This window comes from Mesonia sp. HuA40, from assembly GCF_008017835.1.
In the GTDB taxonomy this organism is placed as follows: domain Bacteria; phylum Bacteroidota; class Bacteroidia; order Flavobacteriales; family Flavobacteriaceae; genus Mesonia.
In genome coordinates, this window is record NZ_VRLT01000005.1 from 1 (window position 1) to 57,671 (window position 57,671).

47 protein-coding genes and 5 tRNA genes (1 of these 52 running past the window's edge) are annotated in these 57,671 nt (G+C 35.8%); 11 read left to right on the forward strand and 41 right to left on the reverse strand.

From position 1 onward, the window contains the following. The first annotated feature begins 939 nt into the window (after positions 1-939). Positions 940-4,230: a SusC/RagA family TonB-linked outer membrane protein gene (locus FT993_RS00165; protein ID WP_147860524.1), complete on the forward strand. Its 3,291-nt coding sequence runs from the start codon at positions 940-942 to the stop codon at positions 4,228-4,230. A 9-nt stretch (positions 4,231-4,239) separates the two neighbouring features. Then, positions 4,240-5,661 (forward strand): SusD/RagB family nutrient-binding outer membrane lipoprotein, encoded by a 1,422-nt coding sequence (locus tag FT993_RS00170; protein WP_147860525.1) that lies wholly within the window; start codon positions 4,240-4,242, stop codon positions 5,659-5,661. 119 nt (positions 5,662-5,780) lie between these two features. Here FT993_RS00170 and FT993_RS00175 read toward each other — a convergent pair whose 3' ends face one another. Further along, positions 5,781-6,452, reverse strand: coding sequence for a DUF4294 domain-containing protein (locus tag FT993_RS00175; RefSeq protein WP_255504369.1), 672 nt, complete (start codon positions 6,450-6,452; stop codon positions 5,781-5,783). 104 nt (positions 6,453-6,556) lie between these two features. On the opposite strand from FT993_RS00175, the gene FT993_RS00180 reads away from it, so the two are divergent. Then, positions 6,557-7,645, forward strand: a complete 1,089-nt coding sequence (locus FT993_RS00180; protein ID WP_147860527.1) for a M42 family metallopeptidase — start codon at positions 6,557-6,559, stop codon at positions 7,643-7,645. Between the two features lie 134 nt (positions 7,646-7,779). Then, on the forward strand, positions 7,780-8,871 hold the full coding sequence (locus tag FT993_RS00185) for a DNA topoisomerase IB (protein WP_147860528.1): 1,092 nt from the start codon (positions 7,780-7,782) through the stop codon (positions 8,869-8,871). 57 nt (positions 8,872-8,928) lie between these two features. On the opposite strand, the gene FT993_RS00190 is transcribed toward FT993_RS00185, so the two are convergent. Next, positions 8,929-9,888 carry a phosphoribosylaminoimidazolesuccinocarboxamide synthase gene (locus tag FT993_RS00190; protein ID WP_147860529.1) on the reverse strand — a complete coding sequence of 320 codons (960 nt, stop codon included), beginning with the start codon at positions 9,886-9,888 and terminating at the stop codon, positions 8,929-8,931. Positions 9,889-9,891: 3 nt separating this feature from the next. Next, complete coding sequence (locus FT993_RS00195) at positions 9,892-10,845, reverse strand: PhoH family protein (protein ID WP_147860530.1); 954 nt, start codon at positions 10,843-10,845, stop codon at positions 9,892-9,894. Positions 10,846-10,938: 93 nt separating this feature from the next. Here FT993_RS00195 and FT993_RS00200 point away from each other — a divergent pair, with 93 nt between their 5' ends. Genes FT993_RS00200 through gldG form a run of 4 tightly spaced genes read left to right on the forward strand, consistent with a single transcriptional unit; the run spans position 10,939 to position 14,468 of the window. After that, positions 10,939-11,769, forward strand: a complete 831-nt coding sequence (locus tag FT993_RS00200; RefSeq protein WP_147860531.1) for an S-adenosyl-l-methionine hydroxide adenosyltransferase family protein — start codon at positions 10,939-10,941, stop codon at positions 11,767-11,769. Continuing rightward, on the forward strand, positions 11,769-12,065 hold the full coding sequence (locus FT993_RS00205) for a putative quinol monooxygenase (protein WP_147860532.1): 297 nt from the start codon (positions 11,769-11,771) through the stop codon (positions 12,063-12,065). The genes FT993_RS00200 and FT993_RS00205 overlap by 1 nt, the downstream gene beginning before the upstream one ends. Beyond that, a complete protein-coding gene (gene gldF / locus FT993_RS00210; protein WP_147860533.1) occupies positions 12,065-12,796 on the forward strand; it encodes a gliding motility-associated ABC transporter permease subunit GldF in 732 nt (243 codons plus the stop codon). Before FT993_RS00205 ends, gldF begins: the two co-directional genes overlap by 1 nt. A gap of 1 nt (position 12,797) precedes the next feature. Beyond that, a complete protein-coding gene (gldG, locus tag FT993_RS00215; RefSeq protein WP_147860534.1) occupies positions 12,798-14,468 on the forward strand; it encodes a gliding motility-associated ABC transporter substrate-binding protein GldG in 1,671 nt (556 codons plus the stop codon). Positions 14,469-14,473: 5 nt separating this feature from the next. On the opposite strand, the gene FT993_RS00220 is transcribed toward gldG, so the two are convergent. The 7 genes from FT993_RS00220 to FT993_RS00250 all read right to left on the reverse strand — a co-directional run bounded on the left by FT993_RS00220 (position 14,474) and on the right by FT993_RS00250 (position 23,910). Further along, entirely contained in the window at positions 14,474-14,740 is a 267-nt protein-coding gene (locus FT993_RS00220) for a hypothetical protein (RefSeq protein ID WP_147860535.1), read from the reverse strand. Between the two features lie 66 nt (positions 14,741-14,806). Further along, positions 14,807-15,793 (reverse strand): type I phosphomannose isomerase catalytic subunit, encoded by a 987-nt coding sequence (locus FT993_RS00225; protein WP_147860536.1) that lies wholly within the window; start codon positions 15,791-15,793, stop codon positions 14,807-14,809. After that, on the reverse strand, positions 15,774-16,187 hold the full coding sequence (locus tag FT993_RS00230) for a 6-carboxytetrahydropterin synthase (protein WP_147860537.1): 414 nt from the start codon (positions 16,185-16,187) through the stop codon (positions 15,774-15,776). The genes FT993_RS00225 and FT993_RS00230 overlap by 20 nt, the downstream gene beginning before the upstream one ends. Position 16,188: 1 nt before the next feature. Next, positions 16,189-16,704: an isopentenyl-diphosphate Delta-isomerase gene (idi, locus tag FT993_RS00235; RefSeq protein WP_147860538.1), complete on the reverse strand. Its 516-nt coding sequence runs from the start codon at positions 16,702-16,704 to the stop codon at positions 16,189-16,191. A 62-nt stretch (positions 16,705-16,766) separates the two neighbouring features. Further along, on the reverse strand, positions 16,767-19,088 hold the full coding sequence (locus FT993_RS00240) for an OmpA family protein (protein WP_147860539.1): 2,322 nt from the start codon (positions 19,086-19,088) through the stop codon (positions 16,767-16,769). Between the two features lie 10 nt (positions 19,089-19,098). Then, a complete protein-coding gene (locus FT993_RS00245) occupies positions 19,099-20,028 on the reverse strand; it encodes a type IX secretion system membrane protein PorP/SprF (protein WP_147860540.1) in 930 nt (309 codons plus the stop codon). 9 nt (positions 20,029-20,037) lie between these two features. Beyond that, positions 20,038-23,910 carry an SdrD B-like domain-containing protein gene (locus FT993_RS00250; protein WP_147860541.1) on the reverse strand — a complete coding sequence of 1,291 codons (3,873 nt, stop codon included), beginning with the start codon at positions 23,908-23,910 and terminating at the stop codon, positions 20,038-20,040. A gap of 205 nt (positions 23,911-24,115) precedes the next feature. On the opposite strand from FT993_RS00250, the gene FT993_RS00255 reads away from it, so the two are divergent. Beyond that, positions 24,116-25,702: a peptide chain release factor 3 gene (locus tag FT993_RS00255; RefSeq protein WP_147860542.1), complete on the forward strand. Its 1,587-nt coding sequence runs from the start codon at positions 24,116-24,118 to the stop codon at positions 25,700-25,702. A gap of 73 nt (positions 25,703-25,775) precedes the next feature. Here the strand turns inward: FT993_RS00255 and FT993_RS00260 are convergent, their stop codons facing one another. The 27 genes from FT993_RS00260 to FT993_RS00390 form a co-directional block, all read right to left on the reverse strand. After that, positions 25,776-26,465, reverse strand: coding sequence for a T9SS type A sorting domain-containing protein (locus FT993_RS00260; protein WP_147860543.1), 690 nt, complete (start codon positions 26,463-26,465; stop codon positions 25,776-25,778). 4 nt (positions 26,466-26,469) lie between these two features. Then, on the reverse strand, positions 26,470-27,174 hold the full coding sequence (locus FT993_RS00265; RefSeq protein WP_147860544.1) for a T9SS type A sorting domain-containing protein: 705 nt from the start codon (positions 27,172-27,174) through the stop codon (positions 26,470-26,472). 4 nt (positions 27,175-27,178) lie between these two features. After that, positions 27,179-27,883, reverse strand: coding sequence for a T9SS type A sorting domain-containing protein (locus FT993_RS00270; protein ID WP_147860545.1), 705 nt, complete (start codon positions 27,881-27,883; stop codon positions 27,179-27,181). 4 nt (positions 27,884-27,887) lie between these two features. Further along, on the reverse strand, positions 27,888-28,505 hold the full coding sequence (locus FT993_RS00275) for a T9SS type A sorting domain-containing protein (RefSeq protein ID WP_147860546.1): 618 nt from the start codon (positions 28,503-28,505) through the stop codon (positions 27,888-27,890). A gap of 91 nt (positions 28,506-28,596) precedes the next feature. Next, on the reverse strand, positions 28,597-28,965 hold the full coding sequence (locus FT993_RS00280; protein ID WP_147860547.1) for a hypothetical protein: 369 nt from the start codon (positions 28,963-28,965) through the stop codon (positions 28,597-28,599). A gap of 204 nt (positions 28,966-29,169) precedes the next feature. Next, positions 29,170-29,484 carry a DUF3467 domain-containing protein gene (locus FT993_RS00285; protein ID WP_147860548.1) on the reverse strand — a complete coding sequence of 105 codons (315 nt, stop codon included), beginning with the start codon at positions 29,482-29,484 and terminating at the stop codon, positions 29,170-29,172. 13 nt (positions 29,485-29,497) lie between these two features. Then, positions 29,498-33,799 carry a DNA-directed RNA polymerase subunit beta' gene (gene rpoC / locus FT993_RS00290; RefSeq protein ID WP_147860549.1) on the reverse strand — a complete coding sequence of 1,434 codons (4,302 nt, stop codon included), beginning with the start codon at positions 33,797-33,799 and terminating at the stop codon, positions 29,498-29,500. Positions 33,800-33,854: 55 nt separating this feature from the next. Further along, on the reverse strand, positions 33,855-37,667 hold the full coding sequence (gene rpoB / locus FT993_RS00295) for a DNA-directed RNA polymerase subunit beta (protein ID WP_147860550.1): 3,813 nt from the start codon (positions 37,665-37,667) through the stop codon (positions 33,855-33,857). A 172-nt stretch (positions 37,668-37,839) separates the two neighbouring features. Beyond that, on the reverse strand, positions 37,840-38,214 hold the full coding sequence (gene rplL / locus FT993_RS00300) for a 50S ribosomal protein L7/L12 (RefSeq protein ID WP_147860551.1): 375 nt from the start codon (positions 38,212-38,214) through the stop codon (positions 37,840-37,842). Positions 38,215-38,275: 61 nt separating this feature from the next. Then, positions 38,276-38,797: a 50S ribosomal protein L10 gene (rplJ, locus tag FT993_RS00305; protein ID WP_147860552.1), complete on the reverse strand. Its 522-nt coding sequence runs from the start codon at positions 38,795-38,797 to the stop codon at positions 38,276-38,278. A gap of 10 nt (positions 38,798-38,807) precedes the next feature. Then, the gene (gene rplA / locus FT993_RS00310; RefSeq protein ID WP_147860553.1) at positions 38,808-39,506 is read right to left on the reverse strand and encodes a 50S ribosomal protein L1; all 699 of its coding nucleotides are present in this window, start codon (positions 39,504-39,506) and stop codon (positions 38,808-38,810) included. 18 nt (positions 39,507-39,524) lie between these two features. Continuing rightward, positions 39,525-39,962: a 50S ribosomal protein L11 gene (rplK, locus tag FT993_RS00315; protein WP_147860554.1), complete on the reverse strand. Its 438-nt coding sequence runs from the start codon at positions 39,960-39,962 to the stop codon at positions 39,525-39,527. 69 nt (positions 39,963-40,031) lie between these two features. Next, complete coding sequence (gene nusG, locus FT993_RS00320; protein WP_147860555.1) at positions 40,032-40,583, reverse strand: transcription termination/antitermination protein NusG; 552 nt, start codon at positions 40,581-40,583, stop codon at positions 40,032-40,034. A 14-nt stretch (positions 40,584-40,597) separates the two neighbouring features. Continuing rightward, positions 40,598-40,795, reverse strand: coding sequence for a preprotein translocase subunit SecE (gene secE, locus FT993_RS00325; protein WP_147860556.1), 198 nt, complete (start codon positions 40,793-40,795; stop codon positions 40,598-40,600). A gap of 138 nt (positions 40,796-40,933) precedes the next feature. Beyond that, positions 40,934-41,006 (reverse strand) — tRNA-Trp (locus FT993_RS00330). 51 nt (positions 41,007-41,057) lie between these two features. Then, on the reverse strand, positions 41,058-42,245 hold the full coding sequence (gene tuf, locus FT993_RS00335; RefSeq protein ID WP_147860557.1) for an elongation factor Tu: 1,188 nt from the start codon (positions 42,243-42,245) through the stop codon (positions 41,058-41,060). A gap of 108 nt (positions 42,246-42,353) precedes the next feature. Next, a tRNA-Thr gene (locus tag FT993_RS00340) sits at positions 42,354-42,425 on the reverse strand. Between the two features lie 69 nt (positions 42,426-42,494). Continuing rightward, positions 42,495-42,567, reverse strand: a tRNA-Gly gene (locus FT993_RS00345). A 24-nt stretch (positions 42,568-42,591) separates the two neighbouring features. Then, positions 42,592-42,674 (reverse strand) — tRNA-Tyr (locus FT993_RS00350). Between the two features lie 37 nt (positions 42,675-42,711). Then, positions 42,712-42,785, reverse strand: a tRNA-Thr gene (locus FT993_RS00355). Between the two features lie 128 nt (positions 42,786-42,913). After that, the gene (locus tag FT993_RS00360) at positions 42,914-43,807 is read right to left on the reverse strand and encodes a tyrosine-type recombinase/integrase (RefSeq protein WP_147860558.1); all 894 of its coding nucleotides are present in this window, start codon (positions 43,805-43,807) and stop codon (positions 42,914-42,916) included. Between the two features lie 89 nt (positions 43,808-43,896). Then, positions 43,897-45,054: an acyl-CoA dehydrogenase family protein gene (locus FT993_RS00365; protein ID WP_147860559.1), complete on the reverse strand. Its 1,158-nt coding sequence runs from the start codon at positions 45,052-45,054 to the stop codon at positions 43,897-43,899. 42 nt (positions 45,055-45,096) lie between these two features. Then, complete coding sequence (locus FT993_RS00370; protein ID WP_147860560.1) at positions 45,097-45,966, reverse strand: helix-hairpin-helix domain-containing protein; 870 nt, start codon at positions 45,964-45,966, stop codon at positions 45,097-45,099. A gap of 11 nt (positions 45,967-45,977) precedes the next feature. Further along, a complete protein-coding gene (locus FT993_RS00375) occupies positions 45,978-48,071 on the reverse strand; it encodes an amino acid carrier protein (protein ID WP_147860561.1) in 2,094 nt (697 codons plus the stop codon). 94 nt (positions 48,072-48,165) lie between these two features. Continuing rightward, positions 48,166-49,197, reverse strand: a complete 1,032-nt coding sequence (locus tag FT993_RS00380) for a TrkA family potassium uptake protein (RefSeq protein ID WP_147860562.1) — start codon at positions 49,195-49,197, stop codon at positions 48,166-48,168. A gap of 3 nt (positions 49,198-49,200) precedes the next feature. Further along, positions 49,201-49,431, reverse strand: a complete 231-nt coding sequence (locus FT993_RS00385; protein ID WP_147860563.1) for a PspC domain-containing protein — start codon at positions 49,429-49,431, stop codon at positions 49,201-49,203. A 4-nt stretch (positions 49,432-49,435) separates the two neighbouring features. Continuing rightward, complete coding sequence (locus FT993_RS00390) at positions 49,436-50,707, reverse strand: DUF2851 family protein (protein ID WP_147860564.1); 1,272 nt, start codon at positions 50,705-50,707, stop codon at positions 49,436-49,438. 264 nt (positions 50,708-50,971) lie between these two features. Here FT993_RS00390 and FT993_RS00395 point away from each other — a divergent pair, with 264 nt between their 5' ends. Beyond that, positions 50,972-51,385: a hypothetical protein gene (locus FT993_RS00395; protein ID WP_147860565.1), complete on the forward strand. Its 414-nt coding sequence runs from the start codon at positions 50,972-50,974 to the stop codon at positions 51,383-51,385. A gap of 11 nt (positions 51,386-51,396) precedes the next feature. Here the strand turns inward: FT993_RS00395 and FT993_RS00400 are convergent, their stop codons facing one another. The 3 genes from FT993_RS00400 to FT993_RS00410 form a co-directional block, all read right to left on the reverse strand. Further along, positions 51,397-53,493 carry an alanine/glycine:cation symporter family protein gene (locus FT993_RS00400; protein WP_147860566.1) on the reverse strand — a complete coding sequence of 699 codons (2,097 nt, stop codon included), beginning with the start codon at positions 53,491-53,493 and terminating at the stop codon, positions 51,397-51,399. A gap of 65 nt (positions 53,494-53,558) precedes the next feature. Next, complete coding sequence (locus FT993_RS00405; RefSeq protein ID WP_147860567.1) at positions 53,559-54,539, reverse strand: PLP-dependent cysteine synthase family protein; 981 nt, start codon at positions 54,537-54,539, stop codon at positions 53,559-53,561. Positions 54,540-54,678: 139 nt separating this feature from the next. Continuing rightward, positions 54,679-55,920 carry an FtsX-like permease family protein gene (locus FT993_RS00410; protein ID WP_147860568.1) on the reverse strand — a complete coding sequence of 414 codons (1,242 nt, stop codon included), beginning with the start codon at positions 55,918-55,920 and terminating at the stop codon, positions 54,679-54,681. Positions 55,921-55,929: 9 nt separating this feature from the next. Between FT993_RS00410 and FT993_RS00415 the strand changes: the two genes are divergently transcribed. After that, positions 55,930-57,156, forward strand: coding sequence for an exo-beta-N-acetylmuramidase NamZ domain-containing protein (locus FT993_RS00415; protein ID WP_147860569.1), 1,227 nt, complete (start codon positions 55,930-55,932; stop codon positions 57,154-57,156). A gap of 163 nt (positions 57,157-57,319) precedes the next feature. On the opposite strand, the gene FT993_RS00420 is transcribed toward FT993_RS00415, so the two are convergent. Beyond that, positions 57,320-57,671 carry the 3' portion of a YkgJ family cysteine cluster protein gene (locus tag FT993_RS00420; protein ID WP_147860570.1) on the reverse strand. It continues 143 nt past the right edge of the window, so only the last 352 of its 495 coding nucleotides appear in the window; the start codon falls outside the window, past its right edge — the gene reads right to left on this strand; its stop codon occupies positions 57,320-57,322.

A 57,671-nucleotide genomic window follows, 5' to 3' on the forward strand; every position in this document is an offset into this window, starting at 1 on the left:
ATTTTTCTCAATACCTAGCTAACTAAGTATCTCGACTCAAAACTATTCTATTTAGCCTTTGTTTTAATTTCGCATTTTTTACTCGTTTCCAAGTAAAAATATACACTGTCAATTCAATAAATCAATGAACTTTTTACTCCGCCTCAGCTTTAATAAAAACCTCAACTTCGTTTGTTAGATGTAAAGGAATCGAACCTTTATTTATTTACCAATCATCTTGTTTTTAAGATCATTTAACACTTGTTGTGTTAGCGGCTGCAAAGATAGAAACTTTTTTGTTTCTGCCAAAATAAATTTAAAGTTTTTTTAAAAATTTATTTTTGCTAACCGCTTAGCTTATTTAAGAAGGCAAAGATAAAAAGTCTTTCTTTATCTCACAACCCCTAAACTAAACTATTTCGCTTTTTAATGAACTTACAAAGACTTGCGTCGTTTGCGGGTGCAAATGTAGAACCTTTATTCTATTGCGCAAACTTTTTATAGGCTTTTTTTTATTTTATTTTTTAATGAAATACTAATGGCTTGCTAACAAGTGGTTTAACCACCCAAAGTTTTTTGAAAATTTTATCCAGGCTTACTAAAATGGAAGTTTACTTAATTATACTCGGATTCTATAGGCTTATTCTTATAGCAAAAATTCAAGTTTAAATAATACCCCCCCTTCCTCCTATTTAAGCTGACTCAATTATTAATAGGTAACGAGAATAATTCAGCGAAAGCGATGGGGAAAGAATTGGTCTTTTAAAAAGATACATTTACAACCCTAATACATTTTAAAAGACAGTTTTGACTTCTTCTTACAAAATTAAACGACACGTTAATGAATTAAATCTATTTTTAACATAATTAACATTTAATCTGTTAAAAAAAGAAGTTTTAACATTTTGTTCTATCAATTTTTGTACATTAGAATTGGCTAATTCAAATAAAACAAGAAATATGAAAACTAAAATGAAAGTGATTTCATCACTTCTGTTTTTTTTCATGAGTACATTAATTATGGCTCAAGAAAAAACAGTTACTGGAACGGTAACCGATGAAACAGGTATGCCTCTACCTGGTGTAAACGTATTAATTGAAGGCACTACACAAGGAACACAGACTGATTTCGATGGAAATTATAGTATTAGTGCTTCTTCAGAATCAACCTTAGTATTTAGCTATGTGGGAATGGTGACCACTAAAGAAATGGTAGGGAACAAATCTACTATAGATGTAATTTTGAAAGCTGACGCTTCAGAGTTAGATGAAGTAGTAGTGACCGCTTTAGGTATTGAGCGTGAAAAGAAATCATTAGGTTATGCTACCCAAGAAGTTAGTGGTAACGAGGTTTCTGATGTACCCCAATCAAACTTTGTGAACTCGCTTCAAGGTAAAGTTGCCGGTTTACAAGTCAATCCTTCAGGTACTATGGGGGGATCGTCTAATACTGTTATTCGAGGAAATGCTTCTTTAACAGGAAATAATCAAGCCCTATACGTAATCGATGGTATCATTATAGATAATAGTAATAATAATACTACCGATCAGCAAGGAGGTCGAGGAGGATACGACTACGGTAATGCTGCAACAGATATTAACCCCGAGGATATTGCCTCTATTAACGTTCTAAAAGGAGCTGCAGCAACTGCGCTTTACGGATCAAGAGCCGCCAATGGTGCTATTATTATTGAAACTAAGAAGGGACAAAAGCGTAAAGGTATAGGGGTAAGTGTTTCATCAACGGTAATGGTTTCTGAAGTAAATGATGAGACTTTACCGGAGTATCAAAATGAGTATGGTGCTGGTTACGGTCCCTATTATTCTGATAGGATCGGGACCGATGTAAACGGCGATGCTATTTACTGGGAAGACCAGCCCGGTTCTCAACCTTGGGATCCTTATTTTACCAACGTAGATTCAAATGGTAATGGTGTTTATAACACTTTGTACACGCCGTTTACTGAAGATGCCTCGTATGGAGCAGCATTTAATCCTAATATAATGGTAAATCAATGGAACTCTATCTATCCGTCTTTACCTACTTTTGGGCAAGCAACACCATGGTTGCCAGGTAAAAATGACCCAAATTCAATTTGGGAAACGGGAATGACTACCATCAATTCTTTTGCATTAGATGGCGGAAGCGACACAGGAACGTTTCGCTTAAGCGTTACTAACTTTGATCAAGAGGGTGTTTTACCAAATAGTAAAATAAAAAGGAATACAATTAAGTTTAGCGGCCAGCAGGATCTTACTGAAAAATTTAAGGCAGGTGCTACCTTTAATTATGTAAAAACAGATGGTAAAGGAAGATATGGTACGGGTTATGATGCTGAAAACCCGATGCAGCAGTTTAGGCAATGGTGGCAGACAAACGTTGACTTAAAAGAACAAAAAGAAGCTTATTTATTAACGCGTCAAAATATTACTTGGAATCCAAGAAGTAGAACTGATTTAAGACCTATTTATTCGGACAACCCATACTGGACCCGTTATGAAAATTACCAAACCGATAATCGTCACAGATACTTTGGTAATTTCAATTTAAACTATGAGCTTAATGATGTTTTTAGTGTATTAGGAAGATTTACTTTTGACACCTACAATGAAATCCGTGAAGAACGAAGAAATGTAGGAAGTTCTGGAGTATCTGGTTACTCTAAATATTTAAATTCACAATCTGAATACAATTATGACATCATACTATCTTTTAATAAAGATTTAAGCGATGATTTAAATCTAGAGGGTATTGCAGGTTGGAATTTAAGACGTCAAGATTGGAATAGTATTTCGCAATCTACCAATGGCGGTCTTCGCGTTCCTGGTTTATATAGTTTAAGTAATACGGTATCTAACTTATTAGCACCAACCGAATACGAAGCCACAAAAATGGTAGATGGATTATATGCTCGTGCAAGTTTAGGGTATTTAAATACTTATTTTATTGAAGGTACACTTAGAAGGGATCGTTCTTCTTCGCTTCCGGCTGATAATAATTCTTATTACTATCCTTCTATCTCAACCAGCATTTTACTTTCAAATATAATTGAAGAAGATTGGTTGTCTTTTGCCAAATTTAGAGCAAACTATGCAGAGGTTTCTAATGATACCGATCCGCAGAGAATAATCCAGACTTTAGCTTTGCTTGATCCGTTTGGGGGAGCCGCTGTAGCTAGTAATGTTAACCTACTGCGTAATCCTGATTTGAAACCAGAACGATTAAAGGCTTATGAGTTTGGTCTAGAAGCTAATTTCCTCAAAAACCGACTTGGATTTGATGTAACATATTATAACAATACTACTGAAGATCTAATTACCCCTGTTTCGATTTCAAATGCGACTGGTTTCTCTGAAACGATTAGAAATGCAGGTTCTTTAGAAAATAAAGGGTTTGAAGTGCAAATGCGTCTTAACCCAATAAAAATGGAAGATTTCAGTTGGAATATGACAGTAAATTGGGCGCGTAACAGAAGTGAAGTGATATCTTTAGAGGAAGGATTGGATAATTTACCTTTGGCAAGTTTACAAGGAGGAATAACAATAGATGCCAGCCCAGGGCAGCCATACGGAGCCATACGAGGTACCGATTATGTTTACAATGAAAATGGCCAGCGTGTTGTAGGTTCTAACGGGTATTATTTAACTACCGATAGCAACAACAATATCATTGGTAATATTCAACCAGATTGGACTGGTGGTATTCAAAACACTTTTAAATACAAGAACTTAAGTTTAGGGTTTTTAATTGATATACAAAAAGGTGGTGATATCTTCTCTCTTGATACTTGGTACGGTTATGCTACAGGTTTGTATAAAAACACAACTGGCTTAAATGACCTTGGAAATCCGTTAAGAGATCCAGTAACCAATGATGCAGATAGCGGTGGTTTAATTCTACCTGGAGTAACCGAAGATGGTCAACCCAACACCACCCGCGCTAGTTTTAACACGTATGCAAATCCATACGGATATGCTCGTGCGGCTAATAAAGATCACGTTTACGATGCTTCTTTTGTTAAACTACGTGAAGTAAACTTAACATATAGATTTAATGACAATCTCTTAGAAAAAACATTTATTAATACCGCTTCAATTTCTTTGATAGGTAGAAATTTATGGATAATCGATAAGAATATACCGTTTTCTGATCCAGAAGCTGGGTTAAGCTCAGGAAATGTACAAGGTTACCAATCTGGTGCTTATCCTGCCGTACGTGAGTTTGGTGCAAGTCTTAAATTAACCTTTTAAATTATGACAATGAAAAAATATATCATACCCCTATTCTCACTATTGCTGTTAATTACTGCATGTAGTGATGATAAATACGAGCGATTGAATGAAGATCCTAAAAATCCGGAAAGCGTTCCGGCAGGATTTCTATTTAGCAATGCAACAAAAAGTTTGTCTGATCAAAATGCAAACTTAAATGTAAATACTAATATATTCAGGTTCATAAGTCAGTACCTAACCGCTACGACTTATTTAGATGAACCGAATTATGAATTGAGAGAAAGAAATATACCTCAAAACCATTGGTCCGTTTTATATAGAAATGTATTACGTGATCTAAAAGATGCGAAAGAAATCGTGCTTGAGAACGAAGACTTATTAACGCAAGAAGAAGTTGATGCACGAGCTGCACAAATTACCGTTATTGAAGTGTATACCTGGCAGTTTCTGGTTGATACCTTTGGCGATATCCCCTATACCGAGGCATTAGCTAAAGACAATTATCTGCCAAAATACGATGATGCGGCTGAAATTTATGAAGACTTAATAATGCAGTTAATTGCCATAAATAGTGATTTTGCAGGCCAAGGATTCTCAAGCCAAGATTTAATTTATGGTGGAGATATGGCTAAATGGCAAAAGTTTAGCAACTCCCTCTTATTACGATTGGGAGCCCGATTAATTAATGTTAACGCTACTTTAGCTAATGATGCTATACAAGCAGCAACCACTAATGGAGTAATGACATCTAACGATGACAATGCTTTGTTTTATTATTTAGATTCACCACCAAACACCAACCCAATTTGGGAAGATGTGATACAAAGCGGTCGTAATGATTATGTGGCCGCCAATACGATAGTTGACTATATGAATACTTTAAATGATCCGCGCCGAATGGCTTATTTTGACGACAACCTTAGCGGATATATTGGCGGAATATACGGTGCAGAAAGTCCATACGGCTCGCATACTCATCTCAGTGATAAAATGACGGATCCATCTCACCCAGGCATTCTAATGGACTATGCCGAAGTAGAATTCCTTTTGGCTCAAGCTGCCGCTGAAGGTGTAGGTGGAGTAAGTAATGCCGCTTCGCATTATGAAAACGGAATTACGGCTAGCATAACTTACTGGACAGGAGATTCATCTTTAGCAACCACCTATCTGGCCCAGCCAGGCATAAGCTATAATGCCGCCAATTGGAAAGAGTTGGTAGGTAAACAATTCTGGATTGCAATGTTTGATAACCCAATGCAAGGTTGGTATGTTTGGAGAAAATTAAACAATCCAGCCTTAAACACAGCAGCTCAATCGGGTAACCCAGTACCTTTACGATATACTTATCCTATCAATGAGCAGAACTTAAACGCTGCCAATTATGAAGCTGGTTCTGCAGCTATTGGAGGTGATGACCAACAAACACCCTTATTTTGGGATGAAGATTAATTTGATAACAATAGCCGGTCCGTTCCACTAGACTATATATTGTTAGGAAACCCGAGCGAATGCTCGGGTTTTTTAATTTTTATAAACTATTATTCCTAATTAGATTGATCTTTATTCAATTAGAAATTCTTTTTGATGTTCAATACATTAATTTCTAAAGCAGCCGGTTGTTTCTTTAGAATACCCCTTTGGAAAGAACGTTGTAAAATATGCTCGATATAATAATCCTCTTTTACCTTAGAAGGGTCATACTCCTCCTTTAGTGAAATATTAAACATGCTAGCGGTAGTATTGTACCAAAAGGCACGCCAACCACTTTTTAGATTTTTTACAATGTCAAAGGTAGTTTTACCTGTTTGCCTATACATTAATTTAACTAAGATCTGTCCTTCAGTTTTAGTAAGATTTTTAAGTTCTTGAGTAAACTCCTCTTCGATATACCGTTGAATTATTTTAGTGTAACGCCGTTTATCTGCCTTTCGTTCAAGATTTTCGAGCCGTTTATTTAATGTCTGTAAACGTTCGGCAGCTAGTGTAGCATAAGGCCATACCTTTCTAGTTTTTCGTTTTAAAATTAAATATTCCCTGCGCTCTAATCTACTCTTGAATTTCATTGGGCTAAGCAACACAACCTCATCTAATTCAACAGGATCCACTATCGTACTATCATTTTCTACCAAATATTTTAATTTAACTCCATTATTCTCATTCGAGGGTTGTGTGTTTACCTTCTGAGAAAAACCTAGAACAGGAATGATAAAAGAGAATGTAAAAATTAAAAACTTGTGCACGATTTTTATTTTAAAATTATCGAAAACCGTACCAAAAGTAAGGTACAAATCGCCAAATGAAAAATTTATTGTGTACATTCGTGAATCAAAAAAAATAAATTTCTATGCTTGAAGATTCACTATTAAACAAGTCATCATTAAATTTTCTTGAAAGCTATTTAAATAATGCTGCTCCCACAGGATATGAATGGGAGGGTCAAAAGCTTTGGATGAACTACCTAAAACCTTACGTGGATAGTTTCATCACAGATACTTACGGAACTGCAGTAGGAGTTATAAACCCAGATGCACCTTTTAAAGTTGTTATCGAAGGACATGCTGATGAAATTTCTTGGTATGTAAATTATATAAACGAAGACGGACTGATTCACGTAATTAGAAATGGAGGAAGTGACCACATGATTGCTGCATCTAAACGAGTTAATATTCATACTAAAAATGGAATCGTTAAAGGCGTATTTGGCTGGCCAGCCATTCACACAAGAGATAAAAGCAATGAAGAACACCCTAAATTAGAAAACATTACCATTGATGTAGGTTGCACAACCAAAGAAGAAGTAGAAAAACTTGGTGTGCATGTAGGTTGCGTTATCACCTATCCTGATGAATTTTTTATCTTAAACGAAAATAAATTTGTGTGTCGTGCACTAGATAATAGGATGGGCGGTTTTATGATTGCTGAAGTAGCAAGGCTTTTAAAAGAAAACAAAGTTGAGTTACCATTTGGTCTTTATATAACCAATTCTGTACAAGAAGAGATTGGTTTGAGAGGTGCTGAAATGATTACCCAGCGAATAAAACCAAATGTCGCGATTGTTACAGATGTTACCCACGACACCACAACCCCAATGATTGACAAAAAGAAAGAGGGCGAAACAAAAATAGGCGATGGCCCAGTAATAAGTTATGCTCCCGCTGTTCAAAATAAACTAAGAGAAATGATTATTGACACTGCAACAGAGAAAAACATTCCTTTTCAACGTGCGGCAGTTAGCAGAGCTACTGGTACCGATACGGATGCCTTTGCTTATAGTAATGGCGGTGTGGCTTCTGCTTTGATTTCTTTACCCCTTCGCTATATGCATACCACTGTTGAAATGGTTCACAGGGATGATGTAGAAAACGTGATCAAACTGATTTACGAAAGTTTATTAAAAATTAAAAACGGAGAAACTTTTAACTACTTTGATTAAATCTTTATAGTTATCGTTTTAAAACAAGGGCCTTTGAATTTTCAACAGCCCTTGTTTTTTTTTAAATAAAAATTCACTATTTATTAAGTAGCTCCTTAGATTATCTTTTTTAAATTTAGAAAAGAAAAGTTAGAATGCAGCTAGATATAAATCGCCTACAGCAATTGGATAGTTCTCCAAAAGAATTCGCCGCCTTAGCTAATTTAATTTATATAAAGGATAAAGAACTAACCATTGAAAGGCATAAGCATGGTAGAGGGTTTTATTACACAGATAACCAAAAAAGAAAAATAAAAGCTAGAAAGCAAATTGAACGCTTTAAAAAGCTACGTATTCCGCCTGGTTGGCAAGAGGTTAAAATATCGCCTTTAGAAAACGGTCATTTACAAGCCGTAGGAAGAGATACTAAACAAAGAAAAGTGTATAAGTATCATCCTATATGGTCTAAATTTAAAAATCAGACCAAATTTTTTAAAATGCTTGCTTTCGGCAAAAAACTACCTATCATACGTAAGCGTTTAGAAAAAGATTTGAGTAGGCCAGGGATGCCAAAAGAAAAGGTATTAGCCATTGTCATTAAGCTGCTAGAAGAAACCCATATACGGGTGGGGAACCAATATTACGCCAAAAAAAATAAAACTTACGGTTTATCTACTTTGCGCAGTAAACATATTTCTAGAAAGGAGGATGAAATGTCTATCGATTTCATCGGGAAAAAGGGGAAAAAACATCATATAGTTGTAGATGACCCCGAACTTATGCGATTGATTAATAAATGTGAAGAAATACCCGGTTGGGAGTTGTTTAGCTATTACGATAAAAATGGTGACAAAGAAACCATTGATAGCGGTTTGATTAATAATTACATACAATCTAGTTGCGGAGAATTTTACTCGGCAAAAGACTTTAGGACGTGGGGAGCTAGTTGTATTTTTTATGAATATTTAGTAGACCTCCCTAAAACCGAGGATCAAAAAGTAATTGAAAAGAATATTCTTAAGGCATACGATGAAACCGCAAAGAATTTGGGGAACACAAGAGAAGTTTGTAAAAAGTACTACGTACACCCAATACTACCTCAACAATATAGAAAGGGCGCTTTAAATGAAATTGATAACGTTTCAGAAAATAAATACTTATCACCTACAGAGTGTCAAATTTTAAAATTAGTTGAGAGCTATGAGTTAAATATTCCTAAAAAAGAAAGTTCGTGCGCAAAAAATTAAATGCCTATTAAAAAACCATCTCAAATAAGAGATGGTTTTTTAATTATATTTAGGGTTTTAATTTTTTTTACTACTCAAATATTGTAAAATATTTTTTTCAATTCTTTGTGTTAAATTTTCAACAGGCTCTTTCCTAAATTTTTCGCCAGTAATTTTTTCATATAGCTCTATATAGCGTGTTGAGACAAGTTCACAAAATGAATCACTCATTTCGGGTAAATTTTGACCTGGCTTACCTTGAAAATTGTTTTCAATTAACCATTCTCGAACAAACTCCTTAGATAATTGTTTTTGTTTTTGATTGTTCTTTTGCCTCTCCTCATAACCGTCAGCGTAAAAGTAGCGTGAAGAATCGGGTGTATGTATTTCATCGATTAATACAATTTCTCCCGATTTTGTTTTTCCGAATTCATATTTAGTATCTACTAAAATCAATCCGCGTGAAGCGGCAATCTCAGACCCTCGTTGAAAAAGCGCATAAGTATATTTTTCTAATTGTAAATAATCTTCTTCGCTTACTATACCCTTTTGAATGATATTTTCTCGCGAGATATCTACGTCATGATCCCCTTGCTCTGCTTTGGTGGCTGGCGTGATTATGGGTTCAGGTAATTTGTCATTCTCTCTTAGCCCCTCTGGAAGAGCAACACCACATAAAATTCTATTTCCTGCCTTGTACTCTCTAGCGGCGTGGCCGGCCAAATAGCCACGAATAACCATTTCTACCTTAAAAGGCTCACAACTTTTCCCTATAGCTACGTTAGGATCTGGCGTTGCTTTTAGCCAATTGGGTACAATATCTGCAGTGTCTTGCATCATTTTTGTTGCAATCTGGTTTAGTATTTGACCTTTATAAGGAATGCCTTTAGGTAATATGACATCAAAAGCACTCAACCTATCGGTTGCAATCATGACTAATAAATCATTTTCTAAAAAATATACCTCGCGTACTTTCCCTTTATAATGGTTTTTTTGACCAGGGAATTTGAACTGAGTTTGAATTAAGGTATTTGTCATTTTTTATTCTGGAGTTTCTATTTTTTTATAGGCTGCGATTACTTCTTTTACCAATTTATGTCTTATTACATCTTTATCGTCAAGAAATACCATACCAATTCCTTTAATATCTTTAAGTACCAAAAGGGCTTCTTTTAAGCCAGAGGTAACGCGCGGCGGAAGATCTATTTGACCTGGATCGCCTGTAATCATGAATTTAGCGTTTTTGCCCATTCGTGTTAAAAACATCTTCATTTGGGCGTGGGTTGTGTTTTGTGCTTCATCAAGAATTACAAAAGCATCGTCAAGAGTTCTACCACGCATAAACGCCATGGGGGCTATTTGGATAGTTCCTTTCTCAATAAAAGATTCAAGCTTTTCATGCGGAATCATATCGCGTAAGCCATCATAAAGTGGCTGCATATAAGGATCTAATTTCTCTTTCAAATCACCTGGCAAGAATCCTAAATTTTCTCCCGCTTCAACTGCGGGTCGGGTTAAAATTATTCTTTTAACTTGTCTTTCTTTTAGTGCTTTTACAGCTAGTGCAACGCCGGTGTATGTTTTACCTGTACCGGCAGGACCAACTGCGAATACCAGATCATTCTTTTGGCAGAGCTCAACCAGTTTACGCTGGTTTGCCGTTTGGGCCTTAATTAACCTGCCCCCTACGCCGTGAACTAAAATATCTGAACTGGAAAGACTTGTCTCGTAATCTTCTTTTTTATCACTTGTGAGAATACGCTCAATCCCGTTTTCATCAAGTTTATTATACTTAGCAAAATGCTCTAACAGCATATGAAGACGCTTATCAAATTCTATTAATCGTTCTTCATCTCCAAATGCTTTAATTTTATTTCCTCGAGCAACAATTTTAAGTTTCGGAAAATAGCGTTTTAACAATTGTATGTTACTATTTTGAGACCCGAAAAATTCTTTTGGGCTTATCTCTTGTAATTCTATTTCAACTTCGTTCAAATGGGCGTGTATTTATTGGTCTTTTATAATTAAATTCGCATCACAAATTTAAGCAAAAACTAAATAAAGTTTAGCATTTAAAGATTAACTTTTATGCCCATTATTACGCTTACGACAGACTTTGGAATTAAAGACCCCTCTATTGGGGCTATAAAGGGTTCTATTTTTAGTGAGCTTGGTGATGTTAATATTGTTGATATAAGCCATGAGGTATCTCCTTTTCATACTTTAGAGGCGGCTTATATTATCAAAAATGCTTATCACACTTTTCCAAAAGGCAGCATTCATATTATTGGGGTAGATTCAGAAATCACACCAGAAAACAAACATTTAGCCATTGCTTTAGATGATCATTATTTTATTTGTGCAGACAATGGTATCCTTTCGTTAATCGCATCAGAAATTAATCCACAAAAAATTGTAGAAATCAATATCCACGATGCAGTCGAAACCACTTTTCCGGTTTTAGATATATTTGTAAAAGTAGCTTCTCATATTGCACGAGGTGGTACGCTAGAGGTTATTGGAAAACAGATTACAGCAATTAAACAACTAAAAGCGATAAAGCCTCAAATAAATGATGCTCAAAATCAAATACAAGGTCACGTTATATATATAGACAACTATGGCAATGTGGTAACCAATGTAACGCGTAACACCATTCAGCAAATAGGAAAAGGGCGTGATTTTGTAATAAGTGCGCGAACCACACGTTTTACAAAAATATACGATACATATAGCCACGCTATAAATTTTAATGAGACTAAAGAAATTCGAGAAGAAGAAGGTAAAAAAATGGCTATTTTTAATACGGCCAATTTTTTAGAAATTGCAATTTACAAAAGTAACCCAAATACAGTAGGTAGTGCCTCGACTCTACTAGGGCTAAAATTATTAGATACCATAACTATAAATTTTGATTAATGATTGTAAGAATAGTTAAATTGTCATTTAAACCAGAAGCCATACAGGGCTTTCTATCTCTTTTTGAAGATTATAAAATGAAAATTAGAGGATTTGAAGGTTGCCAATTCTTAGAGCTTTATCAAGACAAAAAACAAGACAACATTTTTTTCACCTATAGCTATTGGGATGATCAAGAGGCTTTAGACCGCTATCGCCATTCAGAAATATTTAAATTAATTTGGCCAGCAACTAAAGCAGGTTTCAATGCCAAACCAGAGGCTTGGTCACTAAATAAACTTTATACTTTAGATTAATGAGAGCTATTTACTTAAAAGAACTGCAATCTTTTTTTGCTAACCTCACTGGCTATTTGGTGATTGGTCTATTTTTAACACTAAACGGTTTATTTTTGTGGGTCTTTAACACAGGATACAATATACTTGATTTCGGTTTTGCCAACCTCACTCCGTTTTTTACTATTGCTCCTTGGATTTTTATATTTCTAATTCCTGCGGTAAGTATGCGTAGCTTTTCTGAAGAAAAAAAGCAGGGTACACTAGAGCTATTACTAACTAAGCCAATTTCTCACAATCAATTAGTATGGGGTAAATATTTAGGCGTTTTAACCATAAGTTTAATGGCTATTTTACCTACCACGCTTTACGTATTTAGCATTTATCAATTAGGTAAAACACCAGGAAATGCTGATTTTGGTGCACTTTTCACTAGTTATATTGGTTTAATTTTATTGAGTGCCACCTATGCTGCCATAAGTTTATTCTGCTCAAGTATTTCAAAAAATCAAATTATCGCATTTATGGCTTCTGTACTGTTGTTATTTATTTTCTTTTTTGGCCTAGATAATTTAGAAAGCATTAATCTCCTAGGAAACCAACAGTATGACTTTTCTTATCTTGGCATTAATTATCACTATAAAAGTATAAGTCGTGGCGTAATAGACACTCGCGATCTAATTTATTTTTTTAGTATTATAGCTTTATTTATTTTTTTAACCAAAAATCAAATCCGTAAAGAAATTGCTTAGTATGCTTAAACAACTAAAACCATTGCTCCTCTTTATATTGGGTATTGTTTTAATCAACATTTTGGGAAACTTTTTCTTTTACCGATTTGATTTCACCTTTACACAGCAGTACACCTTATCAAACAACACCAAAAACATAATTGCTGATGTTACAGAACCTGTTGCTATAAGCGTATTTTTGAAAGGAGATTTTCCTGGTGAATTTAAAAGGCTTCAATTGGAAACCCAGTATTTGCTAGAAGAGTTTGCCGCCTTGAATAAAAATGTCAAATTTCAATTTATCAATCCCCTTAATCAAGAGGAAGATGCTCAACAAGTAGCTCAGAGATTTTACCAATCAGGAATGACGCCAGAATCGCTCAATATAAGAGAAAATGGCAAGTTAACAGAGCGGCTTATGTTTCCTTGGGCTGTTGCCGAATTAAATGGCAAACAAGTAAAAATTCCGCTTTTAAAAAAGAATATTACTAGCAACAATGAAGAGATAGTAAACCTTTCTATTGCAAATCTTGAATATAATTTTACCAGTGCGCTAAACCAGTTGATATACGAAAAGACCAAAAAAATTGCGGTAATGCGCGGAAATGGAGAATTGGCAGATCCTTATATAGCCGATTTTGTAAATTCGCTAAAAGAGTTTTACTATATAGCTCCTTTTACTTTAGATTCTACTGCCTTAAATCCTGTTAAGACATTAAAACAACTTGAAGGGTTTGACTTGGTAATTGAAGCTAAACCTAGTATGGCTTTCACAGAAAAAGAAAAATTTGTTTTAGACCAGTACCTAATGCAAGGCGGTAAAATGCTTTGGCTGACAGAAGGCGTTATAATAGAAAAGGATAGTTTATTTAGCAATCAAGAAAACACTGCTCTTGCGATGCCAAAAAACTTGAATTTACAAGATTATTTTTTTAGCTACGGTATACGAATTAATCCAAGCTTGGTACAAGACCTTGTATCGGCACCATTGATTTTGGCGCAGGGTGAAGGCAACAACACTCAGTTTAAACCAATACCTTGGTATTATTCGCCCTTAGCAATAAGCACAAATAACCATCCTATAATCAAAAATATTGAGGCGGTAAAACTCGAGTTTTCTAGCCCCATAGACACACTTGAAAGAAAGGGATTAAAAAAAACCATTTTATTACACAGCTCACCGAAAACTAAATTAGAACAAGTACCAAGTTTACTTAATTTACAGGAACTCATAAGTCAAACTGAAGTTAAAGGTTTCAATCAAGGCACCAAGAATATAGGTGTTTTAATAGAAGGAAAATTTAAATCGGTTTATGACAAAAGAATTAAACCGGTAGATTATAAAGACTATAGAGAAAGAAGTGATTCAACTCAAATGGTGGTTATAGCCGATGGGGATATTGTTAAAAATGAATTTGGTAAAAATGGCCCTATTGAATTGGGTTTTGACCGATTTACAGGAACCACTTATGGAAACAAGTCGCTTTTGATAAATGCGGTAAACTATATGTTAGATGACAAAGGTCTTTTGGCACTTCGTAGTAAAGATGTAAAATTGGCTTTCTTAAATACAGAAAAAGTTGCACAAGAACGTTTAACTTGGCAACTTTTAAATTTAGGCTTACCGCTACTAATATTAATAATAGCTGCAGCTCTTTACTATAATCTTAGAAAGAGAAAGTATGCTCGCTAAAATATTTACAAAGCGTTGATTCTTGAAATTAAGCCGTGTGCTTTAGTTTCAATTTCTTTGCTAACTTCTTTAAGGTGTTTACCCTTATGCTCTACATCTCTTTGGTTAATTTTTGTGATCATAGCATTGAAATCGCTAACGGCATCTGCAATAATAGCATCTGTTTCTTTTGCGTCTTCCTCTGGATGAGCTATTTGATATATGATAGCGGTTTCAATAATATCACTCATCACATAATTTAAATCTTTCTTCAAGTTTCTTTTACTTGCCATAGCATTATAAATTTAAATGTCAAAATTAGACTATTTAAACGTGTAAAAAAAGAATTCTAGTTAATTTTAAATACTTACGTGAAGAACAGTGGCTTGTTTGGTAGAAATGGAAACTTCTTTCTTTAATTGATATGGAACAAGGACGCTCTGCCCAGCCTGAACCCTTAGCGTATTTTGTTTATTTTTAATTATTATTTGTCCTTCAATAACAATTAAAATAACAAACGAATTTCTTATTTCAACAGAAAAGTCTGTTGTATCCAACAAATTAAGTTTTTGAGTAGTAAAAAATATATTTTCAACCAATCTAATTGGTTGATTAATTTTGTCTTTATAAGATATTTTATAATGAATAGGGAAAGAAAAATCAATAGCATCTATTGCCAAATCTGTATGTAATTCACGCTTATTCCCATCAATGTCAACACGATCCCAATCGTAAACGCGATAAGTCACATCGCTGGTTTGTTGTATTTCGGCTAATAAAGTTCCCTTACCTATAGCGTGAATTAATCCAGGGCTTATAAAAAAAACATCCCCGGGATTAACCGGCTCTTTTTTTAAAATTGAAGCTAATTTACCTTGATTTAATGCTTTTAAATAGTTCTCTTTGGTACAAGATTGTTTAAAACCTGTAATTAAATGGGCATCATCATCAGTTTTTACTACATACCACATTTCAGTTTTACCAAAACTGTTATGGCGTTTTTGCGCTAAATAATCGTCGGGATGTAGTTGCACCGATAAATTCTCGCTAGCGTCTATAAACTTAATTAAAAGCGGAAAAGTATTTCCAAATTTCTCAAAGATTTTAGGCCCTACTAATTCTCCTTTATAATTTTGTAAAAGAGCGTTTAAAGTTTGACCTTCAAATGGTCCTTGAGCAACCACAGAAGAATCACCTTCTACATCACTTATTTCCCAGCTTTCTCCTATTTTATCAAAATCAGCTTGCTTATTAAACTCCTCTATAAGTCGATTCCCTCCCCATAACTTTTGCTTTAAGATAGGGTTGAATAAAAGCGGGGTTAGTTTAGCTTTCTTTTCCTTCATATTTTACAAAATTCCTGGGTGTTTCGTATAAGGTAATAGCGAGCTTTAAATCTTCATCTAAATATGGTCGCAGATAATTATAAATAACAATGGCAATGTTTTCTGCTGTAGGATTTAGGTCCTTAAATTCTGGAACTTCCAAATTGAGGTTTTTATGATCTAAAACGTCTTCAACCTTTTCTTTAATTAATTGCTTTAATAGCCCTAAATCAATAACAAAACCAGTGATTGGATCTACCGGTCCAGTTACTTGAACTTCCAGCTCATAATTATGACCGTGATATAGCGGATTGCTACACTTACCAAATACGGCTTTATTTTTTTCATCGCTCCATTCTTTATTAAAAAGCCTATGAGCCGCATTAAAATGTGCTTTCCTACAAACGCTAACCATATTATTTTGAAATATATTGATAATACTTTTCGAAAATAATTTTAAACCAAGCGGTATAAATATGGGGATTGGCTTCGATGTCTTTTTTCAAAAAATCTAAAGTAACCCATTTCCAAGATGCTACCTCTTCTTCGTTAATTTGAGGTACATCATTATAATGCCCAATTAAGATATAGTCAAATTCATGTTCTGTTAAACCATTGTCAAACGGGGCCTTATATATAAAAGAAGTAACTTCTTTTAAGGGCGTTGTAAAACCCATTTCTTCTTGCAGTCGCCTTTCGCCGGCCTGCGTATTGGTTTCGCCTGGCTTTTGATGACTACAGCAAGTATTGGTCCATAACCCTGGGGAATGATATTTACCTAAGGCACGTTGTTGAATCATCACTTCATTTTTGTCGTTAAAGACAAAAACCGAGAATGCTCTATGCAACAGAGCCTTTTCGTGAGCTTCAATTTTTTCCATCAAACCGATTTGCTCATCCTTCTCGTTTACCAAAATCACTTGTTCTTCCATAGTTATCAAAAATACAAAAGTATTTGAGATAAACTAAATTATAATGGCGGTTTAGCCCTTTTTTAGAACCTGTTTTGCCCTTGAATTCCAACCACGAAAGCACCTTGTATACCCGCTTCACGAACAACCAACTTATATTGATCTGCTTCCTCTCTAGTTTTAAATAACTTAGAGAAATATCTTCGTAGCCCATCGGGATAAACATGGTTAAATACACCAGAAACTTCATTAAAACCAACCAAAGGATTGTTTTTATTTACGGCTGCGATTTGAACGGTATAATAAATCTCATTACCAGTAAAATCGTAAGTTGTAGTGAGCTCCTTATTTTCTGCTTTGTCTTTTATTTGCTGACTTTCTTGCTGACGTTTACTGATATTTTTTCTTAAAATCTCTGGGGTTTCATTATCATTTAATATGATAAATTCTGACCTACGATTTAATTGATGTTCTTGTTCTGAGCAAGGTATGTTGTTTTCACAATGATTAATTAATTGTGTTTCGCCATAACCCTTTCCTGATATTCGTCCTGAAGATATACCTTGTTTGCGAAGGTATGATACGGTTGCTTTTGCTCTTTTTTCTGATAACAACATATTGTAGGCATCTCCTGCTCTACTGTCGGTATGCGATCGGATATCAATTTTCATCTCAGGATACTTTTTAAGTACTGCAACGATTTTTTGTAATTCCACCTCAGCATCTGCTCTTATCTGACTATCATCTAAATCAAAATAAATAGGGTCGAGTTGCAGCAGACTTCTTAAATCATCTCCTTTTCCCGCTTTAGTTACGCCCAAGGTTGAATTACCACCTTTCTCTACATTCAATGGAAGATCAAAATTTTTCTCAAATTCAGAACCTGATTTTAAGAGCTTCTCATCTGTTTTGAATTGATTTTTTGAAACTCGTATAATATAACGTGTATCGCAATCAAGAGTAAATTCATAGCCTCCTTCATCATCTGTAACCGTTTCATCTAGGAAAGTTAAATTTTCATCATACAACTCTACTTTCACTCCTGCAATGGGTTGTTGGTTCTCGGTTTGCGTAATTACTCCACTCACATATTGTTGACAGGCGGTTATTAAATCCTCTTTTTGAGTGAAATGATAAATATCATCTTCGCCTAATCCGCCTGGACGGTTACTAGCAAAAAAACCTTTTTTGCTTCCTTCTGTAAATACGAAGCTAAAATCATCTTTTGAACTGTTTACAGGCGCACCAACATTAAAAACTTCGCCAAATGTATCATCCTCTTTCAAAACGGTCACAAATATATCTAGACCTCCTAGACCAATATGCCCATCACTGGCAAAATAAAGCTCATTTTTATCTGAAAAGTATGGGAAGGTTTCCCTGGCTTCTGTATTAATGTGCTCGCCTAAATTTACAGGATCTCCAAAGCCGTCAGCTAAAATTTCGACAAAATAAATATCGGACATTCCTCTAGTACCTGGCATATCTGAAGCGAAAAATAACTTAGTCTCGTCTTTATTCAAGGTAGGATGAGCTACGGAATAGTTATCATTATTAAAGGGTAACTCCTCTGGTGTTCCCCAAGGGGCATCTATACTTTCACGTTCTGATTTATATATTTTTAAAAAATTGATTCCCTCTTCACTTTTTCCGTATTTTTTCTTGTTGTAATTATTTCGGGTAAAATAGAGCGTTAAGCGATCTTTTGTCATACAAGCCGAAGATTCGTGGAATTTTGAATTAATGGTTTCTTCAAATGGGGTTGGCTCGCTCACAATTTGATTATCTTCATTAAGCTTTACAAAATATAAGTCTAAGTAAGGTTGTTTATTCCATTCATGAACCCTTTTTACTGTAGAAGCAACTTCCTTATTGGATGCAAAAATCAACAAACTATCAACCACTTGGGGCGAAAAGTCTGATAACTTTGAATTGATATTAGCCAATTCAATTTCAAATTTTCCAGACTGCAATTCAATTAATTCGAGGTAATTTCGTTCTCCCTTTAAAAGTTCAACCCGCGAATCATTTTCTTTTAATTTTTCAAATTCTAGAAGCACCGAATCCGATTTTTTGTACTGTTCATTACTTTTTAAAGCCATGGCATATCTGAACAAATAACTCTCATCTAGATTTTCTGACTTCAATCCATAGAGCTTTTCATACCAGTTGAGTGCTTGAGTAAGTTCTCCGTTAAAATAATAAGAGTCCCCAAGTTTTTTAAAAAGGTTTTCAGACTCATAGCCCGCTTTTGCCACTTCTAAGTATATTTCTCGAGCATCTATAAAGGCATACCTATCGAACATTTTATCTGCTTCTTTTAACTTATCTTCTTGAGCCAATAATGAGCTTTGAAAGAAGAAGGTGAAAAGAAAAAGTAAGTAAGTGATATTTTGCATTTTCATAACCATTTTTTTAGAAGAATCGTGGCGTTAGCATTTTGTTGTATTTCTTGAATAATTCAAATCTCAAAAAGGCTTCTAAGCTACCATTGTTGTAGGCTGAATATGAAGTTGTTTCCATATCGTAGGCAACACCTATTAACCAGGAGTCTGAAATTTGAAATGCAGCCAGTGCACTTATAGCCGAATCCCAACGGTAAGCGACTCCTAGCGTAAATTTATCATACAACAAGAAGTTTGTAGAAACATCTATTTGCAAGGGAGAGCCCGTTGTAATTTTTGATAGTAAAGTAGGCTTAAATTTTAAATTAGGAGAAACTTGCCAAACATAACCCCCTGTTAGATAAAAAGAAGCCTTTTCTTTTACCAATGTTTTCGAATTAGAATTATTGGATTGATCAAAATGTTCGGTTTCAACCAAATTTGGAACGCTAATTCCAACATAATAATTTTCATCATATAGCATGGCACCTAAACCGAATTGTGGCGAAAACTTCTTATCAATATTTTCGGCAAAGTTGGGATCATTAGGGTCTCTAATTGACAATTTATTAAAATCTACATCGAGTAAATTTGCTCCCAATTGCAAACCGAAGTTAAGCCTCAAACTTCGATTAAGAAAAATACCGTAGCTATAACTTGCTTGAATAGTATTTTCTTGCATTGGCCCTACCTCATCACGCATAATATTTAAGCCTACACTCATAGTCTCATTTATCGGGCTATGACCACTTAAATGCTGTGTGGTTGGAGCTCCTTGTACGCCCAACCATTGTGAACGATGCATTAGAACGGCACTAAGCACATCTCGACTACCAGCATAGGCCGGGTTAAAGCTAAGCGGATTGTACATATATTGTGTAAATTGCGCGTCTTGCTGTGCATTACTAAATGGTACAACAAGCACCATACTTATGATTAAAAGAAAAATATTCTTGTTCATACTACTTTATTAATTGATGTACAAATAACCGTCTAAATCTCGCTCTTGATTATTACTGTCTTTATACTTTAAGGTATAAAAGTAAGTTCCTGAAGGTAATTTTTCATCCTTATTAAGGGTGGCTCTGCCCTGACTAAAGCCGGTAAAAAACTTATTGTCTTGTCCATAACCTTTCGCTTCATAGACCAACACTCCCCAACGATTAAACACCTTCAATTCATTATCAGGATAACGTTCGATACCCTGAATAATAAGTACGTCATTTTTACCATCGCCATTAGGAGAAATAGCATTGTATACGTGTAAAGGTTCTAGATGATAACCGTTTTTCTCGAAAATTGGTGCATGTTTTAGTAATGTAAAACTACTAGGATTACTCCCCTCTGTTTGATACGAATAGGAGGGAAAATTAGGACTATCTACATCTATATAAGACAATATTTGTCCTGTAAATATCTCTTCTTCCCATTCTCCTTGACTATCTGTTTGTACTTGAATCATATTTCCTTGACCATCGGTGATTTGTACCGGAATGTTTGGAATACCTGGTTCGTTGATATCTTGGGTTCCGTTACCGTTTACATCCAAGTAAACAATCCCTCCAAAAACTTCAACTTCATTACCCGTGGTGTAAAATCCGTCAGGCACTTCACTGGTAGTATTGTTTGCCACTACTACGGTAAGCGTCGGGTTTGTTCCTTGGGTTTGTACCGCACCAGCAGGAAAATCTGGATCTGTAGTTTGAATTTCGCTACGGGTTATACCCTCTGGTAGGCTAACACTCCAATTTCCGGCAGCATCGGTAACCAAGGTTTGTTGTATACCCAATGCATCGGTTATTTCTACATCAATATTAGGCAAGTCGGGTTCGCCGGCATCTTGTGTGCCATTATTATTTGAATCCTCATACAAATGACCTTGAAGCATTCCAAATTGGGTATTAGGCACAAAGAAACCATCTGGCACTTCGCTTGTAGAAGTATTTTGTACCACTACAGTTATTGTTGGATTTGATCCCTCGGTCTGAACCACATTCGCAGGCATATCTGGATCGGTTAAGACTATATCTGAAGTGGTTAAACCTTCTGGCACCGTTACCTTCCAATCTCCATTAGCATCTGTAGTAATTACTTGTATTATACCATTCACATCTATGATTTGCACATCTACATTAGGTAAATTAGGTTCTCCAGTATCCTGAGTTGCATTATTATTACTATCAAAATAAATATGCCCTGTTAACTCGCCGAGAGGTAAGTTTGAATCTGTAAAGCCATCGGGAGTCTCAGCTGTTACGGTATTGGCTACTACGTTAGTTGTTGTAGGATCAGTACCTTGGGTTTGCACAAAACCAGGTGGTAAGTCGGCATTGTTAATGTTTGAGGTCGCAGTCCCTGCATTTACCACTACCAACCAATCTCCATTGGCGTCGGTAACCGTATTATAAGTTAAGTTTGCTGCATCTTGAACGATAATTCCAACATTTGAAAAATCGGGTTCACCACTATCCTGGGTTCCGTTACCATTTACATCGTGATATACATGACCTTGTAAAGTTCCTGTTGCTTGATTTGTAAATGAAAAACCATCGGGTGTTTCGCTTATCGTATTATTGGCAGTAACAGCGGTGACGCTAGGGTCTGTACCTTCGGTTTGAATTGCACCAGCAGGGAAATCAGGGTCACTTCTATCAATAGCCGATTGTGTATTACCGGCTGGCACGTTTACACTCCAATCTCCCGTAGTATTGGTGGTTACCACTTGAATTATTCCTTGCGAATCGGTTATTACCACATCTACATAACTTAAATCGGGCTCACCGGCATCTTGAGTTCCGTTTCCGTTGCTATCAAAATATAGATGCCCCTGTAGCGTACCTAAATTTTGAGCTGGCAGATAAAATCCGTCTGGAATTTCATTCAAAACATTATTCGCTGTAACGGCGGTAGTGGTAGGATTCGTACCTTGGGTTTGAACGGCTCCTACTAAAAAATCTGGATCGTTAACATCTATTAAAGAAGTTGTACTTCCCACTGGAGTGGTAATAGACCAATCTCCAGTTGTATTAGTAGTTACCACCGTAGTATTACCCAAGCTATTGGTTATCTGAACATCTACATTGGGTAGATTAGGTTCTCCCCCATCTTGAACACCGTTATTATTTTGGTCGTGGTACAAGTGGCCTAGCAGTGTGCCCTCCGCAAAGAAACCATCATTGGTATTGGGTCCGTCATCGCTTGTAATTTGACCTGTCACAATAGTGCTTGTTGTAGGATCTGTTCCTTCGGTTTGCACCACCCCGTTTGGCAAATCACTATTCTCAATATCTGACACTGCAGTACCTGCTGGCAAATTAACAGACCAGTCTCCGTTTCCATCAGTGGTAATTACTTGAGTTGTATTAAACACATCGGTAATATTTACCCTAAGGTTTGCAATACCTGTTTCTTGATTGTCTTGGGTACCGTTACCATTGGCATCAAAGTAAACTCTACCCTCTAAGGTACCTACTTCATAAAATCCATCATTTACTGTAGTCCCATCATCGCTTACCACTGTATTCAAAGTAACAAAACTTGTGGTAGGATTGGTTCCTTCTGTCTGTATAGCACCAGTAGGAAAATCGGGATCATTTACATCTATAAAAGCGGTAGTATTCCCAATAGGAACCATAGCACTCCAATTTCCAGCGGCATCTGTAACCACAACCAGGTTAGTACCTAAAGAAGTTGTAATGTTTACATCTACATTTGCCAAATCTGGTTCTGTAGGGTCTTGACTTCCATTTCCATTTTTATCAAGATAAGCATGCCCCTCTAGTGTACCTGATTCAAAAAAACCATCATTTAACACTCCATCATCGCTAACCGTTTGATTGTTCACCACCATGGTTGTAGTAGGATTAGTTCCTTCGGTTTGTACCGCTCCTGTGGGGAAATCGGTATCATTAACATCTATAGTAGAGGTAGCATTTCCTGCTGGCAAAATAACCGACCAGTTTCCGTTTGCATCAGTAATTAAGGCATGAGTAATTCCCAAAGCATCAACAACGTTCACATCGATATTGGCTAAATCTGGTTCACTTGTGTCTTGTGTTCCGTTACCGTTTACATCTAAATAAAGATGCCCTTCTAATATACCTTGTTCATAAAAACCATCATTTTCGGTAAAAGTATTGGTATTATTGATTACCGTAAAAGGTGTAGGATCTGTTCCTTCGGTTTGTATAGCCCCTGTGGGGAAGTCGGGGTCGTTATCATCTATATCAATACTTACGTTTACAGCTGCAACCGTAGCTAGCCAGTCTCCATTGGCATCTGTACTCACACTGGTAACTTGCCCAAAAGTATCGGTAATGTTTATGGTTACATTAGGCATATCGGGTTCGCCTGAATCTTGCGATCCATTACCATTTACATCAAAATATAAATGACCATTTATTTGACCTTCAAAATAAAAACCATCATTATCGGTAAAATTATCGACATTGGCAACAGCATTAATGGTTTGAGGATTGGTACCTTCTGTTTGAATATATCCCGGAGGTAAATCAGTATTATCAATAGCAATAGTGGTTGGCCCCGGTTCTATAACCGCTATCCAATCGCCATTGGCATCGGTTGAAACAGCTTGAGAAATAGTTACCCCAAAAATTAAAACATCTACATTAGGGATACCATTCTCAAACGGATCTTGGGTACCATTATTATTAGCATCTCGATAAATTCTACCCGATACCGTGGTAGTGGCAAATATGCTGTTGTTTCCTAAAATAATAGCGTCTATGCTAAAAATTGACGGCGGTTGTTGTTGCTGAGAGTAAGTAAAATCAAAAACAAATAAGAAAAAGAGTAAAAACAGAACTCGTAAAAACACCTTCATACAGAAAGAAAATTTATTGGTTAGGTTTAATAAAAGCTTATCCACTAAAGTAAAGAAGAATAAAATTATAATTTGGGGTAAAGGTACGCATTATTTAATAAAAATTAATTGGTTAAAAGTAACTTACTTTTTTATTATTAATTATAATTAACCAGAATTAAAAACAGTAGGTTTCGTTTCAACAAATTTTAAGTATTTTTGCCGCATGAAGTTAAAACAAGAAATAAACAAGCGTAGAACCTTTGGTATCGTTTCACATCCTGATGCTGGTAAAACAACGCTTACAGAAAAATTATTGCTTTTTGGAGGGGCCATTCAAGAGGCTGGAGCGGTAAAATCTAATAAAATAAAAAAAGGCGCCACTAGTGATTTTATGGAAATTGAGCGCCAACGTGGTATTTCTGTGGCCACCTCGGTACTAGCTTTTGAATATAAAGATATTAAAATCAATATTCTCGATACGCCGGGTCACAAGGATTTTGCTGAAGACACTTTTAGAACTTTAACTGCCGTAGATAGTGTTATTGTGGTCGTAGATGTAGCTAAAGGTGTCGAAGAACAAACCGAAAAATTGGTTAAAGTTTGCCGTATGCGCAAAATACCCATTATTGTTTTCATCAATAAGCTAGACCGAGAAGGAAAAGATGCTTTTGATTTGCTTGATGAAATTGAGCAAAAGTTAGGCTTACACGTCACTCCACTAAGTTTTCCTATTGGTATGGGATATGATTTCAAAGGAATCTATAATATCTGGGAGAAAAATGTAAATCTATTTACTGGAGACCCTCGAAAAGATATTGAGGAAACGGTAGAAATAGATGAAATTGAAAACCCAGAACTCGATGAACTAATTGGCGAAAAACACGCCGAAGAGCTAAGAGATAATTTAGACTTGGCCTTAAGCGTTTATCCTGAGTTTGATATTGAAGAATACAGAAAAGCCGATTTACAACCTGTATTTTTTGGTAGTGCTTTAAATAATTTTGGAGTAAGAGAATTGCTTGATTGTTTTATAAAAATTGCTCCTAGCCCAAGACCCAAAGAAAGCGATACGCGTTTGGTAGAACCTACAGAAGATAAGTTTAGCGGATTCGTGTTTAAAATACATGCCAATATGGATCCTAAACACAGAGATAGACTAGCCTTTGTGAAAATTGTCTCGGGAACTTTTGAGCGTAACAAGCCCTATTTACACGTAAGAAATCAAAAGAAGGTGAAGTTTAGTAGTCCCAATGCCTTTTTTGCAGAGAAAAAAGAAATCGTAGATATTTCATATCCGGGTGACATCGTAGGCCTGCACGACACAGGCAACTTTAAAATAGGTGACACGCTTACCGAAGGCGAAAAAATGCAATACAAAGGAATACCTAGTTTTAGCCCAGAGCATTTTAGATACATCAACAATGCAGACCCCATGAAGTCAAAGCAGCTAGAAAAAGGTATTGACCAATTGATGGATGAAGGAGTGGCGCAACTGTTTAAACTCGAGTTGAATAACCGAAAGGTAATTGGTACTGTAGGCGCCTTACAATTTGAGGTTATACAGTACAGATTGGAACATGAGTATGGGGCAAAATGCAATTATGAAAATCTAAACGTGTATAAAGCGCTATGGGTAGAACCCTCTGATGAAAAAAATGAGGAGTTTAAAGAGTTTAAAAGGGTAAAGGCTAAATATTTAGCCAAAGATAAAAAGAACCAATTGGTATTTTTAGCCGATTCTGCATTTTCATTGCAAATGACCCAACAAAAATACCCAACAATTAAATTTCATCTCACTTCTGAGTTCTAAACTCTATTTTAGAAATAAAACTAAAAAAAACCTAACTACTGCAGTTAGGTTTTTTAATTATGGCTTAGATAGCTTATTCTATAATGATTTTCTTCATTTTCTGCCCTATTTCACCCTCAATTTTTACAAAATAAATACCCGGTGAAAGTTGAGATACATTATAACTGCTTTGTGGTTTTTTAAAATGCATTTCTTCTTTTCCGTTAACGGAAAAAATACGAACTGTTTTAATATTGCTGCCAGCACTTATATCTAATTGAAAACTGCTTGTTGCGGGATTAGGATAAAGATCAACTTCTAATTTTTCATTGCTAGAAACCCCAAGTTGTTGGTTACGGTATATGGCTTGATCGCCATTGGCGTTAGTTATTGTTAGTTCAATATAATTGGATTTGTAACTAAAGACGTAAAAAAATGGATTGTTTGAAAGATTAATGCTAAACATTATTTTTTCATCATATTCTGTTATTTGCCGAGGCAAGCCGTCACAGTCTAAAGGTGTACTTGCATCATTGATATTAAAAGTTTGGTTTTGACTATAGTTTAATGTTCCTTGAATGGGATAACAGGGTGCATTAAGGGAATAATCTGCACCGTTAGCAAAATTTGCGAAATAAGAATTACTAAACCCACTGGGTACAAAAAAATCTGTATTGTTAATAACTAATTTCTCTAAATACCAAGTATGATTTTCTAGCGGGGCTACTTGCGCAAAGCTAGTTAGGCTTAACAAGCAAATAACTAATTTTATGACTGTTTTCATAGAATTAAATTTTTAAAAGCTTAATATTATTCTTAACGTATTCACCCTCAATTTTTACAAAATAAATACCTGGTGAAAGTTGAGATACATTATAACTGCCTTGTGCTTTTTTAAAATGCATTACTTCTTTTCCGTCAACGGAAAAAATACGAACTGTTTTAATATTGTTCCCAGCATTTATATCTAATTGAAAACTGCTTGTCACAGGATTAGGATAAAGATCAACTTCTGATTTTTCATTACTAGAAATCCCAAGTTGTTGGTTACGGTATATGGCCTTATCGCCATTGGCGCTAGTTACTGTTAACACTATATAATTAGGTTGATAATTGAAGGCGTAAGAAAAATTATTATTGATATTACTTATATTTATATATGTATGAGATATTAATAAGTCATACTCATCTACTCCATTTAAAGATGGACAAGTGGATAAAGTTACATAAGCATAATTCATTTTAAACTTTTGATTATTCAAATGTGTTATTCCACCTTCAAGATAAACAGCAGAGCAAGGTGAATTAAAATAATATAACGAGCCATTTAAAAATTCAGTAGTATAACTATTTTGATAAGCCGTTGGCGGCAGAAAATCATTTCCACCTATTACCAATTTTTCTAAATACCAAGTATGGTTTTCTAGTGGGGCTACTTGCGCAAAGCTAGTTAGGTTTAACAAGCAAATAACTAATTTTATGACTGTTTTCATAGAATTAAATTTTTAAAAGCTTAATATTATTCTTAACATATTCACCCTCAATTTTTACAAAATAAATACCTGGTGAAAGTTGAGATACATTATAACTGCATTGTGGTTTTTTAAAATGCATTACTTCTTTTCCGTTAACTGAAAAAATACGAACTGTTTTAATATTGCTCCCAGCATTTATATCTAATTGAAAACTGCTTGTTGCGGGATTAGGATAAATATTAACATCTGATTTTTCATTGCTAGAAATCCCAAGTTGTTGGTTACGGTATATGGCCTTATCGCCATTGGCGCTAGTAATTGTTAAGACAATATAATTGGACATATTAGTAAAAGCATAAGTAAATGGGTTTGGATGACCAGTATAGAAATCATAAAACTCGAATATATACGTGGTATCAAACATATCAGCATCTGGGACACTCGGACATTCGCCTGGTCCTACCGAAGAATTGGTTATAGTGAATTGACTATTCCCGTTATCATAAATCATTATACCAAGCAAATCCGAACAAGATTGCACTAAAAAATAATCTTGTTGATTGTTCCAGTTAAAATCATTATAAGGATTTAAATTTTGAGGCGGAAATACATCATTCCCGTTAATTACCAACTTTTCTAAATACCAAGTGTAGTTTTCTAAGGGCGCTATTTGTGCAAGGCTACTAAAGCTCAATAAACAAATAACTAATTTTATAATTGCCTTCATAGAATTATATTTTTAAAAGCTTAATATTATTCTTAACGTATTCACCCTCAATTTTTACAAAATAAATACCTGGTGAAAGTTGAGATACATTATAACTGCCTTGTGGTTTTTTAAAATGCATTACTTCTTTTCCGTCAACGGAAAAAATACGAACTGTTTTAATATTGCTCCCAGCATCTAAATCTAACTGAAAACTGCTTGTCACAGGATTAGGATAAAGATCAACTTCTAATTTTTCATTAACAGAAACCCCAAGTTGTTGGTTACGGTATATGGCTTGATCGCCATTGCCGTTAGTTACTGTTAACACAATAAAATTAGATTGATAAGTGAAGGAATAAGAAAAAGGATTATTTGGTGCATTAGTATTAACATAATCGTTGATTATTTTTAAATCAAAATCTATAACTTGCTGAGATAAGCCGTCACAATCTAATGGATAGCCCGCAAAATTAATATTAAAACTTTGGTTTTGATTGTAGGTCAATGTACCATCAACTGGATAACAAGCGGCTAAAAAAATAAAATCTGCACTATTGGCAAAATTTGCAGTATAACTATTTTGATAGGCACTTGGTGGCAGAAAATCATTCCCGTTAATCACCAATTTCTCTAATACCAAGTATGATTTTCTAGCGGGGCTACTTGCGCAAAGCTAGTAAGGCTTAACAAGCAAATAACTAATTTTATGGTTGTTTTCATGATTTAAATTTTTATTGTATTACAAGATTTTTTGATGCAATGATTTCACCATCACAATAAGGAATAACCACATAAATTCCAGAGGCATAGTTGGAAACATCAATACTTAAATTGGGATTCTTTACTTTTAATATATAATTATCGTAAACGGCAAGAGGTGTAAAAGTAATTCTAATTTGGTCTAAAGATGTACCTTGGGTTATATGATTTTCCTGCACCCGCTCTTTAAAAGGATTAAGACCTTGACCTTTAAACGAAAAAGGGTTTTCACTGCTTAGCCAAGCATAAACTTTGTGCTCAACCCTATAAAATCTAATTTCAGCTTCTTTTTCTTCTATGTAATAATAATAAACTGCTGGATACGTTTCTTGCGCCAACATCGCTGAACTAGCTAATGTAAGTAAGTAAGTAAGTAATTTTTTTCATAAAATATTATTTTAGTTAATTTTATAAATATAACTTAATAAATAATAAAAATAAAATAATTTTTTTGAAAATTTTTTATATTCATTTTAATATGTGTGATTAAAAATTACTAAATACCAAAAAAAAACTCCGAAGTTCTTACTTCGGAGTTTCTTTTATTAAGCTTGACCAGTAGGTCCAAAATTCAATGGGATTGGTGGCTTATCATCGTTTTCTATAGTACCATGTGCTTGCTCAAAACGCTGTATATTTTCACCAAGTGCCTTATGCAGTCGTTTGGCGTGCTGCGGAGTAAGAATAATCCTAGATTGCACCTTACTTTTTGGGGCTCCTGGCATAATACTCACAAAATCAACCACAAATTCTGCCGGAGAATGATTTATGATGGCCAAGTTACTGTATTTACCTTGTGCCGTTTCATTATCGAGCTCAATATTTAATTGATTCTTTTTATTTTTTTGATCTTCGCTCATTGTACGTTCAGTATTAATTATAATTCACTTCTTGCTTGGCTTCCAGCATTTGATCCAATTCTTCTTTAGAACCAACAATAATATCATCGTATTCTCTTAATCCGGTTCCTGCTGGAATCTTGTGTCCTACGATTACATTTTCTTTAAGTCCTTCTAAGGTATCAACTTTACCGCTTACAGCAGCTTCGTTCAATACTTTTGTGGTTTCCTGGAAAGAAGCCGCAGAGATGAAAGACTTGGTCTGTAAAGAAGCTCTTGTAATACCTTGCAGTATTGGTGTAGCAGTGGCTGGTTGTGCATCTCTAGCCGTAACCAATTGCTTGTCTTCACGTCTTAATAAAGAATTCTCATCTCTTAATTGACGTGCAGTCACAATTTGACCTGCTTTTAGATTTGCGCTATCTCCCGCGTCTTCAACAACTTTTTTACCAAAAATCTCATCGTTCTCATCAATAAAATCATCTTTATGAATTAATTGATTCTCAAGGAAAATAGTATCCCCTGGATCTTGAATTTTAACTTTACGCATCATTTGACGTACTACTACTTCAAAATGCTTATCGTTAATTTTCACCCCTTGCAAGCGATATACTTCCTGTACCTCATTTACCAAGTACTGTTGTACCGCGCTAGGCCCCTTGATATTTAAAATATCTTCTGGTGTAATAGATCCATCAGATAAAGGCATACCCGCTCTTACGTAATCATTTTCTTGAACAAGAATTTGATTAGACAATTTCACTAAGTATTTCTTAACCTCTCCCAGTTTTGATTCAACGATAATTTCACGGTTACCTCGTTTAATTTTACCAAACGAAACTACCCCATCAATCTCTGATACTACAGCTGGATTAGATGGATTACGTGCTTCAAATAGCTCTGTAACTCTAGGAAGACCTCCAGTAATATCACCAGCTTTAGATGATTTACGTGGTATCTTCACTAAAACTTTACCTATTTTAATTTTCTCCCCGTCATCTACCATCAAGTGGGCACCAACTGGTAAGTTGTACGAACGAATTACTTCGTCGCCTTTACCCATAATTAATAAAGTAGGGATTTTCTTTTTATTTTTCGATTCAGAAATTACTTTTTCTTGGAAACCAGTTTGCTCATCGGTTTCAACTTGATAAGTAACTCCCTGCTCAATATTTTCGAATTTAATTTTACCAGCAAATTCAGAAATAATCACCCCATTATAAGGATCCCATTGACAAATCACAGTACCTTTTTCAACTTTTGTTCCTGGCTTCACAAATAATTGTGCACCATAAGGAATTAGGTTGTTACTTAATACAATATTTGTTTTGGCATCTCTTATTTTCAATTCAGAAGTTCGCGAGATAATCACATCTACAGGATTACCTTCATTATCTTCTCCCTTAACAGTTTTAAGGTCTTCGATATCTACGATACCCGCAAATTTAGTTTCAAGTTTACTATCTTCAGAGATGTTACCTGCAATACCTCCTACGTGGAACGTTCTCAAGGTTAACTGTGTACCTGGCTCTCCAATTGATTGAGCGGCTACTACACCAACGGCTTCACCTTTTTGTACCGTTTTACCGGTAGCTAAGTTTCGACCATAACATTTAACACAAACCCCTTGTTTAGCTTCACATGTAAGAGCAGATCTAACTTCGACACTTTCTAATACAGAAGCATCTATTTTCTTAGCTATTTCTTCAGATATTTCTTGACCAGCTTCGGCCAATACTTCTCCAGATATAGGGTCAATCACATCATTAAGAGCAGTTCTACCGATAATTCTTTCGGCTAAGCTTTCAACAATCTCTTCATTTTTCTTTAATGGGCTAACTTCGATTCCTCTTAGCGTACCACAATCCACTTCATTAATAATTACATCTTGCGATACATCTACCAATCTACGAGTTAAGTAACCAGCATCTGCAGTTTTAAGTGCGGTATCTGCAAGACCTTTACGTGCACCGTGCGTAGAGATAAAGTATTCTAAAATTGAAAGTCCTTCTTTAAAGTTTGATAAAATTGGGTTCTCAATAATTTCTCCACCTCCAGAGTTAGACTTTTTAGGTTTTGCCATAAGTCCACGCATACCAGTAAGCTGTCTAATCTGTTCTTTAGATCCACGAGCACCAGAGTCAAGCATCATATAAACCGAGTTAAAACCTTGGTTATCTTCGCGGATTCTCTTCATTGCCAATTCAGTAAGATTAGCATTGGTCGCTGTCCAAATATCAATTACCTGGTTATAACGCTCATTGTTGGTAATAAGACCCATATTATAATTGGCCATAATACCTTCAACTTGCTCATTAGCATCTTGAATCATACCTTCTTTTTCGGCCGGAATAATAATATCTCCTAGCGAGAATGATAATCCACCTCTAAAAGCAAATCCATAACCTAGACTTTTAATTTTGTCAAGGAATTCGGCTGTTTCAGGTACACTAGTCACTTTTAAGATATTACCAATAATATCTCGAAGGGATTTTTTTGTCAATACCTCATTAATATAACCAGCTGCTCTTGGAACTTCTTCATTAAATAAAACACGACCAACGGTTGTTTCAATAATTTGTGGAACCAATTCTCCTTCTTCATTAAAGTCTTCTGTTTTTACTTTAATACTAGAATTGATTTCAACCTTCTTCTCATTATAAGCAATAATTACCTCTTCTGCAGAGTAAAAAGTAAGTCCTTCACCTAATACTTTGCGCTCGGGTGTTGATTTTCTTTCTTTGGTCATATAATACAAACCAAGCACCATATCTTGAGAAGGTACAGTAACGGGCGAACCGTTAGCTGGGTTTAAAATATTATGAGAGGCAAGCATAAGCAATTGAGCTTCTAGTATTGCTTCTGGGCCTAGTGGTAAATGCACCGCCATTTGATCTCCGTCAAAATCGGCGTTAAATGCCGTACAAACAAGCGGGTGTAAACGAATTGCTTTACCTTCAATTAATTTAGGCTGGAATGCTTGAATTCCTAATCTGTGCAAAGTTGGAGCACGGTTTAATAAAACCGGATGTCCTTTAAGCACATTCTCTAATATATCCCAAACTACTGGTTCTTTTTTATCTATAATTTTTTTAGCCGATTTTACCGTTTTAACAATACCGCGTTCTATAAGCTTTCTAATAATAAAAGGCTTATATAATTCGGCAGCCATGTTTTTCGGCAAACCACACTCAAACAATTTCATTTCTGGACCAACAACAATTACCGAACGAGCCGAATAATCTACACGTTTACCTAACAAATTCTGACGGAAACGTCCTTGTTTTCCTTTTAATGAGTCAGATAAAGATTTAAGCGGTCTATTAGAATCTGTTTTAACAGCAGAAGATTTTCTGGTATTATCAAACAAACTATCTACAGATTCCTGAAGCATACGTTTTTCGTTACGTAAAATAACTTCAGGTGCCTTAATTTCCATAAGACGCTTTAATCGATTATTTCTAATAATTACTCGTCTATATAGGTCATTTAAATCTGAAGTTGCAAAACGCCCTCCATCTAACGGCACCAATGGTCTTAACTCTGGTGGAATTACCGGAATGGCTTTCATTATCATCCATTCTGGTTTATTTTCTTTTCTTTCGTTAGCCTCTCTAAAAGCTTCAACCACTTGAAGGCGTTTAAGCGCTTCCGTTTTACGCTGCTTAGAAGTTTCATTGTTTGCCTTGTGTCTTAACTCGTAAGATAATTCGTCTAAGTCTAGACGTTTTAAAATCTCAATAAGACACTCTGCCCCCATTTTAGCGATAAACTTATTAGGATCTTCATCTTCTAGATAAAGATTTTCTTGCGGTAAGCTGTCTAAAATGTTTAGGTATTCTTCTTCTGTAAGGAAATCCATTTTTTGTAAAGGTTCTCCTTCTTCATTTTTAGCGATTCCCGGTTGAATTACTACGTATCTCTCGTAGTAAATTATCATATCTAATTTCTTTGAAGGTATACCTAATAAATATCCAATCTTATTGGGTAACGATCTAAAATACCAAATATGTGCTACAGGAACTACCAAATTGATGTGTCCCACACGGTCACGACGAACTTTCTTTTCGGTAACCTCTACTCCACAACGGTCACAAACAATCCCGCGGTAACGAATGCGTTTGTATTTTCCACAAGCACATTCATAATCTTTCACAGGACCGAAGATTCGCTCACAAAAAAGACCGTCTCTTTCTGGTTTGTGCGTACGGTAATTAATGGTTTCAGGTTTAAGCACTTCTCCTCTAGATTCTGCTAAAATAGCTTCTGGAGATGCTAAACCTATAGAGATTTTATTAAATCTCTTTTGTGTATTCTTGTCATTATTTCTTGCCATAATATATGGTACTAAAGAATTTTGCTAATTTGAATAATCGCTGTTACTACTTGAATTATTCTTCTAATTTAATATCTAAACCTAAACCTTTTAATTCGTGCATTAATACGTTAAAAGATTCTGGTAGTCCTGGTTCTGGCATTGGCTCACCCTTCACGATTGCTTCGTAAGTTTTAGCCCTTCCTATTACATCATCAGATTTTACCGTTAAGATTTCACGTAGTGTACTTGATGCTCCATAAGCTTCAAGTGCCCAAACTTCCATCTCTCCAAAACGCTGTCCTCCAAATTGAGCTTTACCTCCAAGTGGCTGTTGCGTAATTAATGAGTATGGCCCAATACTTCTGGCGTGCATTTTATCTTCAATCATATGACCTAACTTTAACATGTAGATGATTCCTACAGTTGCCGCTTGATCAAAACGATCACCAGTTCCCCCATCATATAGATAGGTATGTCCAAATCGTGGTATCCCAGCTTTATCGGTTAAATCATTAATTTGGTCTATAGTTGCACCATCAAAAATTGGTGTAGCATATTTCTGACCTAATTTCTCGCCTGCCCATCCTAATACGGTTTCATAAATCTGACCGATATTCATACGAGAAGGTACACCAAGTGGATTAAGTACAATATCAACTGGCGTTCCATCTTCAAGGAATGGCATATCTTCTTGTCGAACAATACGAGCCACAATACCTTTGTTACCGTGACGACCTGCCATTTTATCTCCTACTTTAAGTTTACGCTTTTTAGCAATATAAACTTTGGCCAATTTAATGATACCTGATGGCAACTCATCTCCTACAGAAATAGTAAACTTTTCTCTTCTAAGGTTACCTTGCAGGTCATTTTCTTTAATTTTATAATTGTGTATTAAGTCGGCTACCAAAGCGTTAGTATGATCATCGGTTGTCCAAGTTCCCTGTGTTAAATGCGTATAATCATCAACAGAATTTAACATCTTCAAGGTATACTTCTTACCTTTTGGTAAGATATCCTCACCTAAATCATTTTTAACACCCTGTGCCGTTTTACCGCCTACAATAGCAAAAAGCTTATCGATTAACTCATTTTTAAGCGTTTCAAATTTAACTTTGTACTTATCTTCGAGTTTGGCAATTTCCTCTTTATCTTTTGCACGCTTTCTTTTATCTTTTACCGCACGAGCAAAAAGTTTCTTGTTAATTACTACTCCATTTAAAGAAGGTGAAGCTTTTAAAGATGCATCTTTAACATCTCCTGCTTTATCTCCAAAAATAGCGCGTAATAACTTTTCTTCGGGAGTAGGATCAGATTCTCCTTTTGGAGTAATCTTACCAATTAATATATCGCCTGGCTTAACTTCTGCTCCGATACGAATCATTCCGTGCTCATCCAAATCTTTGGTGGCTTCTTCAGATACGTTAGGTATATCATTGGTCAACTCTTCATTACCTAATTTGGTGTCTCTCACCTCCAATGAATATTCATCGATATGAATAGAAGTAAATAAATCTTCACGAACAACACGCTCAGAGATAACAATTGCATCCTCAAAGTTGTATCCTTTCCAAGGCATAAAGGCAACTTTCATGTTTCTACCCAGCGCCAATTCTCCGGCTTCGGTAGCATAACCTTGACAAAGTACCTGTCCTTTAGCAACTCGATCTCCAACCTTTACAATAGGTTTTAAGTTTACCGAAGTACCTTGGTTGGTTTTTCTAAACTTAATTAAATCGTAGGTCTTATCATCAGAGTCAAAACTTACCATGCGTTCTTCTTCTGTACGATCGTATTCTATGGTGATTTTTCGTGCATCTACATATTTAACTGTTCCAGATCCTTCTGCATTTATCAATACTCGTGAATCTGAAGCAACCTGTCTCTCTAAACCTGTTCCTACGATTGGTGAATCTACACGCAATAATGGAACTGCTTGACGCATCATGTTTGATCCCATCAAGGCACGGTTTGCATCATCATGCTCCAAGAAAGGAATCAATGATGCAGATATTGAAGAAATTTGGTTAGGTGCTACATCCGTAAAGTGAACTTCTTTAGGATCTACAACAGGGAAATCACCTTCCATTCGGGCAATAACCTTTTCGGCATCGATTGTCCCGTCTTCTTTGGTAGGAATGTTGGCCTGTGCAATTAACTTTTCCTCTTCTTCTTCGGCAGAAAAATAAACTGGGTCATTATCCAAATCTATCTTGCCTTCTTCTACTTTTCTATATGGAGTTTCGATGAATCCCATAGCGTTCACCTTAGCGTAAACCGATAGCGAAGAAATCAGTCCAATATTCGGTCCTTCCGGGGTTTCAATAGGACATAATCTTCCGTAATGTGTATAGTGAACATCTCGCACCTCAAAACCTGCACGCTCTCTAGATAAACCTCCTGGTCCTAAAGCAGACAATCTACGCTTATGCGTAATTTCGGCTAAAGGGTTGGTTTGGTCCATAAACTGCGAAAGTTGGTTGGTACCAAAGAAAGAATTAATAACAGAAGACAAAGTCTTCGCGTTAATCAAATCTATTGGAGTAAACACTTCGTTATCACGAACATTCATTCGCTCACGGATGGTTCTAGCCATACGAGCTAGCCCCACACCAAACTGTTGTGATAATTGCTCTCCTACAGTTCTAACACGACGGTTAGACAAGTGATCAATATCATCAATTTCGGCTTTTGAATTAATTAACTCAATTAAATATTTTATAATGGTTATGATATCTTCTTTGGTAAGCACTTGCTTATCCATTGCGATATCTAAACCTAGTTTTTTATTCATTCGGTAACGTCCAACTTCACCCAAATTATAGCGCTGATCAGAGAAGAAAAGCTTATCTATAATTCCTCGAGCGGTTTCCTCATCAGGCGGTTCTGCGTTACGCAATTGTCTATATATGTGCTCTACCGCTTCTTTTTCTGAATTGGTAGGGTCTTTTTGAAGTGTATTATGAATAATAGCGTAATCGCCTGTGCTATTATCTTCTTTATGTAATAAAATGGTTTTTGTACCGGTTTCAAGAATTTCTTCGATATGTTCTTTCTCTAATTCAGTATCTCGATCAAGAACAATTTCGTTTCTTTCTATAGAAACCACTTCTCCAGTATCTTCATCTACAAAATCTTCATACCAAGTGTTAAGTACACGGGCAGCAAGTTTTCTACCCAACACCTTTTTAAGTCCAGATTTAGATACTTTTACTTCTTCAGCAAGATCAAATATTTCTAAAATATCTTTATCTCGCTCAAAGCCGATTGCTCTAAACAAGGTGGTAACTGGTAATTTTTTCTTTCTATCGATATAAGCATACATTACGCTATTGATATCGGTAGCAAATTCAATCCAAGAACCTTTAAAAGGAATTACTCTTGCAGAATATAGTTTTGTTCCGTTTGCATGAAAAGATTGCCCAAAGAAAACGCCTGGTGAGCGGTGTAATTGAGATACAACCACACGTTCTGCTCCGTTAATACAGAAGGTACCACTAGGGGTCATGTAGGGTATAGTTCCCAAATAGACATCTTGCACTATAGTTTCAAAATCTTCGTGCTCGGGATCTGTACAATATAATTTTAAACGGGCTTTTAGAGGCACACTGTAAGTTAAGCCTCTTTCTATACATTCTTGAATAGAATATCTAGGAGTATCAATAAAGTAATCTAGAAATTCTAAAACAAATTGGTTGCGGGTATCGGTAATGGGAAAATTTTCTAGGAAAGTATTATATAATCCTTCATTCCCTCTTTCTTCTGATTTGGTTTCTAACTGAAAAAAATCTTGAAACGATTTTATCTGAATATCCAAAAAGTCAGGATAATCTGGTCTGTTTTTAACAGAAGAAAAATTCAATCTTTCAACTTGCGTTTCTAACATCTATTTGACGGAATTTGAAAGTATTTAATTTTAATTTGAAGCTCTAAAAATTAAACACTTAATTAAAGTTATAATGTTTGCGACTAAACGCTGCGTATACATACGCAAAATGGTTTAGACCTTCAAGACACAATGCTTGAGGTCTAAACCTAAATAATATTGCTTGTTAAGCTTATTTAAGCTCAACCTCAGCTCCTGCCTCTTCTAATTGAGATTTTAATGCCTCAGCTTCGTCTTTAGCAACACCTTCTTTTACTGGAGCAGGTGCACCATCTACTAATCCTTTAGCATCTTTTAATCCTAAACCAGTTAATTCTTTAACCAATTTAACTACTGCTAATTTAGAAGCTCCAGCTGACTTAAGAATCACGTCGAATTCTGTTTGCTCTTCAGCTTCTTCACCACCAGCGGCAGCACCACCAGCAACAGCTACTGCTGCAGCAGCAGGCTCAATACCATATTCTTCCTTTAAAATATCAGCTAACTCATTAACTTCTTTTACTGTTAAGTTAACTAACTGTTCTGCGAAATCTTTTAAATCTGCCATTTTCTATCGTTTTAAAATGTGTAATTTAGTTTATATAATTGTTAAAAAGTGCGTACGTTTTTTATCCTTCTTTTTCAGAAAGAGTCTTTAAAATACCAGCGATTTTTCCGCCTCCAGATTTAAGGGCAGAAACAACGTTTTTAGCAGGCGATTGTAATAGACCAATGATATCTCCAATAACTTCGTCTTTAGACTTGATATTGGCTAAGGCCTCTAGGTTTTCATCACCAACATAGATAGCTTCATCAATAAAAGCTCCCTTCAATAATGGCTTTTCAGACTTCTTTCTAAATTCTTTGATTACTTTAGCTGGAGCATTTCCAGTTTCAGAAATCATAATAGAAGTATTTCCTTTAAGTACTTGTGGTAAGTCTCCGAAATCTTTATCAGAGCTTTCCATAGCTTTTGCTAATAAGGTATTTTTAACTACAGATAGCGAAACGTTTGCTTTAAAACAAGCTCTTCTTAAATTTGAAGTAGTTCCAGCATCTAAACCAGAGATATCTGCTAAATAGATGGTAGATGTATCTGCTAACTGGGCTGTTAAATCCTTTATTACTTGTGATTTTTCTTCTCTTGTCATAATGATTTATTTATTGCTCAGTATACCTTTTAGTATCAATTGCAACACTTGGGCTCATTGTACTAGACATGTGAATACTTTTAATATACACACCTTTAGCCGCTTGCGGCTTCAATTTCACCAAAGTAGTTAATAATTCTCTTGCGTTTCCAGCAATTTTCTCTGCATCAAAAGAGGCTTTTCCTATACCTGCGTGCACGATACCAGTTTTATCAACTTTAAAGTCAATTTTACCAGCTTTTACATCAGCTACAGCTTTAGCGATATCCATAGTTACCGTTCCGGTTTTAGGGTTAGGCATCAAACCTCTAGGCCCTAAAACTCTACCTAATGGTCCTAATTTACCCATTACGCTCGGCATTGTGATAATCACATCAACGTCTGTCCAACCTCCTTTTATTTTATCTAAGTACTCATCTAAACCTACAAAGTCTGCACCAGCATCTTTAGCTTCTTGCTCCTTATCTGGAGTTACTAAAGCCAATACTTTTACATCTTTACCAGTACCGTGAGGAAGCGTTACCACCCCTCTTACCATTTGATTCGCTTTACGCGGATCAACGTTTAGACGCACTGCTAAATCTACAGAAGGATCAAAATTTACGTTTGACACCTCTTTAATTAAAGCAGAAGCCTCGGCTACCGTGTATGATTTAGAAGAATCTATTTTAGATTGAGCTTCTTTTTGCTTTTTTGTTAATTTTGCCATTTTTTAGTTCTTTATAGATTAAAATGGTGCTTCACCTTTAACATTCACTCCCATAGATCGAGCAGTACCTGCTACCATCTTCATGGCTGAATCTACTGTGAATGCATTTAAATCTTGCATTTTGTCTTCTGCTATAGCTTTTACTTGATCCCAAGTAATACTAGCGACTTTTTTACGGTTTGGCTCTCCAGAACCTTTCTTAACTTTGGCTGCTTCCATAATTTGCACTGCAGCAGGTGGTGTTTTAATTACAAAATCAAAAGATTTATCTTTATATACTGTAATCACAACAGGCAACACCTTTCCAGCTTTATCTTGTGTTCTACCATTGAATTGCTTACAGAATTCCATGATATTCACACCGGCCGCACCCAAAGCAGGTCCTACTGGTGGAGACGGGTTCGCCGCTCCTCCTTTAACTTGTAGCTTTACAACCTTACTTACTTCTTTTGCCATTTTTAAAAATTTAAAATTGAATTATTTTTAAAGTGGAAGCATTAACAATAATTCTATATATGTAACAATTTATATTTTCTCAACTTGCATATAGCTCAACTCTACCGGTGTTTTTCTTCCAAAAATTTTCACCATCACCTCAAGCTTGCGTTTTTCTTCATTTACCTTTTCTACAGTACCGTTAAAGCCATTAAAAGGTCCGTCTATCACTTTAACTGTTTCTCCAACTGTGTATGGAATAGCCACGGTATCCTTTTTAACAGAAAGCTCATCCACCTTACCTAACATTCTATTTACTTCAGAACGTCTTAAAGGCACAGGGTCACCACCTTTAGTTTCACCCAAGAAACCTATCACACCATTGATACTTTTAATGATATGCGGCACCTCACCACTTAAATTTGCCTGAACCATTACATAACCAGGAAAATAAACTCTTTCTTTGTTTATTTTCTTACCATTTCTAATTTGTATAACTTTCTCTGTAGGCACTAGAACTTGATCTACAAAATCTTCTAAACCTTGATAAGAAATCTCTTTCTCGATATAATCTTTAACCTTATTCTCTTGACCACTTACCGCACGAACAACGTACCACTTCTTCAAATTATCTTCAGACATATTACTTGTAATTCTTAAGATTTAACCCAATCAAAATACTGCTCAATCACAGAACTAAAAACAGTATCCACCCCCCAAATTGCTAAAGAGAATATTACCGAAAAAACAAGCACTATAACCGTAAGTCTTTGCCCTTCTGCATATGAAGGCCAAGTAACATGATTTTTCAATTCACTATAAGACTCAGATATATATTTTACGATTCCTGCCATTTTATTAAGGTTTACAAAAGATGAGCATCTTTATCTCTTCTCTGAAGAAAAAAAGGCGCATCGCCTTTGAATTTGTTTTAATTCAGCAAATCGGTCTTAATATAAAACCGATTTGACCAGCACTTTTCCAGTGCTTTGCACGGGTTGAGAGACTCGAACTCCCGACACCTGGTTTTGGAGACCAGTGCTCTACCAACTGAGCTAAACCCGTAGGATTTAGGTTAAGGTCTGCAACCAAACCTTAACCTAAACTATATTTAAATTAGTCTAAAATTTCAGTAACCTGACCAGCACCTACTGTTCTACCCCCTTCACGGATAGCAAAACGAAGACCTACATTCATTGCGATTGGCTGAATCAACTCAACATGAATAGTTAAGTTATCACCTGGCATAACCATCTCAACTCCATCAGGAAGACTAATAGTACCTGTAACATCAGTTGTTCTTACGTAGAACTGAGGACGGTAGTTGTTGTGGAATGGCGTGTGACGACCACCTTCTTCTTTTTTCAAGATATACACCTCTGCCTTAAACTTAGCGTGAGGAGTTACAGAACCTGGCTTAGTAATAACCATACCTCTAGAGATTTGAGTCTTCTCAATACCTCTCAATAAGATACCAGCGTTATCACCAGCTTCACCTCTATCTAATATCTGACGGAACATTTCAATACCAGTAATAGTTGAAGTTAATTTCTCTGCACCCATACCGATAATCTCTACAGGATCTCCAGTGTTTGCGATACCAGTCTCAATACGACCAGTTGCAACAGTACCACGACCTGTAATAGAGAATACATCTTCAATAGGCATCAAGAATGGCTTATCAACATCACGCTCTGGTAACTCGATCCAGTTATCAACAGCTTCCATAAGCTCTAATACTGTATCAACCCACTTTTGCTCTCCTTCTAAAGCTCCTAATGCAGAACCTGCAACGATAGGACCGTTGTCACCATCATACTCATAGAAAGATAACAAGTCTCTAACTTCCATCTCTACTAGCTCTAAAAGCTCTTCATCATCTACTAAATCAACTTTGTTTAAGAAAACAACAATTCTAGGAATCCCTACCTGACGACCCAATAAGATGTGCTCACGAGTTTGTGGCATAGGACCATCTGTAGCAGCAACCACAAGAATAGCACCGTCCATTTGAGCAGCACCAGTTACCATGTTCTTTACGTAATCGGCGTGACCTGGACAGTCAACGTGCGCATAGTGACGATTTGCAGTAGCATACTCTACGTGAGAAGAGTTAATTGTAATACCTCTTTCTTTTTCTTCTGGAGCATTATCAATTTGATCAAAAGCAGATGCTTCTGAATACCCAGCATCAGCTAATACCTTAGTAATAGCTGCAGTTAAAGTTGTTTTTCCGTGATCTACGTGTCCAATTGTACCTATATTCAAGTGCGGTTTGGAACGATCATAAGTTTCCTTTGCCATAATTAATACTTGTTTTAATCTTAGTTATATATTAGTGTTCAAATTATATACAATACAAAAAACAACTTTAAAAAGCTGCTAGTATAAGTAAGCGACTTACGCTTTTTGAGCCAACGACGAGAATTGAACTCGTGACCTCTTCCTTACCAAGGAAGCGCTCTACCCCTGAGCTACGTCGGCCTAGTGATTCAGAGTTACTTTTATACAAGTAAAGCCCTACCCTCTTTAGCTTTCACTTAAAGAAAATAGAGCGGGAGACCAGGTTCGAACTGGCGACATTCAGCTTGGAAGGCTGACGCTCTACCAACTGAGCTACTCCCGCATTCCAAATTATCTCTAAATTTTGTGGGGAGAGCAGGATTCGAACCTGCGAAGTTAAAAAACAACAGATTTACAGTCTGTCCTCGTTGGCCGCTTGAGTATCTCCCCAATTTAATTAATTTTGAATCATTATTTCATAGAATAGAGCCGATGGAGGGACTCGAACCCACGACCTGCTGATTACAAATCAGCTGCTCTAGCCAGCTGAGCTACATCGGCACTTTGTTTCGTCTATTCTTAAAGAACTACCGCTTTTCTAACGGACTGCAAATATAGAGTTGTTTATCAATTACGCAAAACTTTTTTTTACTTTTTTTTGTATTTTTTTTCAATACCTTAATTTTCAATTATTTAGAACGTGGGTGAGCTGAAAGATAAACTTTGCGCAAACCTTGAATGTCATTTTTTGCATAAACCTCTGTAGAGGCTAAACTAGAATGACCTAATAACTCTTTGATTTCTTGTATATTAGCGCCTTCTGTTAATAAGTGAGTAGCAAAACTATGTCGTAATATATGCGGACTACAAACCTTTTTTTGAGAAAAAGTTCTAAAAATTTGATTGACTTTCTTGTAAACCCATTTGGCATAAACTGGATTACCTTTGTCTGTAATAAAAAGATAAGAACTCCCCTTTTTTAACTGTGATAAATGTTTTTCACGAAAATTTAGATATGCTTCAATTGGAAATACCAATCTATTTAATAATGGTATACGTCGTTCTTTATTGCGCTTTCCTAAAACATTAACCGTCATTTGTTCTAGGTCTAAATTTTCTAAACGCAAATTCATTAACTCTCCTCGTCGCATACCTGTAGCATACAGCAACTCGATAAGCAAACGATCTCTAGAGGCTGAAAAGCTATTGTTGGGCAAAGAATCAAACACTCTTTTCATTTCTTCTTTAGAAAAGGGTACACGTAAATTTTTCTTGACCTTAATAGGTTTATGTTGGCTTAAAGGGCTTTTCTCTATCTCACGTATTTTTAACAAAAAAGAATAAAAACTACGTAAAGTAGAAATCTTACGGTTGATACTACGATTTTCTAAACCTTGCTGAGAAAGCTCTACAAACCAGGCCCTGCAAGAAGAGTAAGTGGTTTTTACAATGCTGGTGTCGGGTTTATTCTGTTGCAAGTAATCCTCAAAACCAACCAAATCATTTTTATAAGCCATGAGTGTATGAGAAGAATAGTTTTTCTCAACCTTTAAGTAATCCAGGAATTTTTGAATAGCATCCATAAATAGAAAAATCAGGTTAAATATAGTAGTTTAACCTGATTTATTAGGTAATGTGTAGTTATTTCTTGGTTTTAGAAACCCAAATAACATTAGGTTGCCGGCTTATAACTTTTACCATCTATAATCATTTTGGCGATAATCTCTTTTAAAATCTCACTAGTTCCTCCTCCAATAGGTCCTAATCTTGAATCGCGAAGCAATCGTGCTAAAGGATAATCCTCAATATAACCATAACCGCCTAACATTTGTAAGCAGTCGTAAATAGCGCTATCTGCCATTTTAGTTGAAAGTAATTTTGACATACTGGCCTCTTTAACAACATAGGCTCCTTCATCAAGTTGTTTAGTGATAGCATAATTAAACGTTTTGCACATTTCTACTTCACTTGCAATTTCGGCCATTTTATGCCTTAAGGCCTGAAACTTGTTTATGGTTTTACCGAAGGCTTCTCGCTCGCTCATATACTGCAGGGTATAATCTAATGCAAACTCGGCTCTAGCGTGCGCATTTACTCCCATTATTAATCTTTCTAAAGCAAAATGCTGCATAATATAAGGGAATCCTTTACCTTCTTCTCCCATTAAATTTTCTGCAGGAATTTCAACATCTGTGAAGCTAATTTCACCAGTGTCTGAAGCGCGCCATCCCAATTTATCTAATTTTGTAGCTGCAATTCCCGGAGTATCACGATCAACAACAAAGATACTCATTCCTTTATTCCCTTTTTCTGGAGTCGTTTTGGCAGCTACCACAAGATAATCAGAATAAACACCATTGGTTATAAAGGTTTTTGATCCATTCAAAATGTACTTATCTCCTTTTTTAACTGCGGTTGATTTCATACCGGCTACGTCAGATCCGCCGAAAGGCTCTGTAATGCAAAGACAACCTATTTTATCTCCAGCAATACTGGGAGCCAAATATTCTTCTTTTATACGCGCATCTCCTTCTTTTTCTAAGTGAGTCATCGCTAGATAGGCGTGTGCCCACATTGCAGCTGCAAATCCTCCAGAATTAATTTTTTGTAATTCCTCGAGAAAAATAACGGTGTAAAAAAGATCTAAATCTAGTCCGCCGTATTGCTCTGGGTAGTTAATCCCAAAGTATCCCATCTCTCCAAATTTTTTCCAGATAAAACGCTCTATAGTACCTGATTTTTCCCATTTATCGATATGCGGAACGACTTCTTTCTGTAAAAACTCCTTTAAACTCTGCCTAAAGAGTTCGTGCTCTTCTGTAAAATACATATTTCTTCTTTTTCTTTTAACAATTGCTGTTTATTTGATTTTTCAATCAATCTTCAAATATAATTGTATTCTATCTAATTTATGAGCTGGAAAGGACTCAATTTTTGCCAACTCGTTAAAATTTTTAATTTTTTGATGTAACTTACGGTATTGCACTACATCTCTTGCACTCTCATAATTAAAGTAAGGAATTTCTGAAAGTTCAATCACCTCTATGGTATTAAGATCTCTTATGCTGTGTGCTGGAGGGGTTTTTACCGTGCTTTGTGCTAGCAAATTTTTCTGGGCTTCATAATTTAACCCATAAATATCTTTTAGTTGAATATCGTGAAGAAATCCGCCAAGTTTTGTTCTGTATTTGATTATACGATTGGCTAAAACTTCACCAATACCTTTAACTTGTAACAGCTCTTCAAAGGTTATAGTATTCAAATCACTTTTATTAGCATAACTAAGATGCTTTGGTTCTGCAGCTTTACGGATTTGATTCTGCTTCACCCAATCTGGAAACTTAAACAGCGGAGCGATGGCAGTAAGTAAAGAATCTGAAACCTTTGTTACCGCTTGAAATTCTTGTGCAGAATTAATCCATTGCTCTTTGGCTCTAAAAGCATGAAGTCTTTCTATTTCATCTACCTTCATACCTAGGAGATATCCTTTGTAATCGCTTATAAAATTAGGATTAAATGGTTTTTGCTGATACGCCACTCTTTCCGCGGCAGCTTTTTGTTTTAAACTATCTATTTGAGCTTCATACACTTTATCTTGCTTAAGACTAACTGTTCTAGCCCCAACAAATAGATGCTCTTTAAAAGCAATGATAAAAAAGCCAAGAACTAGAAGGATTATAAAAACAAAAATCCCATTTTGTTCTCTTTTATTGAACCTAAAATGGGATAATTTGCTTTTCATCGACTTTTATTTTACACTTTAATTTTTTGCTTTTTAAATAACTCACCGGCTTTTAATTTTCTCAAATACTCCCGTAAATCATCACGTACTTCTCCAGATAATATATACAACCCGATTATATTAGGGAATGACATCGCTAAGATCATCATGTCTGAAAAATCTAACACAGCCCCTAAACTTACCGATGCTCCTACTACCACAAACAATAAAAATAGTAATTTATAAATTAATTCTGACTGGTTTGACTTCCCAAATAAATAAGTCCAAGCTCTCATACCATAATAAGACCAAGAAATCATTGTTGAAAAAGCGAATAAAAATACCGCGGCCGCCAATACATAGGGAAACCAAGATATTACACTAGCAAAGGCTTCTGAGGTAAGCTGAGCTCCGCCTATTCCTTCAACTTCGTGCATTCCTGTAAAAATTAAAACCAATGCGGTAAGCGTACAAACTACTACGGTATCGATAAAAGGCTCTAGCAAAGCTACAAAACCTTCTGATGGAGGATGATTTGTTTTTGCGGCACTATGGGCAATAGCTGCAGAACCTACACCTGCTTCATTAGAAAAAGCAGCTCTCTGAAAACCTACAATAAGCACCCCGATAATTCCCCCTTTTAGTGCCGTAGGATTAAATGCGCCTTCAAAAATAGCATTAAAGGCTGGGCCAATATTTTCAATGTTTATACCAATAACAATTAAGGCTCCCAAAACATAAATGGCTGCCATAAAAGGAACCACCTTACCGGTAACTTTAGCAATACTTGAAATACCTCCAATAATTACTACTGCTACCAAAGCCGCAACCACAAGTCCGAAGATAAAGCCGTGTCCCTCTAAAAATTGAAATTGGCCCGATAAGATCTCAAAAGATTGATTGGCTTGAAACATATTACCTCCTCCAAAAGAAGCTCCTACTCCTAAGACGGCAAAGAAACCTGCTAAAAATTTACCTAAACCAGACATATTTCTTTTTTCTAATCCGTAGCGGAGGTAGTTCATTGGTCCCCCAAAAATCTTTCCTTCTTTACTGATAAACCTATATTTTACACCCAAAGTACATTCTACAAATTTAGAAGACATACCTAACAACCCGGCTAAAATCATCCAAAAGGTTGCGCCAGCACCACCCAATGAAATTGCCACTGCTACACCAGCAATATTCCCTAAACCTACAGTTGCCGAAACCGCTGTAGCTAATGCTTGAAAATGGGTAATTCTACCTGGAGCATTGGGATCGTCATATTTTCCTTTAGCTAAATCTAAGGCGTGGCGAAACCCTCTTAGGTTTATAAAGCCCATTCTTAAAGTGAAAAAGGCAGCCCCTAAAATTAACCAAACTACAATAAAGGGAATAGGAAAAGTAATAGGGTCTCCGTTGGGGTGTGTCAATATTACTGGCTCATCGTATTTTATCTTAGCAAAAAAATGTGCTCCTGCTTCAATTACATCTTCAGTATTTTGGTAATCGTAAATGGTATTGCCTTCAGACGTCAAATGGGTTAAAGTTCCACTTGCAGATGCTTTAACTTCTATAATTCCGTCTTTTTCCGATTTAATTATAGCAATGGCCTGGTTTCTATTTACATGTTCTCCTTCTTTTACCAACCACTTCTCTAATTTATAGGTGTCTTGAATTCCTGAATACCAATTAGGAATAGGGACATTTTTTTCATCGGCATAAACGATAGGATCGTATAAGCCTATAGCCGAAAAAGGATCCCAAAATAAAATTGAAGCTAGATTATCTACAATGGGTTTAAAAGCGCCATTAAAGTTTTCTGTAATTGACTCGGCAGGTATACGGTAAGATTTGGTTAGGGTGTTTTGTTCAGCATCTGTAATTACCACTGTATAATCAATACCCTCAACAACACCAGTTGCTTTGTTAGATTTTAGCGAAGTGCCTTGGTCGCTCCACTTAAAAGTGTAAGGGGGAACGCCCCCTGTGACATTCAATTCAATAATTCCGTCATTAATTAAATTTGACGGATTAATTAGCTCTGGTACGACTTTAATATCTTTCTCATTAAAATCTTCTTGAGCTTGCAACGTTGAAAAAATCAGTAAAAAAAATAAAAACGAAAGTAAATACTTTCTCATAAGATATCTTGTTTTTTGATAGAATAGATAGCAATATTAAAAAAAAATTAAATTTTTAGCTTACTATTTAAAGAAAAAGTACTTGTTATCTCGTTTATAATTTAAAATTAAGGCTAGGATATTTGCTTTTAAGTTTACGCATTTGATTCATATTTCCCACAATTACCAATTGTGAAAACTCGTCTAAATTCATATCAGCCTCGGGATTTATTGTGTATCCGCCGGTTTTATCGTGAACCCCTATAATACTGCATCCCGTATCTTTTCTAAGGTTTAATTCGGCAATGCTCATAGGCGTTGAGCGTCCTAATAAAGAGAAATTAATTTTCTTAACCAGAATTTGATCTTCTACCTCCTCGTTCTCATTAATATTTGCCAATTCTCCCATAAACTCAATCAAATCTGGGTTTACTACCAAAGAAGCCATATGACTACCACCAATACGATCGGGCATAATAACTTGATCTGCTCCTGCTAATTTTAGCTTTTTATTTGAGCTTTCATCTGTAGACCGGCTTATTATGGTAAGGTTTTGATTGAGTTGTCTTGCCGAAAGCACAACAAAAAGGTTATCGGCATCGCTGGGCAAAGAGCACAAAAGCACATTCGCTTTTTCTATACCTGCCATTTCTAACACCTCATCTTGGGTGGCGTCACCAGCAATATAATAAAAACCCTCTTGTCGGATTTGATCGAGTTGTTCTTCAGAATTTTCAATTATAACAAAATTCATTTTATTTGAACTCAATTTTTGTACTGCCTCTTTACCATTTCGGCCATAGCCACAGACTATAATATGATTGGTAAACGCTGAAATTTCTTTTTGCATACGTTTTTGTTTTAAAGTGCCAATATTGTTGGCACTCAGAATAAATTCAATAACCGTTGATATCGCATATCCAAAAATAGATATACTCAATATGATGTAAATTCCAGTAAATAATTTTTGGTCTGGCGTTAAGGGTACTACCTCACCAAAACCCACTGTAGTAACGGTAATTACCGTCATATAAAAAGCATCTATCCACGAGTAATCGGCAAGCGTCTTAAAACCTATCACGCCACCTATCACAATCACAACGAGTAAAACTAAAGCGATAAGTACTTTGGTTGAGATTTTTTGCATACTTTACAAATCAAATACAGAACTTCTTTTGGTATAGATTAAATCCTTTAATTTTAGCCAAAAGGCAAGCGTTAAATAAACAGCAAAGCCAACTCCTAAAGTAGCAAATGAAAGGTAAATAAAAAACAAGCGCACGCTTTTAACCTTTATGCCCAACCTATCGGCTAGGCGAGTACTTACATAAAAGCCATTGCGTTCAAAATAATAGCGAATTTTATAAATAAGGTTAAGCATAGGGTTATTTGTTAAGCAAAGATACACCAATTTGACAATTTAAACATTTTTGTTTTTTACAGTAATCTTGATATAAGCTTAGTAAGGATTGTGATTGCCAAGCATTTTGTACCATTTCAGGCTTTAATTGTTTAAATTTTTTTACACTAGAATTTTCTTCCGCTTTAAGCGTACTCATCACGCTAAACAAATCATCTATCACTTCCTTTCCGCGAGCCTTGTGATAACTAAAACTGAAGGGGACCAATACATTAATGATTAATAAATCTATGAAAGAAGAGGATAATTTTTTTACGCTAGATTTGGATTTAACATCAAAGTTGTAATGCGTTTCCCAATACGGGCTGGTTTTAATATCAGTTAGGAAATCTCTCCATAATTGAATATCGGGTTTTTCAATCAGTAAATTAAAAAAATTGGCCGAATCCTGATATAAGTAAGCTAACTGAGCTAGCCGAATGGTAGGAAAATTAGGTGGTCTTAATCTAAAAAATGCCAAAGGGTTTGTAATACTTTCTAATTGGTATTTATGACGAAGAAAAGTAAATTCTTTTTGGAGTTTTTGGTAATAGACATCTTCTTTCTCACTTTCTAATAATCTACATACCCCCATAAATAAGGCTTCTAGCACTTGAACTTCTTGCGTTTTACGGACTAGGTTAAATGGAATTTTAGCTGCCATCTCTTGAAAAGATGAACCATTTACATTAAGACCAAAGCCTTTTGCAAAGAGAATAAACAAAACTTTTTCCCAATCGTTTTTGGTGTTTTTTAATAAAAGTTGAATGTACTCTGTTTTTTGCTCTAAACGGCGTACGTATAATTTCTCTTGCCAGCTATGGATTATAAAAGTTGAAAAATCTGGCAAGAGGTTTTCGCAGTTGATAAATTTTTTTTGCCTAGATAATTCTTGGTAGTGCGCTAAGCTTTCTCGATTTACGTAATGCTTCATACAAAGACTAGGTATACTGCTACCATCACTTCTATAAACGGGCATATCTTCTTCCCACACTACGTGCAAGATAACATTATCATAAGCTTTATCGGTATGATGGTGATGTGCAAACCAATCGCTTGCCTTAAAGTGAATTTCAACATTACCCGCCCACAATTGGTGATCAATTTGAATCCGCGCATCAAAGAAATCGGGACCGCTTTTGTCTTCATTGTGCCAGCCTACATGTTTTACAATAACGGGAAGACCCTGACTGGTTTTTAGATCTAGGAAATTAAATTTTTTAAATTTCCATATATAATGTAAATAATCTTCTTTCATATCAAAAGACAAACAAAACCTATCCGATAGCTTTTAATCACTCATTTATAACAACATAGGCTTAAAGATACCTAATAAATTATAAACATTTAGGTTTTGCTATTTTTTTTAGCCTAAAAATAAGTGTATTTTTAGGCTAAAAAATAAGCGGTACAAAAGCAGCATGGAAACTCCACCTAAAAAAGAAAATTCAAAACAAAAAAATGGCCTACGACAAAGCTCAAATGCCTTCCTAAGGTTTTTAGGTGATGTTGGTTTTTATTTATGGAGTGGTGTATTGGCCATTGGTGCTTTTTTGGCTTGGCTTATTTCTTTTTTACTAATATGAGTTATACCCGCAGGTTATGGATCGTAAGTACTGCGATAGCACTTATCTATTTAGGACTCAAGGCCAGCCATTACAGTTTACCTGATGTCTTCAATAATTATTTAATGGATATTCTTTGCATGCCTGTTGTATTAGGTATTATTCAAGGTGTAATGCAGTTTGTTTTTCCTTCGTTTCGTTTTACGATTTTGATGCTCGTGGTATTGGTTTTGGGCTATTCTTTATATTTTGAATGCTACCTACCGCAGGTAAACAGCCGTTATACGGCAGACCTTTTAGATGTAGGCTGCTATTTACTAGGAAGCGGTCTTTACGCTTTTTTTCAACACAAAGACCGCTCGATTACCTAAAATCGAAAAAATTATTCCCTAAACTTAGGGTTTATGTAAAGTTCACCCTTCTTGAGTTTGGCTAAATACAATTTTAAATCTGCTCTAACCTCCGATGATAATAAATACAACCCGATAATATTAGGAAAAGACATGGCCAAAATCATCATATCGGCAAAAGTTAACACTGCCCCTAAACTTACCGAAGCTCCGAGCACTACAAAGACTAAAAACAATACTTTAAAAACAAGTTCAGATTGTTTGCTTCTACCAAAAAGATAGGTCCAAGAACGCATTCCGTAATACGACCAAGAGACCATTGTCGAAAAAGCAAATAAGAAAACAGCAAAAGCCAATACTGCTGGAAACCAAGATATCACACTACCAAAAGCGTCTGAAGTTAGCTCTACCCCGCCTAAACCTGTTCTCTCGTGCATTCCCGAAAAGATAAGCACTAGCGCGGTCATAGTACACACCACCATAGTATCTATAAATGGTTCTACTAATGAGGTAAAGCCATCGGCGATGGGAGTATTTGTTTTTGAGGCACTGTGGGCAATAGCTGCCGAGCCTACCCCTGCTTCACTAGAGAATGCAGCTCGTTGTAGGCCAATAATCAATACCCCAATAAATCCGCCTTTGAGCGCATCGGCAGATAAGGCACCGTTAAAAATAGCTGCGAATGCCCCGCCTATATTTTCAATATGCACACCAATAACAATTAAACAACCAATAATATAAACCGCCGCCATAAATGGAACAACTCTACCGGTTACTCGGGCAATACTGTTTATACCACCTATAATAACAGCACCTATTAGCAGGGCGAAGATGACACCAAACCAAAAGCCGTGACCTTGTAAGAAGGGTAATTGTTCTGATACTATTTTAAAGGCCTGGTTAGATTGCAACATATTTCCTCCGCCAAAAGAGGCACCTACCCCAAGTACAGCAAATAATATTGCTAAGAATTTTCCTAGACCTTTTAGGTTTTTCTTTTCTAAACCATAACGCAAGTAATTCATAGGTCCGCCAAATATACGCCCCTCTTTATTGATAAATCGGTATTTTACCCCTAGCGTACATTCAACAAATTTTAGTGACATCGCAAAAAAACCAGCTAGAAACATCCAAAAAGTTGCCCCAGCGCCTCCCAAAGATATGGCCACTGCCACACCTGCGATATTTCCTAATCCAACGGTAGCCGATACGGCTGTTGCCATGGCTTGAAAGTGGGTTATAGTTCCCGGAGCATCTGGGTTGTCATATTTACCTCTTGCTAGATCAATAGAATGCTTAAAACCACTGATGTTAATGAACCCCAAACGAAAGGTGAAAAATATACTTCCTAAAATAAGCCAAATAACAATAAACGGAATGGTATTGGTTCTTACCTCCCCATTATTATGCAATAAAGGTCGTGGCTCTTCAAATGCGATACGTGCTAAAATGTGCGCATTGGCTTGTATCACATCTTTTTGATTTTCTGGATTGTAGATTACTTCCCCTACACCTACTTTATGTTCTAAACTTCCATTTACACTAGCAAAAACCGGAATTTCTTTACCGCTATCACTTTGTATAATTGCTATCTTATCTCCGGATTTAACAGATTCACCATCGGCTACCAACCAAGTTTTCAAGGTATAGGCAGACTTCGTTGTGGCATCCCATTTAGGAATACCAATACGCTCATGTTGGGTGTAAACCACAGGGTCATAAACGCCCAAACTGGCAAAAGGATCCCAAAATAGGATACTCGCCAGTACATCAACGGCAGGTTGTACCTTGCTGTTAAAAATTTCGGTAATCGATTGGGCCGGGATTTTAAAGGTTTTGGTAACTTCATTTCCTTGACTATCTTCTACACGAACGTGATGAGACATACCTTCAATTAGTCCGGTAGATTTAGTGGCTTGCGTAGAAGTTTCTTTATTGCTCCAATAATACGTATAAGGAGCTACTCCTCCCCTCACTTGTAGCATGGCTACTGCATCATTAATCTCCCTACTCGGATTTTTAAGGTTTAATTCTACCAACAGACTCTTACCCTGATTTAATTGATCTTGAGCTAAAAGCGGATTTAAACTGAGAAATAATACTAATATGCAATACAAATATTTATTCATTGGCTGTAATTTATTTAATAAAAAAATCCTGCTTTTGGCAGGAATTTTTGTTTTATTTTAATTTTTTAGTCTAGGAAACCTTGGGCTTTCATCCAATCATCATTAAACATTTTACCTACATAGCGACTTCCATGGTCGTGAAATAATACCACCACCACATCATCCTTGGTAAAATGTTTTTTTAACTGTAACAAGCCTTTCATAGCAGCACCTGCAGAATTTCCTAAAAACATGCCTTCTTCTTTAGCTAGTTTTTGGGTATATACTGCAGCATCTTTGTCGGTTACTTTGGTAAAACCATCAATAATTGAAAAGTCTACATTTTTAGGTAAAATATCCTCGCCAATTCCTTCGGTAACATACGGGTAGATTTCCTTTTCATCAAATATACCAGTCTCATGGTATTTTTTAAAAACACTACCATAGGTATCTATACCCCATACCTTAACATCGGGGTTTTGTTCTTTAAGGTATTTACCTACACCAGAAATAGTACCTCCCGTACCCACTCCTACTACAAAATGCGTAACCTTACCCTCGGTTTGTTTCCAAATTTCTGGCCCGGTGCTTTCATAATGTGCTTTGGCATTACTGGGGTTGTCATATTGGTTTACATACCACGAATTGGGAGTCTCTTCGGCTAAACGCTTAGAAGTAGAATAATAAGAACGAGGATCGTCTGGTTCTACATCGGTGGGGCAAACAACCACCTCACTACCCACGGCGCGTAAAATATCTATTTTTTCTTTGCTTTGTTTATCTGCAATTACACAAACCATTTTGTAACCTTTCACAATTGCAGCGAGGGCTAGCCCCATACCAGTATTTCCCGAAGTACCTTCGATTATTGTTCCTCCTGGTTTTATCTTTCCCTCTTTTTCGGCATCTTCAATCATTTTCACCGCCATACGGTCTTTTACCGAGTTACCCGGATTAAAAGTTTCATACTTTGCCAAAACCAAAGCAGGAATATCGGCAGCTAATTTATTTATTTTAACCAGTGGGGTATTTCCTATGGTTTCTAATATATTGTTTTTATAATCCATCGTGCAATTTTTTCGGCTGCAAAGATAAGAAACATATTACGAGTAATAAAATTCTAATAAATGCTTAACAAAATAGGTTTAAAATCTTATAAGTATAAGAATTTGATAATTAAAATCCGCTTTAAGCGAGAGGCAAAAATCAGTCGAACTTTATCGCCTTCACCGGGTTTATTCTCGCAATTAATATACTAGGTATTAAAAGCATAAATAAACAAAGTAAAAGTGTACCAAAATTTATTAGTACTACGTAATTCCAATTTAGAAATACAGGTGCTTCGGTAACATAATAGGTTTCTGGGTTGAGGGCAATCAGCTTAAAATGTTTTTGAATAACCAACAAACCAATACCAATTACATTACCCCAAAATAAACCCTTTAGTATTAAATAGGCGGCGTTATAAAGGAATATTTTACGGATACTCCAATCTGTTGCGCCCAAGGCCTTAAGCATTCCAATCATGGGGGTTCTTTCTAGTATGAGTACCAGTAAAGCTGTTATCATATTAATGCCTGAAACCAAAATCATAATTCCAATAATAAGTCCGATATTAAAATCGAATAAGGCCAACCACTCAAAAATTGAAGCATATTCTTGCTGAATGCTAACGGCATCTAAGAAAGAACTAATGTGTTCATAAATTGCTCTTCCCTTTTGGGGAAGCTCTTTAAAGTTATCTACAAACACCTCAAAATAACCAATTTGATTAGCATCCCATTTATTTAAACGTTGTATTTGGGTAATATCGGCTAGTAAAAAAGTTTCGTCAAATTCCTGAAAGCCAGAATTGTATATTCCTACCACTTCAAACGCCACTAAGCGAGGGCGTTTTTGATTTTCATCATTCATAAAATAGACCACCACTTGATCATCTAACTCAAATTTCAATCGCTTGGCAAGATAAGAAGAGATTAGAATTTCTTTACTATTGGGTGCGTTTGCTTTATATTGGGGCAATCTTCCAGACACCAAATACTCTTCAAAATACGTCCAGTTATAATCTTGACCTACCCCTTTGACTACAATTCCTTCAAAAGTTTCGGCGGTACGTATGACCCCATATTTGGTAGCTACTGCCTGAATGTGTTTTATACCATCAATTTGATTAAAATCGGGGTAAAATTCTTGATGCTTATCGATAGGAATAACCGAAATCTGTGCGTCTGTATTATTAATACTGCTTATTTTAACATGCCCATTAAATGCCGCTATTTTATCGCGGATCTTTTGCTGTAGCCCCACACCTGTAGCCACGGCAACCAACATCATAACCACTCCTACTGCAATTGCAGTAACCGCTATTTTAATAATTGGTGCAGATATACTACTTTTATAATCTTTAGCACCGATAAGGCGCTTACTTATAAAAAATTCGAAATTCAATTTTAGCTTATGTTTTTTCAATTGGTCAAAAATACACTTTTTCTTGCGGTTTTAGGTCTGGTTTCTTGTCAGGCTCAAACAAATTCAGAAAAACAAACCAACAATTCCGAGCGCCCGGCTTCACCCTCAAAAACTTTAGTGGTAGGCGCCAACCAAACTCAGGCTTATTTTAATCAACTTAAAGGTAAACGTATCGGTATAGTAGGGAATCAGACCTCGGTTATATTTAAGGAAAACGGAGCGTATAATCATTTGGTCGATAGCTTATTGGCACATAATTTTAATATTGTTCGTGTTTTCTCACCCGAGCATGGTTTTAGAGGTAAGGCAGATGCAGGTGAGCAAGTAAAAAACGGTATTGATACAAAAACGGGACTACCCATCATTTCCCTATATGGAAAAAACAAAAAACCCACTCTAGCTCAACTAGAAGGTATAGATTTACTCATTTTTGATATACAAGATGTAGGCACACGGTTTTACACTTATATTTCAACTTTGCATTATGTATTAGAGGCTGCAGCCGAAAATAATATTGCTGTTCTGGTTCTCGATAGGCCAAATCCCAATGGCGCTTATGTAGACGGTCCCGTTTTAGAACTACAACATAAAAGTTTTGTTGGGATGCATCCTATACCTGTTGTTCACGGTATGAGTATAGGCGAATATGCCCAAATGATTATAGGCCAAAATTGGCTCGAAAAAGGCGTAAAACCCGAATTGAAAGTTATTCCAGTAAAAAATTACAAGCGCCAAGACTCATATACACTACCTATAAAACCTTCGCCAAACCTCCCCAACGCTCAGGCTATAAAACTATACCCTAGTCTTTGTTTTTTTGAAGGCACTCAGGTGAATGCAGGGCGTGGTACCGCCTTGCAATTCCAAGTTTTTGGTTCACCTTTTTTATCCAAAAACTATTTTGATTATTCCTATACCCCCAAAGCTAATGAAGGGGCCAAAAATCCAAAACACAAAGGCCAATTGTGCTACGGAAAAAACTTATCAACTATTACACCCCTAAATAAAATACAATTGAATTGGTTAATAGAGGCCTATGAAAATACTGCCGATAAAAGTAAATTCTTTAACTCTTTTTTCACCAAGTTAGCGGGCACTACAAAATTACAATCTCAAATCGAAACAGGTTTAAGCCCAGAAGCCATTCGCAAAACTTGGAAACCTGCACTTGAAGAATTCAAGAAAATGAGAGCTAATTATTTGATTTACGAATAGCTTGGGTGTAATTATGGGTAACTGTAAAACTATTAAATTCTATAAATCTTTATAGTCATCTCGCGTTGATACTTTTTGATGAAAAACACTCGTTCTATTGTAAATAAGTTCGGTCCAGGCCACAATAAAGCTCTATGCTATCTTGGCGAACAAATTATTCTATTTAAACTTTAATTTTCTCTTTCATCGCCTCAACAATTGCATAAGCGGCCGGACAGATAGCCACATTTTTAAGTGTTAAATTAGAAATTTGATGAAATTTTTTTCTGTCGGTGTGCGGAAATTCGGCGCAAGCCTTTGGGCGCACTTCATAAATCAAACACGTGTTATCTTCGGCCAGAAAAGCACAAGGCACCTGCTGCAAAACATAATCTTGATCTTCATCAATACGCAAATAGGTAGCTATAAAATTAGCTGGTTTCATTCTCAAGAATTTCGAAATCCGATTTATATCTTTATCGGTGAAAAGCGGTCCGGTAGTTTTACAGCAGTTAGCACAATCTAAACAATAATCT

What these genes read in the sequence shown, in the direction of transcription:
- FT993_RS00165 (WP_147860524.1), top strand. Translation starts at nt 940, where the DNA reads ATGAAAACTAAAATGAAAGTGATTTCATCACTTCTGTTTTTTTTCATG.
- FT993_RS00170 (WP_147860525.1), top strand. Translation starts at nt 4,240, where the DNA reads ATGAAAAAATATATCATACCCCTATTCTCACTATTGCTGTTAATTACT.
- FT993_RS00180 (WP_147860527.1), top strand. Translation starts at nt 6,557, where the DNA reads ATGCTTGAAGATTCACTATTAAACAAGTCATCATTAAATTTTCTTGAA.
- FT993_RS00185 (WP_147860528.1), top strand. Translation starts at nt 7,780, where the DNA reads ATGCAGCTAGATATAAATCGCCTACAGCAATTGGATAGTTCTCCAAAA.
- FT993_RS00190 (WP_147860529.1), bottom strand. Translation starts at nt 9,888, where the DNA reads ATGACAAATACCTTAATTCAAACTCAGTTCAAATTCCCTGGTCAAAAA.
- FT993_RS00200 (WP_147860531.1), top strand. Translation starts at nt 10,939, where the DNA reads ATGCCCATTATTACGCTTACGACAGACTTTGGAATTAAAGACCCCTCT.
- FT993_RS00205 (WP_147860532.1), top strand. Translation starts at nt 11,769, where the DNA reads ATGATTGTAAGAATAGTTAAATTGTCATTTAAACCAGAAGCCATACAG.
- gldF (WP_147860533.1), top strand. Translation starts at nt 12,065, where the DNA reads ATGAGAGCTATTTACTTAAAAGAACTGCAATCTTTTTTTGCTAACCTC.
- gldG (WP_147860534.1), top strand. Translation starts at nt 12,798, where the DNA reads ATGCTTAAACAACTAAAACCATTGCTCCTCTTTATATTGGGTATTGTT.
- FT993_RS00220 (WP_147860535.1), bottom strand. Translation starts at nt 14,740, where the DNA reads ATGGCAAGTAAAAGAAACTTGAAGAAAGATTTAAATTATGTGATGAGT.
- FT993_RS00225 (WP_147860536.1), bottom strand. Translation starts at nt 15,793, where the DNA reads ATGAAGGAAAAGAAAGCTAAACTAACCCCGCTTTTATTCAACCCTATC.
- FT993_RS00230 (WP_147860537.1), bottom strand. Translation starts at nt 16,187, where the DNA reads ATGGTTAGCGTTTGTAGGAAAGCACATTTTAATGCGGCTCATAGGCTT.
- idi (WP_147860538.1), bottom strand. Translation starts at nt 16,704, where the DNA reads ATGGAAGAACAAGTGATTTTGGTAAACGAGAAGGATGAGCAAATCGGT.
- FT993_RS00240 (WP_147860539.1), bottom strand. Translation starts at nt 19,088, where the DNA reads ATGAAAATGCAAAATATCACTTACTTACTTTTTCTTTTCACCTTCTTC.
- FT993_RS00245 (WP_147860540.1), bottom strand. Translation starts at nt 20,028, where the DNA reads ATGAACAAGAATATTTTTCTTTTAATCATAAGTATGGTGCTTGTTGTA.
- FT993_RS00250 (WP_147860541.1), bottom strand. Translation starts at nt 23,910, where the DNA reads ATGAAGGTGTTTTTACGAGTTCTGTTTTTACTCTTTTTCTTATTTGTT.
- FT993_RS00255 (WP_147860542.1), top strand. Translation starts at nt 24,116, where the DNA reads ATGAAGTTAAAACAAGAAATAAACAAGCGTAGAACCTTTGGTATCGTT.
- FT993_RS00260 (WP_147860543.1), bottom strand. Translation starts at nt 26,465, where the DNA reads ATGAAAACAGTCATAAAATTAGTTATTTGCTTGTTAAGCCTAACTAGC.
- FT993_RS00265 (WP_147860544.1), bottom strand. Translation starts at nt 27,174, where the DNA reads ATGAAAACAGTCATAAAATTAGTTATTTGCTTGTTAAACCTAACTAGC.
- FT993_RS00270 (WP_147860545.1), bottom strand. Translation starts at nt 27,883, where the DNA reads ATGAAGGCAATTATAAAATTAGTTATTTGTTTATTGAGCTTTAGTAGC.
- FT993_RS00280 (WP_147860547.1), bottom strand. Translation starts at nt 28,965, where the DNA reads ATGTTGGCGCAAGAAACGTATCCAGCAGTTTATTATTATTACATAGAA.
- FT993_RS00285 (WP_147860548.1), bottom strand. Translation starts at nt 29,484, where the DNA reads ATGAGCGAAGATCAAAAAAATAAAAAGAATCAATTAAATATTGAGCTC.
- rpoC (WP_147860549.1), bottom strand. Translation starts at nt 33,799, where the DNA reads ATGGCAAGAAATAATGACAAGAATACACAAAAGAGATTTAATAAAATC.
- rpoB (WP_147860550.1), bottom strand. Translation starts at nt 37,667, where the DNA reads ATGTTAGAAACGCAAGTTGAAAGATTGAATTTTTCTTCTGTTAAAAAC.
- rplL (WP_147860551.1), bottom strand. Translation starts at nt 38,214, where the DNA reads ATGGCAGATTTAAAAGATTTCGCAGAACAGTTAGTTAACTTAACAGTA.
- rplJ (WP_147860552.1), bottom strand. Translation starts at nt 38,797, where the DNA reads ATGACAAGAGAAGAAAAATCACAAGTAATAAAGGATTTAACAGCCCAG.
- rplA (WP_147860553.1), bottom strand. Translation starts at nt 39,506, where the DNA reads ATGGCAAAATTAACAAAAAAGCAAAAAGAAGCTCAATCTAAAATAGAT.
- rplK (WP_147860554.1), bottom strand. Translation starts at nt 39,962, where the DNA reads ATGGCAAAAGAAGTAAGTAAGGTTGTAAAGCTACAAGTTAAAGGAGGA.
- nusG (WP_147860555.1), bottom strand. Translation starts at nt 40,583, where the DNA reads ATGTCTGAAGATAATTTGAAGAAGTGGTACGTTGTTCGTGCGGTAAGT.
- secE (WP_147860556.1), bottom strand. Translation starts at nt 40,795, where the DNA reads ATGGCAGGAATCGTAAAATATATATCTGAGTCTTATAGTGAATTGAAA.
- tuf (WP_147860557.1), bottom strand. Translation starts at nt 42,245, where the DNA reads ATGGCAAAGGAAACTTATGATCGTTCCAAACCGCACTTGAATATAGGT.
- FT993_RS00360 (WP_147860558.1), bottom strand. Translation starts at nt 43,807, where the DNA reads ATGGATGCTATTCAAAAATTCCTGGATTACTTAAAGGTTGAGAAAAAC.
- FT993_RS00365 (WP_147860559.1), bottom strand. Translation starts at nt 45,054, where the DNA reads ATGTATTTTACAGAAGAGCACGAACTCTTTAGGCAGAGTTTAAAGGAG.
- FT993_RS00370 (WP_147860560.1), bottom strand. Translation starts at nt 45,966, where the DNA reads ATGAAAAGCAAATTATCCCATTTTAGGTTCAATAAAAGAGAACAAAAT.
- FT993_RS00375 (WP_147860561.1), bottom strand. Translation starts at nt 48,071, where the DNA reads ATGAGAAAGTATTTACTTTCGTTTTTATTTTTTTTACTGATTTTTTCA.
- FT993_RS00380 (WP_147860562.1), bottom strand. Translation starts at nt 49,197, where the DNA reads ATGCAAAAAATCTCAACCAAAGTACTTATCGCTTTAGTTTTACTCGTT.
- FT993_RS00385 (WP_147860563.1), bottom strand. Translation starts at nt 49,431, where the DNA reads ATGCTTAACCTTATTTATAAAATTCGCTATTATTTTGAACGCAATGGC.
- FT993_RS00390 (WP_147860564.1), bottom strand. Translation starts at nt 50,707, where the DNA reads ATGAAAGAAGATTATTTACATTATATATGGAAATTTAAAAAATTTAAT.
- FT993_RS00395 (WP_147860565.1), top strand. Translation starts at nt 50,972, where the DNA reads ATGGAGTGGTGTATTGGCCATTGGTGCTTTTTTGGCTTGGCTTATTTC.
- FT993_RS00400 (WP_147860566.1), bottom strand. Translation starts at nt 53,493, where the DNA reads ATGAATAAATATTTGTATTGCATATTAGTATTATTTCTCAGTTTAAAT.
- FT993_RS00405 (WP_147860567.1), bottom strand. Translation starts at nt 54,539, where the DNA reads ATGGATTATAAAAACAATATATTAGAAACCATAGGAAATACCCCACTG.
- FT993_RS00415 (WP_147860569.1), top strand. Translation starts at nt 55,930, where the DNA reads ATGTTTTTTCAATTGGTCAAAAATACACTTTTTCTTGCGGTTTTAGGT.